This window comes from Pelosinus baikalensis (genome assembly GCF_020819555.1).
GTDB lineage: Bacteria > Bacillota > Negativicutes > DSM-13327 > DSM-13327 > Pelosinus > Pelosinus baikalensis.
The window spans coordinates 1-45285 of the sequence record NZ_JAJHJB010000037.1 but is presented as its reverse complement, the minus strand read 5'-3'; the positions used below and the strand labels follow the sequence as shown (position 1 = coordinate 45285).

At 39.6% G+C, this 45285-nt stretch carries 65 protein-coding genes; 58 read left to right on the top strand and 7 right to left on the bottom strand.

Translation table 11 applies throughout. The features are described from left to right. Nucleotides 1-100 precede the first annotated feature (100 nt). Nucleotides 101-991: a 16S rRNA (cytidine(1402)-2'-O)-methyltransferase gene (rsmI, locus tag LMF89_RS20095; RefSeq protein WP_229536639.1), complete on the top strand. Its 891-nt coding sequence runs from the start codon at nt 101-103 to the stop codon at nt 989-991. Between the two features lie 207 nt (nt 992-1198). Here the strand turns inward: rsmI and LMF89_RS20090 are convergent, their stop codons facing one another. Next, nucleotides 1199-1453: an AbrB/MazE/SpoVT family DNA-binding domain-containing protein gene (locus tag LMF89_RS20090; protein WP_229536638.1), complete on the bottom strand. Its 255-nt coding sequence runs from the start codon at nt 1451-1453 to the stop codon at nt 1199-1201. 346 nt (nt 1454-1799) lie between these two features. Here LMF89_RS20090 and metG point away from each other — a divergent pair, with 346 nt between their 5' ends. From metG to rsmA, 5 genes are all read left to right on the top strand, one after another. Further along, nucleotides 1800-3734, top strand: coding sequence for a methionine--tRNA ligase (gene metG / locus LMF89_RS20085; RefSeq protein ID WP_229536637.1), 1935 nt, complete (start codon nt 1800-1802; stop codon nt 3732-3734). 351 nt (nt 3735-4085) lie between these two features. Then, entirely contained in the window at nt 4086-4850 is a 765-nt protein-coding gene (locus LMF89_RS20080; protein WP_229536636.1) for a TatD family hydrolase, read from the top strand. A gap of 276 nt (nt 4851-5126) precedes the next feature. Beyond that, nucleotides 5127-6113, top strand: a complete 987-nt coding sequence (locus tag LMF89_RS20075) for a resuscitation-promoting factor (protein ID WP_229536635.1) — start codon at nt 5127-5129, stop codon at nt 6111-6113. A 99-nt stretch (nt 6114-6212) separates the two neighbouring features. Next, complete coding sequence (gene rnmV, locus LMF89_RS20070; RefSeq protein WP_229536634.1) at nt 6213-6737, top strand: ribonuclease M5; 525 nt, start codon at nt 6213-6215, stop codon at nt 6735-6737. A 16-nt stretch (nt 6738-6753) separates the two neighbouring features. Further along, the gene (rsmA, locus tag LMF89_RS20065; RefSeq protein ID WP_229536633.1) at nt 6754-7596 is read left to right on the top strand and encodes a 16S rRNA (adenine(1518)-N(6)/adenine(1519)-N(6))-dimethyltransferase RsmA; all 843 of its coding nucleotides are present in this window, start codon (nt 6754-6756) and stop codon (nt 7594-7596) included. Between the two features lie 56 nt (nt 7597-7652). On the opposite strand, the gene LMF89_RS20060 is transcribed toward rsmA, so the two are convergent. Continuing rightward, entirely contained in the window at nt 7653-8438 is a 786-nt protein-coding gene (locus LMF89_RS20060; RefSeq protein ID WP_007958765.1) for a glycosyltransferase family 2 protein, read from the bottom strand. Nucleotides 8439-8633: 195 nt separating this feature from the next. Here LMF89_RS20060 and yabG point away from each other — a divergent pair, with 195 nt between their 5' ends. Next, complete coding sequence (gene yabG, locus LMF89_RS20055; protein ID WP_229536632.1) at nt 8634-9410, top strand: sporulation peptidase YabG; 777 nt, start codon at nt 8634-8636, stop codon at nt 9408-9410. A gap of 25 nt (nt 9411-9435) precedes the next feature. Here the strand turns inward: yabG and LMF89_RS20050 are convergent, their stop codons facing one another. Then, nucleotides 9436-10905, bottom strand: coding sequence for a recombinase family protein (locus LMF89_RS20050; RefSeq protein WP_229536631.1), 1470 nt, complete (start codon nt 10903-10905; stop codon nt 9436-9438). A 104-nt stretch (nt 10906-11009) separates the two neighbouring features. Here LMF89_RS20050 and LMF89_RS26325 point away from each other — a divergent pair, with 104 nt between their 5' ends. Continuing rightward, the gene (locus LMF89_RS26325) at nt 11010-11099 is read left to right on the top strand and encodes a YfgJ family double zinc ribbon protein (RefSeq protein ID WP_369412658.1); all 90 of its coding nucleotides are present in this window, start codon (nt 11010-11012) and stop codon (nt 11097-11099) included. Between the two features lie 23 nt (nt 11100-11122). Further along, nucleotides 11123-11734 (top strand): DUF4352 domain-containing protein, encoded by a 612-nt coding sequence (locus LMF89_RS20045; RefSeq protein WP_229536630.1) that lies wholly within the window; start codon nt 11123-11125, stop codon nt 11732-11734. A gap of 75 nt (nt 11735-11809) precedes the next feature. On the opposite strand, the gene LMF89_RS20040 is transcribed toward LMF89_RS20045, so the two are convergent. Together LMF89_RS20040 and LMF89_RS20035 are read right to left on the bottom strand one after the other, a co-directional pair. Beyond that, the gene (locus LMF89_RS20040; RefSeq protein WP_229536629.1) at nt 11810-12238 is read right to left on the bottom strand and encodes an ImmA/IrrE family metallo-endopeptidase; all 429 of its coding nucleotides are present in this window, start codon (nt 12236-12238) and stop codon (nt 11810-11812) included. Between the two features lie 18 nt (nt 12239-12256). Then, a complete protein-coding gene (locus LMF89_RS20035) occupies nt 12257-12595 on the bottom strand; it encodes a helix-turn-helix domain-containing protein (RefSeq protein WP_229536628.1) in 339 nt (112 codons plus the stop codon). Nucleotides 12596-12744: 149 nt separating this feature from the next. Between LMF89_RS20035 and LMF89_RS20030 the strand changes: the two genes are divergently transcribed. Continuing rightward, entirely contained in the window at nt 12745-13002 is a 258-nt protein-coding gene (locus LMF89_RS20030; protein WP_229536627.1) for a helix-turn-helix domain-containing protein, read from the top strand. 113 nt (nt 13003-13115) lie between these two features. Beyond that, the gene (locus LMF89_RS20025; RefSeq protein WP_229536626.1) at nt 13116-13349 is read left to right on the top strand and encodes a hypothetical protein; all 234 of its coding nucleotides are present in this window, start codon (nt 13116-13118) and stop codon (nt 13347-13349) included. On the opposite strand, the gene LMF89_RS20020 is transcribed toward LMF89_RS20025, so the two are convergent. Continuing rightward, the gene (locus LMF89_RS20020; RefSeq protein WP_229536625.1) at nt 13328-13933 is read right to left on the bottom strand and encodes a DUF2441 domain-containing protein; all 606 of its coding nucleotides are present in this window, start codon (nt 13931-13933) and stop codon (nt 13328-13330) included. The genes LMF89_RS20025 and LMF89_RS20020 overlap by 22 nt on opposite strands. A gap of 185 nt (nt 13934-14118) precedes the next feature. Here LMF89_RS20020 and LMF89_RS20015 point away from each other — a divergent pair, with 185 nt between their 5' ends. The 9 genes from LMF89_RS20015 to LMF89_RS19980 all read left to right on the top strand — a co-directional run bounded on the left by LMF89_RS20015 (nt 14119) and on the right by LMF89_RS19980 (nt 18073). Further along, nucleotides 14119-14271 (top strand): hypothetical protein, encoded by a 153-nt coding sequence (locus tag LMF89_RS20015; RefSeq protein ID WP_229536624.1) that lies wholly within the window; start codon nt 14119-14121, stop codon nt 14269-14271. A gap of 50 nt (nt 14272-14321) precedes the next feature. Further along, nucleotides 14322-14456, top strand: coding sequence for a hypothetical protein (locus tag LMF89_RS25930; protein WP_255711554.1), 135 nt, complete (start codon nt 14322-14324; stop codon nt 14454-14456). Nucleotides 14457-14553: 97 nt separating this feature from the next. Continuing rightward, nucleotides 14554-15036: a helix-turn-helix domain-containing protein gene (locus tag LMF89_RS20010; RefSeq protein ID WP_229536623.1), complete on the top strand. Its 483-nt coding sequence runs from the start codon at nt 14554-14556 to the stop codon at nt 15034-15036. Between the two features lie 175 nt (nt 15037-15211). Continuing rightward, complete coding sequence (locus LMF89_RS20005; RefSeq protein WP_229536622.1) at nt 15212-15427, top strand: hypothetical protein; 216 nt, start codon at nt 15212-15214, stop codon at nt 15425-15427. 294 nt (nt 15428-15721) lie between these two features. Then, nucleotides 15722-16537, top strand: a complete 816-nt coding sequence (locus tag LMF89_RS20000) for a rolling circle replication-associated protein (RefSeq protein WP_229536621.1) — start codon at nt 15722-15724, stop codon at nt 16535-16537. 155 nt (nt 16538-16692) lie between these two features. After that, a complete protein-coding gene (locus tag LMF89_RS19995; RefSeq protein ID WP_229536620.1) occupies nt 16693-17094 on the top strand; it encodes a single-stranded DNA-binding protein in 402 nt (133 codons plus the stop codon). Between the two features lie 82 nt (nt 17095-17176). Continuing rightward, on the top strand, nt 17177-17392 hold the full coding sequence (locus tag LMF89_RS19990; protein ID WP_229536619.1) for a LysM peptidoglycan-binding domain-containing protein: 216 nt from the start codon (nt 17177-17179) through the stop codon (nt 17390-17392). A gap of 4 nt (nt 17393-17396) precedes the next feature. Further along, complete coding sequence (locus tag LMF89_RS19985) at nt 17397-17540, top strand: hypothetical protein (protein WP_229536618.1); 144 nt, start codon at nt 17397-17399, stop codon at nt 17538-17540. Between the two features lie 2 nt (nt 17541-17542). Beyond that, nucleotides 17543-18073, top strand: a complete 531-nt coding sequence (locus LMF89_RS19980) for a hypothetical protein (protein WP_229536617.1) — start codon at nt 17543-17545, stop codon at nt 18071-18073. 186 nt (nt 18074-18259) lie between these two features. Here LMF89_RS19980 and LMF89_RS25925 read toward each other — a convergent pair whose 3' ends face one another. Then, entirely contained in the window at nt 18260-18385 is a 126-nt protein-coding gene (locus tag LMF89_RS25925) for a hypothetical protein (RefSeq protein ID WP_255711553.1), read from the bottom strand. Nucleotides 18386-18534: 149 nt separating this feature from the next. Here LMF89_RS25925 and LMF89_RS19975 point away from each other — a divergent pair, with 149 nt between their 5' ends. The 38 genes from LMF89_RS19975 to LMF89_RS19790 form a co-directional block, all read left to right on the top strand. Next, nucleotides 18535-18855 carry a hypothetical protein gene (locus LMF89_RS19975; RefSeq protein ID WP_229536616.1) on the top strand — a complete coding sequence of 107 codons (321 nt, stop codon included), beginning with the start codon at nt 18535-18537 and terminating at the stop codon, nt 18853-18855. Between the two features lie 171 nt (nt 18856-19026). Then, nucleotides 19027-19365, top strand: coding sequence for a hypothetical protein (locus LMF89_RS19970; RefSeq protein WP_229536615.1), 339 nt, complete (start codon nt 19027-19029; stop codon nt 19363-19365). After that, nucleotides 19358-19522: a hypothetical protein gene (locus LMF89_RS19965; protein WP_229536614.1), complete on the top strand. Its 165-nt coding sequence runs from the start codon at nt 19358-19360 to the stop codon at nt 19520-19522. Before LMF89_RS19970 ends, LMF89_RS19965 begins: the two co-directional genes overlap by 8 nt. Beyond that, nucleotides 19519-19680, top strand: coding sequence for a hypothetical protein (locus LMF89_RS19960; protein WP_229536613.1), 162 nt, complete (start codon nt 19519-19521; stop codon nt 19678-19680). Before LMF89_RS19965 ends, LMF89_RS19960 begins: the two co-directional genes overlap by 4 nt. Before the next feature lie 227 nt (nt 19681-19907). Further along, entirely contained in the window at nt 19908-20663 is a 756-nt protein-coding gene (locus LMF89_RS19955; RefSeq protein WP_229536612.1) for a ParA family protein, read from the top strand. A 41-nt stretch (nt 20664-20704) separates the two neighbouring features. After that, nucleotides 20705-21700 (top strand): hypothetical protein, encoded by a 996-nt coding sequence (locus LMF89_RS19950; RefSeq protein ID WP_229536611.1) that lies wholly within the window; start codon nt 20705-20707, stop codon nt 21698-21700. A 92-nt stretch (nt 21701-21792) separates the two neighbouring features. Beyond that, entirely contained in the window at nt 21793-22248 is a 456-nt protein-coding gene (locus LMF89_RS19945) for an ArpU family phage packaging/lysis transcriptional regulator (RefSeq protein ID WP_229536610.1), read from the top strand. A gap of 338 nt (nt 22249-22586) precedes the next feature. Next, complete coding sequence (locus LMF89_RS19940) at nt 22587-22811, top strand: hypothetical protein (RefSeq protein WP_229536609.1); 225 nt, start codon at nt 22587-22589, stop codon at nt 22809-22811. 117 nt (nt 22812-22928) lie between these two features. Continuing rightward, the gene (locus LMF89_RS19935) at nt 22929-23345 is read left to right on the top strand and encodes a hypothetical protein (protein ID WP_229536608.1); all 417 of its coding nucleotides are present in this window, start codon (nt 22929-22931) and stop codon (nt 23343-23345) included. An 86-nt stretch (nt 23346-23431) separates the two neighbouring features. After that, nucleotides 23432-24214: a hypothetical protein gene (locus LMF89_RS19930; RefSeq protein ID WP_229536607.1), complete on the top strand. Its 783-nt coding sequence runs from the start codon at nt 23432-23434 to the stop codon at nt 24212-24214. Between the two features lie 30 nt (nt 24215-24244). Further along, nucleotides 24245-24670: a hypothetical protein gene (locus tag LMF89_RS19925; RefSeq protein WP_229536606.1), complete on the top strand. Its 426-nt coding sequence runs from the start codon at nt 24245-24247 to the stop codon at nt 24668-24670. 70 nt (nt 24671-24740) lie between these two features. Further along, on the top strand, nt 24741-25184 hold the full coding sequence (locus LMF89_RS19920) for a hypothetical protein (RefSeq protein WP_229536605.1): 444 nt from the start codon (nt 24741-24743) through the stop codon (nt 25182-25184). A gap of 35 nt (nt 25185-25219) precedes the next feature. Continuing rightward, nucleotides 25220-25522 (top strand): hypothetical protein, encoded by a 303-nt coding sequence (locus LMF89_RS19915; protein ID WP_229536604.1) that lies wholly within the window; start codon nt 25220-25222, stop codon nt 25520-25522. Between the two features lie 685 nt (nt 25523-26207). Next, a complete protein-coding gene (locus tag LMF89_RS19910) occupies nt 26208-26948 on the top strand; it encodes a DNA-methyltransferase (protein ID WP_229536603.1) in 741 nt (246 codons plus the stop codon). Between the two features lie 168 nt (nt 26949-27116). Then, the gene (locus LMF89_RS19905) at nt 27117-27638 is read left to right on the top strand and encodes a terminase small subunit (protein ID WP_229536602.1); all 522 of its coding nucleotides are present in this window, start codon (nt 27117-27119) and stop codon (nt 27636-27638) included. Continuing rightward, nucleotides 27586-29433 (top strand): phage terminase large subunit family protein, encoded by a 1848-nt coding sequence (locus LMF89_RS19900; RefSeq protein WP_229536601.1) that lies wholly within the window; start codon nt 27586-27588, stop codon nt 29431-29433. The genes LMF89_RS19905 and LMF89_RS19900 overlap by 53 nt, the downstream gene beginning before the upstream one ends. Beyond that, nucleotides 29433-29642, top strand: coding sequence for a hypothetical protein (locus tag LMF89_RS19895; RefSeq protein ID WP_229536600.1), 210 nt, complete (start codon nt 29433-29435; stop codon nt 29640-29642). The genes LMF89_RS19900 and LMF89_RS19895 overlap by 1 nt, the downstream gene beginning before the upstream one ends. Nucleotides 29643-29653: 11 nt before the next feature. Continuing rightward, nucleotides 29654-31192, top strand: a complete 1539-nt coding sequence (locus LMF89_RS19890; RefSeq protein WP_229536599.1) for a phage portal protein — start codon at nt 29654-29656, stop codon at nt 31190-31192. Continuing rightward, on the top strand, nt 31155-33038 hold the full coding sequence (locus tag LMF89_RS19885) for a prohead protease/major capsid protein fusion protein (protein ID WP_229536598.1): 1884 nt from the start codon (nt 31155-31157) through the stop codon (nt 33036-33038). The genes LMF89_RS19890 and LMF89_RS19885 overlap by 38 nt, the downstream gene beginning before the upstream one ends. 29 nt (nt 33039-33067) lie before the next feature. Then, nucleotides 33068-33403: a DUF2190 family protein gene (locus LMF89_RS19880; RefSeq protein ID WP_229536597.1), complete on the top strand. Its 336-nt coding sequence runs from the start codon at nt 33068-33070 to the stop codon at nt 33401-33403. A 4-nt stretch (nt 33404-33407) separates the two neighbouring features. Further along, the gene (locus LMF89_RS19875) at nt 33408-33731 is read left to right on the top strand and encodes a hypothetical protein (protein ID WP_229536596.1); all 324 of its coding nucleotides are present in this window, start codon (nt 33408-33410) and stop codon (nt 33729-33731) included. Beyond that, nucleotides 33728-34291 (top strand): phage tail protein, encoded by a 564-nt coding sequence (locus LMF89_RS19870; protein ID WP_229536595.1) that lies wholly within the window; start codon nt 33728-33730, stop codon nt 34289-34291. Before LMF89_RS19875 ends, LMF89_RS19870 begins: the two co-directional genes overlap by 4 nt. Beyond that, on the top strand, nt 34288-34779 hold the full coding sequence (locus LMF89_RS19865) for a hypothetical protein (protein WP_229536594.1): 492 nt from the start codon (nt 34288-34290) through the stop codon (nt 34777-34779). Before LMF89_RS19870 ends, LMF89_RS19865 begins: the two co-directional genes overlap by 4 nt. Then, a complete protein-coding gene (locus tag LMF89_RS19860; protein ID WP_229536593.1) occupies nt 34757-35071 on the top strand; it encodes a hypothetical protein in 315 nt (104 codons plus the stop codon). Before LMF89_RS19865 ends, LMF89_RS19860 begins: the two co-directional genes overlap by 23 nt. After that, nucleotides 35071-36531 (top strand): phage tail sheath family protein, encoded by a 1461-nt coding sequence (locus LMF89_RS19855; RefSeq protein ID WP_229536592.1) that lies wholly within the window; start codon nt 35071-35073, stop codon nt 36529-36531. Before LMF89_RS19860 ends, LMF89_RS19855 begins: the two co-directional genes overlap by 1 nt. A 13-nt stretch (nt 36532-36544) precedes the next feature. Further along, nucleotides 36545-37066 (top strand): phage major tail tube protein, encoded by a 522-nt coding sequence (locus LMF89_RS19850; RefSeq protein WP_229536591.1) that lies wholly within the window; start codon nt 36545-36547, stop codon nt 37064-37066. 50 nt (nt 37067-37116) lie between these two features. After that, entirely contained in the window at nt 37117-37392 is a 276-nt protein-coding gene (locus tag LMF89_RS19845) for a phage tail assembly protein (protein WP_229536590.1), read from the top strand. Nucleotides 37393-37552: 160 nt separating this feature from the next. Then, the gene (locus tag LMF89_RS19840; RefSeq protein ID WP_229536589.1) at nt 37553-39796 is read left to right on the top strand and encodes a phage tail tape measure protein; all 2244 of its coding nucleotides are present in this window, start codon (nt 37553-37555) and stop codon (nt 39794-39796) included. Next, entirely contained in the window at nt 39789-40016 is a 228-nt protein-coding gene (locus LMF89_RS19835; protein ID WP_229536588.1) for a tail protein X, read from the top strand. The genes LMF89_RS19840 and LMF89_RS19835 overlap by 8 nt, the downstream gene beginning before the upstream one ends. After that, nucleotides 40003-41022, top strand: coding sequence for a phage late control D family protein (locus tag LMF89_RS19830; protein ID WP_229536587.1), 1020 nt, complete (start codon nt 40003-40005; stop codon nt 41020-41022). The genes LMF89_RS19835 and LMF89_RS19830 overlap by 14 nt, the downstream gene beginning before the upstream one ends. After that, nucleotides 41012-41500 (top strand): phage baseplate assembly protein V, encoded by a 489-nt coding sequence (locus tag LMF89_RS19825; protein ID WP_229536586.1) that lies wholly within the window; start codon nt 41012-41014, stop codon nt 41498-41500. Before LMF89_RS19830 ends, LMF89_RS19825 begins: the two co-directional genes overlap by 11 nt. A gap of 2 nt (nt 41501-41502) precedes the next feature. Continuing rightward, on the top strand, nt 41503-41913 hold the full coding sequence (locus LMF89_RS19820; RefSeq protein WP_229536585.1) for a phage tail protein: 411 nt from the start codon (nt 41503-41505) through the stop codon (nt 41911-41913). Next, nucleotides 41910-42221, top strand: a complete 312-nt coding sequence (locus LMF89_RS19815; protein ID WP_229536584.1) for a GPW/gp25 family protein — start codon at nt 41910-41912, stop codon at nt 42219-42221. Before LMF89_RS19820 ends, LMF89_RS19815 begins: the two co-directional genes overlap by 4 nt. Beyond that, a complete protein-coding gene (locus tag LMF89_RS19810; RefSeq protein ID WP_229536583.1) occupies nt 42214-43338 on the top strand; it encodes a baseplate assembly protein in 1125 nt (374 codons plus the stop codon). The genes LMF89_RS19815 and LMF89_RS19810 overlap by 8 nt, the downstream gene beginning before the upstream one ends. Beyond that, on the top strand, nt 43335-44417 hold the full coding sequence (locus LMF89_RS19805; RefSeq protein WP_229536582.1) for a phage tail protein I: 1083 nt from the start codon (nt 43335-43337) through the stop codon (nt 44415-44417). The genes LMF89_RS19810 and LMF89_RS19805 overlap by 4 nt, the downstream gene beginning before the upstream one ends. After that, nucleotides 44414-44560: a hypothetical protein gene (locus tag LMF89_RS19800; protein WP_229536581.1), complete on the top strand. Its 147-nt coding sequence runs from the start codon at nt 44414-44416 to the stop codon at nt 44558-44560. Before LMF89_RS19805 ends, LMF89_RS19800 begins: the two co-directional genes overlap by 4 nt. A gap of 14 nt (nt 44561-44574) precedes the next feature. After that, nucleotides 44575-44868, top strand: a complete 294-nt coding sequence (locus LMF89_RS19795; protein ID WP_229536580.1) for a phage tail-collar fiber domain-containing protein — start codon at nt 44575-44577, stop codon at nt 44866-44868. 14 nt (nt 44869-44882) lie between these two features. After that, the coding region (locus LMF89_RS19790; RefSeq protein WP_229536579.1) for a hypothetical protein at nt 44883-45285 on the top strand (403 nt) is incomplete at its 3' end.

Genomic DNA, 45285 nt, shown 5'->3' with positions numbered 1-45285 from the left:
CGATTGAATGAGGTTCGTTAAGGCTCATGTCTAAAAATAGGGGGTTAGACCGGTTTCTTTTACTTTATATGTTTCAAAGAACGCATCAGCGTTTTTAAAAATGTGGTTAATGCCTTATAAAAAGGAAGTGGATGTATTGCTGGAGAATGCTGGTGTCTTATATTTGTGTGCAACACCCATTGGAAATTTGGAAGATATGACGTATCGAGCGGTGCGCGTATTAAGTGAAGTGGAAGTGATTGCTGCAGAAGATACGCGTCATACGAGGAAACTGCTCAGTCATTTTGATATTCATACTCGGCTGATTAGTTATCATGAACATAATAAAGTGACGAGAGGACCGGAAATCATTGAGCGATTAATTACAGGAGAGAATGTAGCGGTAGTGAGTGATGCTGGTTTACCGGGAATTTCTGATCCAGGATCTGACTTGGTGGAATTGGCGGTACAAGCAGGTATTCGGGTAGTGCCTTTGCCTGGTGCAAATGCAGCATTGTCCGCACTTGTATCTTCTGGTTTAGATACAACCTTATTTTCTTTTCTTGGCTTTTTGCCCAAAAATAAAAAAAAACGGCGTGAATTATTGGCTAGTTTTGCAAACTCGCCTTATACAATGGTTTATTACGAGTCACCGCATCGCATAAAACAGACATTGGCGGAGCTAAAGAGTGCTTTTGGGGATCGCCCAGCGGTGGCAGCTAGGGAATTGACTAAAAAATTCGAAGAGTTTATTCGTGGTACGATAGAAAGTTTAGTAACTCATTTCGCTGAAAATGATCCCAGAGGGGAGTTTACCCTTATTGTGGGAGGTCACAAGACCGATCAAAGTCTTGAAGCAGATACGGATGAACAGGAACAGCCTTCGATTGAAGATGCTGTTATCCAATTAATGGAATCTGGTGTGAATAAAAAAGAAGCCATTAAGACCATTGCCCAACAAAGAGGCTTACCCAAAAGAGAAGTTTATCAGGCAACATTAGAAATAGAGTAAAAGTATTAAAAATCATACGAACCACAAAGACGCAATGCCGCTGATACGGCACACAAAGGGGGGGCAAAAAAATAAATATTAAAATCCCTTTGTGTCCTTTGCGTCTTTGTGGTTCAATTCGTTTATATTTTAAAAGATGTGCAGTACCACATTTTTCTGTTTTTGGGCAAAAAAAAGAAGAGGTTATTTATAACCTCTTCAAAATTCTTAAACAGCTTTTGTTACCATTGCATCCAGGCATTCTTTGCAGATATTTTTATTTTTAAAGACAGTCACTTCATCCGCATTGCCACAGAAAACACATGAACAAGCTGGTTCATATTTGCGTAAGATGATACGGTCGCTGTTTACATAAATTTCTAGAGCGTCTTTTTCTTCAATGGAGAGTGTGCGGCGCAATTCAATTGGAATAACGACCCTACCAAGCTCGTCCACTTTTCTTACAATACCAGTTGATTTCATTATAATTAATTCTCCTCTCATTTCAACAACATTCGACAAAATATGTCCAACTAAATAATACCAAATTCTGATGGGGTTGTCAACCTATTTTTACCATATCAGTAAATATGTTGTACGGTATTACAAAGTTTCTTGTCAGAAAAAGACGAATGGTGCAAAGTCTCTAGAATAGTTCGACATAAGTGTATATTCTTGGTAAAATAGGGACAATAATAAAAAAGTATGATATTTTTATTTTTGTCGAATTATGACATGGAATTTTTGTCATTTAAGTTATGGAAGGTACAATTATAAAAAGAACATCTTTTGTTACCAATTTAACATTATGGGGAGGCTTATTACAACTGTGGAAAAGAAACCATTTTATATTACAACGCCTATTTATTATCCGAGTGATCGCTTACATATTGGTCATGCTTACACAACGACCATTGCGGATGCGGCTGCCAGGTATAAAAGGCTAGCGGGATCAGAAGTACTCTTTCTCACTGGATCAGATGAACATGGTCAAAAAATTCAGCGCAAAGCGGCAGAACAGAATGTGACACCGATTGCTTATGTTGATAAAATTGTTGATTCTTTTCAGCAATTATGGGAGAAATTGAATATTTCTCATGATGATTTTATTCGTACAACGCAGCAGCGTCACCATGATGTTGTGCAAGCTATTTTCCAGAAAATTTATGATAAAGGTGATATTTACAAAGCTGCTTATGAAGGCTGGTATTGTACGCCTTGCGAAACCTTCTGGATGGAGCGGCAGGTAGTAGAGGGAAAGTGTCCTGACTGCGGACGACCAGTAGAAATCGTGCAGGAGGAAAGTTATTTCTTCCGCATGTCTAAATATCAAGACCGATTGCTTGCCTATATTGAAAGCAATCCTGATTTCATTCAGCCTGTATCTCGCCGTAATGAGATGCTGAATTTTATTAAGGGGGGCTTAGAGGATCTCTGTGTTTCTCGCACAACCTTTGACTGGGGGATTCCTGTACCCTTTGATACCAAGCATGTCGTATATGTATGGTTTGATGCCTTAACCAATTATATTACTGCTGCAGGTTATCTAGATGATCGGGAGAAATTTGCTAAGTTCTGGCCGGCTGACATTCATTTAGTCGGAAAGGAAATTGTACGTTTTCATAGTATTATCTGGCCGATTATCTTAATGGCTTTGGATCTCGAAATACCCGCAAAGGTATATGGACATGGCTGGTTAATCATGGAAGGCGACAAAATGTCCAAATCCAAAGGCAATGTAATTGATCCGGTTACCTTAATTGAAGAGTTTGGTCCAGATGCAATTCGTTATTTCCTGCTGAGAGAGATCAATTTGGGAATGGATGGCAATTTCTCCAGAGAAGCTCTTATTAATCGAATTAATGCTGATTTGGCAAATGACTTAGGAAACTTATTACATAGAACGTTAAACATGATTGGACGTTTTAATAGTGGTGTGATTAAAGCAGCTGGTGATGTAGAAGAACTAGATCACCAGTTGGCACAATTGGTACAGAGTACCGTTATCCAATATGAAAAATTTATGGATGTTATGGATATTAATGCAGCAATCAAAGTCGTTTGGGCATTGATCAGCCGTACCAATAAATATATTGATGAAACGGCTCCCTGGGCATTGGCTAAGGATGAGGCGAAGCACTCCCGCCTAAATACGGTGCTGTACAATCTGGCAGAGACGCTGCGAATTATAGCAATTTTGATTACTCCTTTTATGCCGGTTACAGGACCAAAGATTTGGGGGCAGTTGGGGTTAACCACTGATTTTAAAGCTGTAACCTTGGAGGATGTTAGGGGCTGGGGAAAACTACCCGCAGGCATTGTTGTATCGAAACCTGAACCTATCTTCCCACGGATTGAAGATAAGGTTGTTGAAGCTGCAGCAGAAGTGAAGGCAGCAGATCAGGGTAAACAACAGTCAGCAGCGGTAGCTGATGAAAATACCCCTGAGGTTAGCATTGATGAATTTGCAAAGATGGATCTTAGAGTCGTCACCGTACTAGCAGCTGAAAAAGTGGAAAAGGCTGATAAGCTCTTGAAATTGACGGTGGACTTGGGCACTGAACAGCGCACTATTGTTTCAGGCATTGCTAAGCATTACACACCAGAAGAATTAGTAGGTCAGAATGTAGTTATGATTATTAACTTAAAGCCAGCGAAAATTCGCGGTATCGAATCTCGTGGCATGGTTTTAGCGGCTTCTTGTGATGATCAATTAAAAGTAGTCACCGTTCCCGGAATGCCTGCCGGCAGCAAGGTGAAATAAGATTACATAAGAAAGCGCCTGCTATAGGCGCTTTCTTATGTAATAGGATAAAAGTTTATGTTTGTCAGGTGGCAAGAGGGAAAACGTTATGAACCACAAAGGCACAATGCCGCTGACGCGGCACACAAAGGAAGCGCCACGTGTTTTTTGTCATTGTGATAAGAAGCAGCCTCTTAGCATGCGGGGAGATTGCATCGCTATGCTCGCAATGACAGATTAATATTGCGTTTATCCTCCGAAAATCATAAGTAAACCCTTTGTGTCCTTTGCGCCTTTGTGGTTCGATTGTTTTATATATTTAAATGTTTACGTCCCATTTTCTTAACATAACAAGTACGAGGAGTGTTAACCATGTTATTTGATTCTCATGCACATATTGATGATGAAAAGTTTGATATCGATCGTGAAGAAGTAATCCAAAGAGCGATCGACAATGGTGTGACAGGGATTATTAATGTTGGGGCCTCTATGGAATCTTCTGCTCGTTCCATTGCCCTTGCAGAAAAATATGAAGGTATCTATGCTGCTGTCGGTATTCATCCTCATGATGCTAAAGATGCTTTAGATACAGATTATGAACAATTAGTCCGTTGGACTGCTCTTGATAAGGTGGTTGCCATTGGAGAGATTGGTCTGGATTATTATTATGATTTTTCACCGAGAGAGGTACAGCGTTCGGTATTTATTCATCAACTTGATGTAGCTCGTCAAACAAATATGCCTTTTATTATTCACGATCGAGATGCTCATGGTGATCTATTGGAGATTTTAAAGAAAGAAGCCAAAGGCTTAAAAGGTGTGTTGCACTGTTTTTCAGGGAGTTTGGAGATGGCAAATGAAGTCATAAAGATGGGTTTATATATTTCCATAGCCGGTCCTGTTACCTTTAAAAATGCGGCCAAACTTCCAGAAATTGTGACAAAAGTACCATTGGAATATTTGTTGGTAGAAACGGATTCCCCTTATCTAACACCTCAGCCATATCGAGGCAAACGTAACGAACCTGCTTATGTAAAATTGGTAGCTGAGCAGGTTGCCAATTTACGTGGTATTGAGATGGACGTTTTGGCAAAAGCTACGAGTGAAAATGTAAAAAAATTATTTGGAATATCCTAAGAATAACAGAATATATTAACCTATGGGAGAGTATTTTAATAAAAGATATTCTCTTTATTTTTTTGTAAATTTTAAGGAAAGGAAATTGTAGTTTTATTTTTCTCTTCAGGGGACTGAAGTCAGGAAATACGTTGGGTTCAAAATATTGACAAGTATTTAACGTAGGAGGTATAAAGAAGGATATTTTGGTAAATAATTTAGGGAAAGTAAGAAAAAAACTAGACAATACGAATAAGTCATGGTATAATACTCAAACGTTTGAAAAGGAGGTATTTTATGACTTATATTGAGTTGAAAAAAGTGTTTTTTCGACAAAAAATGCTACCCCTATTTCTCGCGCTATTCACTGTTTTATTGGTGGCGACAGGGTTCATGTTTGCCAACAAAAAAGTACACATTGCCGTTGACGGCACTACCATAATGATTAGCACACTACATAGCAAACCTCAAGATGTTTTAGTACAGGCTGGAATTCATTTAGATTCAAAAGATGAATATCGTCTGTCGACCAAGAACTTAACGGATGGTAGTACCATTTGGGTATATCGTGCTGTACCTGTTACGGTAACCTATCAGGGAAAAACTGAGGTGATAGTGACGGGGAAGCCTACAGTGGGGGAATTGGCAGAAAGTTTAGGAATGAACATGGAAAATACTAAACTGGTGCCAGAGGGGCAAAATAAAATAGAAGCCGATATGTTTATTCAAGCCATTACGCTAACCCAGAAAGAGGTTGAGCGTGATGTGGTAGAGAGATTTACCGTAATTCGACAGCCGGATTCAACCTTGGAAAAGGGGGTTGAGAGGGTAATTGAAGAAGGGCAGGATGGTGTAAAAACAGTTGTTGCTCGTATTCATTATGCTGATGGTGTGGAAGTAAGTGCGGAGCAACTGAGTGAAAAAATAAAAGAGCCGCCAAAACCACAGGTTGTTCATGTAGGTACTCGTGATGTGGTTGATACATCACGTGGATCAATGCGATTTAGCCGAGTAATGGCAATGGAAGCCAGTGCGTATCTGCCAACAGATGGCTCTGTTGAGGGAATAACCGCTACTGGTGTGCCAGCTCGTCGCGGTATTGTAGCCGTTGATCCCGATGTTATACCGCTGGGAACCAGAGTATATGTGCAGGGATATGGTTTAGCTACGGCTGCCGATGTTGGTGGTGCAATTGTTGGTAATCGTATCGATTTGTGTATGGAAAATGACAGTGAAGCCTGGAGATTTGGTAGAAGATCAGTAAAAGTTTATATACTTGACTAACAGGGGGTATACTCCCTGTTCTTTTTTTGATACTATAATATGGATACTTTTGATTGCGAAGTAAGTATCTAGTAGAATGATAGAAAGTGGTAGGGAAAGATGATTAAAGAAGTAATTATTGTTGAAGGTAAAAATGACATACATGCGGTGAAAAGGGCAGTAGAGGCTGATTGTATTGCAACAGGCGGTTTTGCATTGGCACCTCATAGCTTAGAGAAGATTGCCCAAGCTTATACGAAGCGTGGCATTATTATTTTGACAGATCCGGATAGTGCTGGTGAGCGGATACGCAATTTTTTAAGCCAGCGTTTTCCAGAAGCCAAGCACGCCTTTGTTCCCAAAGAAGACGCCATTGCTAAAAATGATATTGGAATTGAACAGGCATCGAGTGAAGCTATACGTGGTGCTCTTGCCAAAGTGCGGTATTTAGAGTGGCAGCCAAGTGAGGAATTTATCTGGTCTGATATTATGCAGTATGGGCTTAGCGGTACCCAAGATGCCTCGGCCAAACGGGCGATTGTTGGTGCAAAACTTGGCATTGGCTATGCAAATGCTAAAACCTTTTTACAGCGCCTTAACCATTATGGGGTAACCCGCGCCGAATTTGAACAGGCGGTACAATAACATTGGAGGCAGTAATATGAAACAGCCGACTATAGCAAATAAAGATGTAACCTTACATATTTTAAAGCGATTTGGAATCCGAATGAGCAAAAAGCTCGGACAGAATTTTTTAATTGATGAACATGTGGTTCAAAGTATCGTGAAGGCCGCCAATATTACCCAGGGTGATGCTGTGCTGGAGATTGGTCCGGGGATCGGCACTTTAACCCAAGGATTAGCAGAAGCTGGTGCTGCTGTCACGGCTGTGGAAATCGATCGAAGATTGATCGAGGTATTGGCAAAGACACTGGAAGGTTATGAAAACATTCGAGTTGTTCATGGTGATATCTTGCGTATTGATATTGGAAAAGAAGTAGCAGCGCCCAGGTATAAGGTGGTAGCAAACTTACCCTATTACATTACAACCCCAATTATTATGGGGTTGCTGGAAGCGCATATGCCTGTAGATATTCTAGTAACCATGGTGCAGAAAGAAGTTGCTCAGCGTATGGTTGCTGTCCCTGGTACGAAAGATTATGGCTCCTTATCCGTGGCAGTTCAATACTACACCAAGCCTGAGATTATGTTTGTTGTACCACCGGCTTCCTTTATTCCGCCTCCTGCTGTTGATTCAGCAGTGATTCGCTGTACTGTGAGAGAAAAACCGCCAGTAGAGGTAAATGAAAGAATTTTTTTCCGCGTGGTAAAAGCCGCTTTTGCTCAGCGTCGTAAAACCTTGTCGAATACCCTTAAAACGACAGGTGTACCTGCTGATACCTTAAAAGTAATATTAGAGAAAGCTGGTATTGATGGTGGGCGTCGTGGTGAGACGTTATCCTTAGAAGAATTTGCTGCTATCGCTAATGTATGGATACAGTAAAAATTATAGTTGAAGAGCCCCTGCTTGGTTTCTAGCAGGGGCTCTTCTCATTTCTTTTATGGAGTTAAAAAATGATCTAATACATCGAAACGACGTTCATTATGGTAGCCGGTATAGGTCTTGTTTTGCCACTGGCGAGTTCGAGGAGCATTTTGGAAGACACTGATAGCCTCTAAACAATCGCCTACAATTGTTTCAATGATTTTTGCACAATGGATATGAGTTTTTAGAGATGAACCTAATTGATAATGCGGAATGGTAGTAGCCACGTCGATTTTTAGTTTATTCATTCTGGATAAAGCCATAGTTACAGGTGGAATGGCCAATTCGCGAATTGGGATTGTGGATAAGAAACGTCGTGAGACAGCATGGGGACCGTGAGAGGGCGTGGCCAAATTAATTTTTTTGTCTAAGCCAAGTTCTTTATTTAGATTGAGCCTCCATTGGAAGGTGGGGTTATAACGTTCAATATGTCGTGGTGGTGCAGGATAGCAATTTGTTAGCGCCAAATCTAAATGTTTGATTAAGATCCCGTCAATGAGTTCAGTTAGGTTTTCTGCAAATGTCCCTACCATGTCGCCATCCACAAAGGCCACTACATCGCTGCCTAATGCTAATGCTACCTTTGCGCCGATAGCCCGAGGGATGTCAATACCTAGACGTTCGTGGAAGTAAAGAATTTGTAATTTTGGGATGCCAATTTGCAACACTTCATGCATGGTAGAATCATTGGAACCGTTTGCGACTAGAATAATGTGATCAATTTGGAGTGTACTTAAGTTTTGTAGAACTGTTGCGATACGTCCAGCTTCGTTCTTGGCTGGAACAACCACAGTGATCATGCGCCATCACCTCGAAGATTTTGAGTGCGGTGCATGTGGCTCCTAAAGGCCACAGGTGTAATACAGTATATTGAGAAAAGGTCTTTTTGGTTACCCGCCAAATGCAGAACTTTTTGAAATATATTGGAAGGTTTTTTGGGTGTGGCACTTTTTTTTTATGCTACATAGTATGTAATAAGTAAGGGGGGGATAGGGGTGGCTAATGTAGCAGTAGGGGATTTAGTAATTCGGAAATCTCATGGCGGTGATGTTGTTTTTAAGGTAACCAATATTTATGAGGACAATATAGGGCAATCACATTGTACATTAAAAGGAATGCATTTGCGGTTAGTAGCAGATGCGCCGTTAAGTGATTTAGAACGAGTAGGAGCAGAACACCTGCGTAATGAAATTTTGCATATGGAAAGTGTGCATAATGATACAGTGAAAAGAGTTTTGATGCGTCGCAGTATGGAAAGGGAAAAAGTGAATAACGTGCGAGCAGAGCACTCAAAAAAGTATGAATACTTTGAAATGCCGGGTCGTGTACTGCATCTGGACGGAGACGAAGAGTATCTTGCTATGTGTTTAAAAACCTATCATCAAATGAACATCGATGCAGTCGGTCGATGTATTGAGGAATCAAAGCAGCCAGAGCATGTGATTGCTTTAGTGGATGAGTATCGTCCTGATATTTTAATTTTAACTGGTCATGATGCGTTATTAGGGGGTGGCAAGAAAGACTTCAGAGATATTAATAATTATCGCAATTCTAAATATTTTATAGAATCCGTCAAGAAGGCTAGAATTTTTGAACCATCAAAGGATGATCTGGTGATTTTTGCTGGTGCCTGCCAATCTTACTTTGAAGCCATTTTAATAGCAGGGGCTAATTTTGCCAGTGCCCCAACTCGGATTTTTATTCATGCTTATGATCCTGTGTTTATTGCAGAAAAAGTTGCATTTACTCCCATTAAGATAGATGTTATCTAAATGCTAAATAAGTCCCATTGTGGGACTAAATTTGAAACCAAAATTCAGGTATCTTACCAATGCGCTGGACGTGCACTTCCAAGTTAGATTGTAGCAGTAGCAAACGCTTTTCCTCGATCGTATTAGCATTAAGAATTTCTTCGGCAGTAGGAACCACGATTTCTTTGAACTTTTCCTGCGACTTTTGCAAAGATGTTAACTGCATAGTAATAGTAGATAGATCCTTAGTGATGCTTTGCAGTTCTTTTTCAGCCGTATTACTGTCAATTAAATTAGTCCTACGCCATTTCATTACGTCGGCTTTCAATTGCATCGCCTCATCTTGCTTCTTTAATAATTTTGCAATTTCTTCTGCATGATTATTGGCAGGCAGTTCTTCAGTTCGCAAGAAATCACTTAATGCAGCATCGCCTGATGCAATCATAACAAAGGCTTCCCAAACCGATTCTTCGAGTGGATCAACAGGAATATAACGATTGGGGCATTTAGCAGCATCAAGGCGGTAATGCGGACTGCTTTTAGTCACGCAACGATAATAACAAGTATGACCATTAATATTTGACTTCAAGCGACTTGCAACCATTCCCATGCCGCAGATCCCGCATTTTAAAATTCCCCTTAATAAATAATCTCGTTTAGAGTTACGCTTAGATAATTTCTTATTTTGCTCTATAATTTGTTGTACTTGCTGCCATCTTTCTGAGGTTTCAATTGCTGGTATTGGGATATGTATCCAGTTATCTTTTGGCACGTGCGTTCTTTCAATTTTATATTGACCTACTTTCTTTGTAGCAATTTTAAACGCATAAGCAGTGCCAGTATAGAGGTCCTTTGTTAATATGCGGTATACATGCATAGCATTAAAACGTTTTCCATCTCGATTCAATATACCTTGATCACCAAGTTCGGTTGCAATTTTTGGAGAGCCCCAATGTTTTTTTAAACATAAGTCGTAGATAAGATGGACGATCTTTGCCTCTTCTTCATTGATCGTATAAGTAGAATTTAATTCATCCCAATCGAAGCCATACGGTTTATTATTCATAATGATTTTACCTGAATTGGCCTTTGCTCTCCTGCCTCTTAGCGTGCGCTCGCGGATCTTAGCTTTTTCATAAGCGGATATGGCACCCTTCATGCTGAAGAACAAACGTCCTTCCGGGGATGCATCATAATCGCCCGTAACAAACATTAATTGTGCGTTAGCCTTTTCTATGTTGTCCGATAAGAGCAGCTGGTTGGTTAAATTACGGCTTAAACGGTCTGGGTCATAGACAATTACCCTTTTAATCAGTTTGGCTCTTAAATCGTCTCTCAGACGGTCTAGGGCGGGTCTGTCTAAAAACTCACCAGAATATCCATCGTCGATATACTCTTGTATGTTGGTCAAACCTAAAGAGAGTAGCCTATTACGACAAGAGGCAATTTGATCTTGTAGCGAATAGCCTGAATGTGCTTGTTCATCTGTTGATACTCTTGCATAAATTGCATTCATGGAATTTCTCCTTATTTTAGTATAAAAATGATAGGACAAATAAAGGGATATTGTAGCAAAATGTCCAATTATATACAATAAATGAAGTAAAAGGAGTGGATTTTATGGCTTTTTGCTCTGAATGTGGCAAAGAAGTTGGAAATGCTAAATTTTGTCCGGATTGTGGGAAAACTCTTAATGTGCATCAGCAGTAAATGAAAATACTGCATCGGAAAAAATGAATAGTAGTGATGCAAATCCAAAAAGTAAAATGAGTAAAAGTAAGCAAGGTTGTTTTGGGTGTTTAGGACTTATTGTAATTCTTATTGTTATAGGAGCAATTTTTGGTAATTCAGGCTCAGATTCTTCAAAACAGGCATCTAAACAACAGCAAGTCAAGGAACCAGAGTATAATTATACTTGTGATGTTCAAGGAGTAGGTAAAGTAAAAGGCTTGTTTGTAAGTGACGTAGGAGTTGCGATTTTCGAAACAAAAGATGTTGATTCAATTGATTCTTCTTTCTCTACTACAAAAGCGCAAGGCATTTTTAAAATCGTTAGTGTTGTAGTAAGCAATAATCAAAAGGATGCCATAACAATGGATGGCAATTCGTTTAAATTAATAGATGATAAAGGCCGTGAGTTCTCGTACTCTGTACACGGTAGTACAGCACTACAAATGAAAGGGCGAAATACTTTATTTTTAGAACAAATTAATCCAGGGAATACTGTATCTGGAGTAATTCCTTTTGATGTACCAAAGGATGCAAACATTGTAAAAATGGTGTTTACTGGCGGATTTTCTGGTAAGAAGGGAGAACTTCCATATAAGATAATGAAAGCTGAGTAATTAAATAATCTGGGTGATTTTAAAGACACAGTCTGTCCACGTTCGTGGAATGGTACTGTGTCTTTTTCTGCGTAATCATATTTTATTAGCTCCGAAAAGTCGCATTCTAAAAGTTGCAAACTCTTCAGTAATAGTAAAGTGTTCAGCTATTTCCCAAGGTTCGTATAATCCGCTGCCAATTACATCTAGGAGATCATTTTCAGGCACTAGATATTCTGCTGCCCAGCGCATGGCTTTGTATTCAATTTTACTAATATGTAAGCGGTCACTATAATTAAAAAATTCACGAGGAATATAACAACCAACAGTTGTAAAGTGGTGTCCTAACTCTTCTGCTAAGATACAGCGAAGCAGAGCCGTGTCATGAGGTAAAGAACTGTCCAATCCAATGATAGGGGGTAAGCATGTTTCTGTAAAATAAATGCCTCGTATTGGTGGACTAAAATGAAAAAATTCAACTGCTATTGCTTCGTCTTTTGTAAGTTGTAGCATGGCATCTGGCACAGTGTCACCTTCCATATATTAAGTAGGTTTTTTACCGTATTTAATTCTCATTAATTCTTTGAATTCTTCAATACTTCTTATTGCTTCAGGCGGTAAGTCTGACATTGGATCATCAGTGCGGTGAGCTGCAATTGTTTGAATCTTTTTTACCGTATTAGGCTCGTCAGTACGACCTAAAAGATAATCAGTTGTAACATCGAAGAAATCAGCTATTTTTAATTTGGTAGAATCATCTGGTTCACGTCTATTGATCTCATAATGTGCGTAGGTTCCTCTAGAGATGTTCAGAGCATCTGCTAGCTCTTGTTGTGTTAATTTTTTTTGTTCTCTCAGCTGCTTAAGTCTTTCACCCAACATGTTTTCACCTCATTTATTACATTATATATGTAACTAAACGCCACTTAAATAAATGTGGCGAAAAGATACCAAAAGTATTGACAGTGATACTTAGTGCCACTATAATAAGTATAAAGATACGAAACGCCACTAAATGGGAGGTGATGAATTTGAAAAGGGAATGGTTAATAAGGATCTTGAAAAATAGGAAATTAACTCACCAAGATGCTGCTAATCTGTCGAAAATAGAACGCTCATATTTTACTCAAATAGTAAATGGTACTCGTAGGCCGAGCCCTGAAATTGCACAACAAATGGGGAAAGCATTAAAATTCGATTGGACCATTTTTTTTAACCAGCAATGTGGCGTAAAGCCTCTAGAAGATCGGACAGACGGTCGAGTAGCTTGTTTTACAAATATCGGGTAATCAGCAAGTTAGATCACTTTTTGCCCCAAATACCATAATTAAAAGTAGAGCCTTTTGCAAATTCGGAAAAAACTGACGTGTAATTTATTAAGGCGAGTTAAGGAGGTGAGTAAATGGTAGCTGATGATAAGACCGCCACTATTGGTAAAAGTGAAGAGCAGGTATTCAAACTACGTAAAGAAATTCTTGATCATCTCCGTAAGAAGGGAGTTCCGGGCCTTCATTTGGTACGCATAGAGCTTGAACTAATGATGAATGAAGAAATGGGAAACGAAAGAAACAAAGAGACTTTAATGATGTTAAAAAGTAAGAACAAGAATCAAGGTCAATACAATTCAAATGAATAAGGACGCAAAACCACTACAGGGCAAGGACATAAAATTTCTTGTATTTTTATTGGTTCTTTTGCTTCCCAGTAAGTAAACATATTTTCTTTAAAACTCAATGGATTAACTTTATCTACATATGAATGATTAATAAGATCCATATCTGCTTTGAAAAGAACACTTGGCTTAGTAGGCATACATTCATATATGATTGCTGATCCTTCATGACATTTCTCATTAAAGTCAATAGCTGATTGGATGTTATCTACAACGAAAATTGATTCTTGCCTATTGGGTCTATGAGGGAAATAATCTGAACGAACTTTTTCAGCGATTACTTCCCGCATATAAAAAGTGAACACTTCTGGTAATGGCTGATTAAAATTTATTTTTTCATACTTTAAGAAGAAATCGAGAGCATTCATAGATTTAGTTATTAAAGAATCAACTTGTGATTTATCTTTGCAATTATCCAAGTCAAGAAGTAAATATTGCATATGTTTGAAGACCTTAAACCAGATCGTCAAATTAGAATATTTGCTAATAAAGTCATTAGTTGATAATGGAATAACAGAAACATGAAAGAACTTTTGTAAATTGCTCATAGATAACACCTCCAGATACAAGATTCGGTAAGAAGTGGATAATTCCTATATTAAAAAATCGAGGTGGTTAATTGGAACCTGTTTTAATTGTGCAAGCGATTGGACTTGCAGTAGTAGCTGTATTTTTATTATCAATAGTAATTTGGGATAAGCAGTAATTCATACCTTATATGGGAGGGGTGAGTGTGAAAGAAAAAAACAAACCTATCTTTTTAGGAGTCAAATCTAAAGAATCGGGAATTATGCATGCGCCCAATGAAATACCAGAAGAATTTAAAGAAAGAATACGAAATGCCATAAAAAACGTGCTAATCAACCGAAACCTTAGAGCCGGATAAACTCCGGCGTGGTAGAATCGGACAAGTTTTTTATCTAGGAGGGAAGCGTTATGAATAAATACATATTTAATACAGCGATTCAGCGTAGAGCGCAGCAAACAGCAATGCTAAAAGCTCTCGTAAGCGTTATATTGCTAGGAATTGGATTTATCTATATTTTATTCAGAATCCCAGGACAGTGGTAAAAAGAATGCCTATCCAAAGGACAGGCTAGAAGTGGGGTGAGGACGTAAGTAATGTTGTCCTCTGATTACATTATCCCATGGAAGGAGGTGATAAACCATGCAGAAGAAAGGAAGAACCATCTATCAAACTGCTAGACTTTATACCGATTTTACCCAAGAAAGTGCATCTGAGCGTCTGAATATAAGTTGTAAGTCAATTGGAGCATACGAAAGAGGCGAGACAATTCCACCAGATGAAATTGTAATCGCCATGGTAGAACTGTACCACACTCCGTGGCTACCTTACATGCATTTAAAACTCAATAATGCAGTAGCAAAAAAATACTTACCAGATATTCAACTAAGAGACTTATCATCCAGCATACTTGATCTTCAAGTGGAAATGGATAACACCAATAAGGTGCAGTTAGGTATGGCTACAATCGGTCGTGACAATATCGTGGACAAGCACGAGGAAACCGAATGGGAAAAATACATGGCAAATTTAAAATCATTAGGAGGAGCATTATTTTCAGTCGTCTTTTCTCCCATACAAAAAGAAAAATCGCCTGTGTTGGTCCACAGACGATTCGAGTACTAAGACAAAATTCAATTACCAATATTATATCATGCCGATATAGTAGCGGTCAAATACGGAGGCAAAAAAATGAATAATCGTAAATACTTCAATCGTTATCCATTAAAGAGTAAATATTGGATGATACTTTGGTTCGAAATCGGTAAAGAAATAGAGCGGAATAATATGGTGGCTAAAAATGGATGAATTACAGCCGCGAGCTAAAAGAATATGGCCATCTGGCAAACACTATAAAAAGGCATTACCCCAAGAGTCTTGGTCAAGAGCCGAGCGATTTATAAAGATCATGGCAAATGCGCGTTCATATGCTGCCACTTTAGATATGCAGCCTGAAATTGATCTTAAAAAGTTGCGTGAATCATTTTCATTTATAGAAAAAGAAATGGCTCAATAGTAAAAATATGGAAAACTAAAAACGCTTACAACTACCGCAAATAGTTGTAAGCGTTTCCTAAAAGGAGCCATACATAGATAAAAATCAACTTGCTTTTATTATACTCTATGTGTGGCAAGAACTCAATAAAAATAAGGCTTAGAAGCCTTGTAAAACCTTGATAAATAATATTATCTTGCCGACATAGACAGATATTTCCATCATATAGCTATCTATATACATAGGATATGCATTTTAAAAATAATTATGCATAGAAATATTAATTGTTTATGTAGGTAGTGAGGTGGGTACGAATTGCCATACATAAAAGAAACGTACATTACAGGAGCAGTAACTGAGGTAACCAAAAAATTTACCTTTACATATAAGGGCAAAGCAACCAAGAGAAGCCCAAAAACAAAAGAAACACCAGAAAGTCAAAAAAAACAAAATGAGGGGATTGCAATAAAAAAATTACGCCGCTTAATAAATGCTAATTTTGGTTATGGAGATTATCACCTGGTTTTGGATTATAAACCAGAGTGCAGACCTAAGACCCCACAAGAAGCCAAAGAAAATTTAGAAAAATTCTTAAGGAAAATGCGCGCTGCTTACAAAAAGCTAGGAAAGGTTTTTAAATACGTTGCCACAACAGAATTTGGGGAAAGAGCGTGGCATCATCATCTAGTTATTAATTGCGTTGATATAAAAATAATTAGTGATATTTGGGAGAACGGCAGACCAAAATTATTCCCGCTGGACAAGACAGGTCAATATAAACAACTTGCCAGCTACATAATCAAGCAAACCAGAAAGACGTTTAATGACCCAAAGAGACAAGTACATAAAAAACGATGGTGCCCTTCCTCTAATTTAATCAAGCCAGAACCAATTATAGAAATTGTGAAAGCCAGTTCATGGCGCGAAGACCCAAAACCTCAAAAAGGATACATGATAAGCGAACAATATAGCGGCACAAATGACATTACAGGCTATCAATATCAGTTTTATAGCATGGTAAAAATTGATGCATATAAAGGGAGACAGGCGAAAAATGAACGCAAAATGCATACCAAGCACGACAACAAGAGCAAATTGCCTAGAGTGCCTTATCCCAGGGATCATAATTGACTATAAAGATCCTATGATAAAAATGGCATGTCCTGAGTGTGGCGTAATATGGCGTACAATCACATCATTTTGCACCGAGTGTAAAAAACCGAGTAAAACCCCTTATTATATCGATTGCGAATATTGCAAAGGCAAGAAAAAAGGAGGCGAAAAGCATGAACAAAGTAATCATAGTCGGGCGACTAACCCGAGACCCCGAAGTCCGCTACACCCAAACGGGCAAAGCAGTAGCTTCTTTTAGCGTGGCGGTAGATTCAGGTTATGGAGATAAAAAACGTGCTGACTTTATCCCTGTAATAGTCTGGGACAAGTTAGCGGAAGTTTGCGGCAACAACCTCACCAAAGGTCGCCGTGTTTTAGTGGAAGGGCGTTTACAAATTCGTGATTATGAAAAAGACGGTCAAAAACGCCGAGCTGCTGATGTGGTAGCCCAAAACATTGAATTTTTAGATACCAAACAAGCAGCCAATAATCCTTCTGCTCCACCAAAAACACCAGGATATGATACCAGCTCATTTGGCACCGAAGTATTCCCGGAGGAAGAGATCCCTTTCTAGGAGAGCCTCCAAAACGCCAGCGGAACCTAAAAAGGGCTAAAAAGCTACTCAATCGGAGGCGTAAAAAGAAATGAGAGTCAAAATGAAAAGAATGATCCTTTTATTAGCTATTATCACGCTGCAGCATACTTGCTCTAATATCGACACTCTGCAGTCAGTGGCAGAACAGTACTGCAAAGGAACCGATCCACGCCAGGTTGCAGAATTTCGAGAGGGTATTAGGGAATTAAATTATGATCTGATAGGCGAAAGTGAAGTATGGGCGGGTCTGGTTATAAAAATAAATCAATGGGAGTGAGGACGTGCGTAAAATCTATAGCGGTTATTGCCCTAATAATCATGGACGTGCTTTCACCGAAAAACCTAAAAAAGCCAAACAGCCCAAAAATAAAATCAAGATAAATCTGGTGCTGGAGGCAGCAAGTAATATCATAAGGGGCAGGTAAACATGGCAAAGAGGTCGATTGAAGATAATTTACAGGAAAGTTTAAACCACTGGCAATATCTTTATCATTTTGGAGGTCATGATCCTTTTTGGAGTGACGGATGCAATTTAAATCTGGTCAGAAATCACATTTCACGCTACAAAGAACAAATTAAAGAATTATATCCAAATGGTGATTATCCAGAAGTTTATTACCAAGATACTCCACCAGAAGTTAGTAATGATTACATGGCACGAACTGAGGAAATTAAAGAAAATGCTGAAAATGTCTTAGCGGCATGTAAAAAAGACCCTAACTATAATGAGCTGCTATTTACTGTTTTGAAGTTGAATGCAAAAATCCAAGAGCAGACAAGCATTAACAATGTGATCTGGTATGTAAAAGGTTTAGAAAAAGCGATTTTACAAAATGACCTAATTCACATGAGAAGAGCCAACGCAGAAAGCTATATTTCAGCATTTGAAAATTGCATTAAAAGGGTTAAAAATTTATATCAACATGAGGAACAACAAGGACAGCTTAGTTTGTTTTAAAGGTGGTGCGGTACATGCGACAGATTAGTGTAAAAACATCATGGAAATGGATACGTCGTAACTACCGTATCCTAGCCTATATAGTCTATGAGGATGGTAGTAGAGAGGTAATATTGGGGCGGGATAGCACATAGATGGTTGCGCCTCTGGCGAAATAAGGCAACAAAAAAAGGCGACTGATGTCACCTACTGAGTAGCTTTTTTATCGTCTTTTGTCTTCTTATGTATTAGTACAGGGATTGTCTTTGGATTTTTTAATGCTTGTTGTTGTTTAGCCCACTCAATAGTGCGATCAGGATGTTTTTGGCTCAAAATATCACCTCATGGTTTAGTTACTTTTAAAGGATATTTTTAGTATAGCATTTTTGAAGTAATTACGTCTACTGGAATATCATGGGAGGGTGAGATAAAGCGGAATGAAACCAATGGTATATGGATTATTAAAATAAGGGCGGGGTAACATGACAAACCTTGATAAATGTTTCTTTTGTGCAAGAGAAATGAAATCAGAATGTGAAAGATTTTTTTTCGATCCTACTTTTATAAAAGGGAAACCATTTGATTATTCAACAAAGGTTAGAAGTTGCTGCATGGGGTGCGAAGGTAAAATAAAAGACTTCATGATCGAAAGAGAGACTAAGCAAGCAGTTAATAAAGACGGTAAATTACTATTCTTTCTTGATGATGGTGAGTTTTGGTGGTACTTGGGAGATTCAGCAGAGCAAATTATTGAGTACCATAAAAAAACTTACGAAGGCGAAGATACCATTGTGAACCTGTAAGTATATTACAGGCATTGCAAAGAAATGTTCGTCTTGAAGAATCAGACGAAGACGGTCACCCGAGAAAAGTTATTATGTTTGATTTTATTAATGAAAAATGGACCTACGATAACGGTGTAGCTCCTGTAGCTAGTTCGGTGTACTAAAACTATATGAGAGGGGCGGGATAAAATGAGAGCTTTAGTTGAAATTATTGATTCTGCGAAAGATGGCGATATGCCAACCCACGAAGAATGTTATTGGGCAATGCTTGTATATAACTCCATGTTTATTATGGAGCATAGAGAATACAACAACGTATTACTGGCCGAGAAACCTGCACCAGATTTTATTCGCAAAATGAAAGCCGAAAATTCATTTAATACCTATCAAAATATGCTTAGAAAGTCACCTAAAGAATTTATGGGACCTCTCAATGACCCAAGAAATCCAGAGTATCAGAAATTTAGAAAAATGGGCATGAAGATTGTTAGTAAATTTATTAACAAGGAGGGCAAGGGCAATGATTAATCCTAACAGCGAAGCCGTTTGCCATGTATGCGGTCAAATTCATTCGGATCTTAGCCTGTGCGAAGGTTGCAATAAATTAGCGTGTGAAGACCATTACACGAAAGCCTTATGCGATACCTGCATGGCTAAAGTAGAGTCATTGGAGGGACAAGCATGAAGCTAAGTGATTGCGGAGATTGTCCCAAAAAATCAACATGCTTAATCCCCGATGAAAATAAAACATGGCTCCAGAGTGATCCAGTAAAAGAAACTGAGCTAGTAACTACAAGGAGGAGGCTAAAACCCTCCCTAAACCCCAAGGAGGCAACAATATGATCAGTACCCCATACGAAACCAGAACAGCAGCAGAAGAAGCCGCTAAGATATACTGCTCAAGCAAACAATATAACTAAATTCATCTTAACACTAGATCCCAAAGCGGGAACATTCCATTTCTCAGACCAAGACCAACCGAATAATAAAACAATAGCATTCAAGAAATTAAGACTCATTAAAGGGAAATGGCGAGATCGAACCGCCAATTTCATATAAGGGGAGAGAACATGATAATTATAGTTATTTTAAATCTTAAAGGCGGCGTAGCTAAAACTATGACCTCTATTAACATGGCTCACATTCTAGTTAGTATTTATGGCAAAAAGGTATTACTCGTAGATAATGACAAACAAGGTAATTCATCGAAGTTCTTCCATCTACATAGCTATGAAACCCCAAGCATAGCCGAATTACTCACCGAAAGGAAGTTTGATACCCATAGAGCTATCCAGCATACCAAATATCCTAAATTAGACTTAATCAGTGCCAACATGAACCTACTCAATGCAAATCTAAAAATCATTATGGACGTATCCAGGCAGCAGCAAACAATCCTCAAAAAAGCCTTGCAACAAGTAGAAAACGAATATGACTACTGCATCATAGATAACGCCCCAGATATCAATATCAGCGTCATTAATAGCTTAGTAGCTGCAGATGATGTTATTGTACCAATCAAAATTGATCAATTCAGTTTTGACGGACTTGATCAATTAATAGAACAATTCGAGGAAATAAAGGAATTTAATCCATCACTATGTTTCAAGGGATGCTTAGTAACTCAATTCGCTAAAAACGAGGTAAATATCCAAGGGGAAGCCCATTTAAACAATCAAAAATACCCTATGTTCTCCACGCATATTCGAAGAACTGAAAAAGTAGATGAAAGCACCTTTTCAAGCGAACCGATCATTACCTATTCCCCGAGATGTGGAGCAGCTAAAGATTACCGAAACTTTGTAAAAGAATATTTAGGAGAATAAAAAATGTGTCCAATTAGGACACATTTGGAGAGGGTGGAATAATGGCAAAAGGATTTAGTTTAATGGACATGCTCAATAACAAATCAAAAGCAGATTTAAGTAATGATACAACCATAGAAACAAGGGCGGGTAATGATTTTAAAGATGTGGCCAATATTGAAAATGTTAAAATTTTAGATTTATCCTTATTTGACAGTGACACTAAACAATTCCTGAAAGAAAAAGAAAGAAACATCGAAAGCGTATTTCATAAGGCTAGATTCGATGTTGGCAGAGAGCTGAAAGAAGCGCAAGAACAGTTAGCAAAGCGTGGATATGGTTGTTTTGGTCAGTGGTGTGAATCGATAGGTTTTAACCGAGAAATGTCGTCGAGACTAATGAACTATCATGAATTGATTGTCAGAAATTCTGACAAGCGGGATTTTATTGAATCTCTTCCTAAAACACTGGCTTATGAAACTGCTAGACCGTCTACACCTTTAGAAATTAAGCAAGCAGTTTTAAATGGTGACATAACCACCAATAAACAATTACAGGAGGCAATTAAAGAGAAAAAAGAAGTTGAACGCCGAGCCGAAGAAGCCGAACAAAAATTAGCAAAAGAGTTAGAAGAAGTAAAAGAGCTAGAAAAAGCTCTTGATATTATCGAGGAAGATAATACAGTACTTCGTAGGGAAAATAAAAAACTAATTGATAGACCAATTGAAATAGCGGTTCAGGAAATTATTAAAGAAGTAATTCCAGATGATTATAATTTTCTTAAAGAACAAAATCAGTTATTGGCTAATCAAATAGAAGAATTAACTCATTGTAAGGATACGAAACATAATATTTTATCGCAAACGACTATAGCTGCAGCAAAGAAAATTAAAGATATACTAGAAAAAAGAGTAAGTATAGCCGCGCATGATCGCAAAGCTGAGCTATCAGAAAAAACCGAAACAACGGAATTTATTAGGATTTTAAACCTGCTTATAAAGACAGTAGATAAAGAAGTATTTGAAATCATGGGCGGGAACATCTTTACAGATAAATAAAATTAGAAAGGGAGGCGTGACCTCCCTATAGGTGTTTAATAAACACAATCTCTGGAATGTATAAATTGAATAATGATATGGGGGTATACGATATGGATTGTATTAAGGAGGCAGAGAACTATTTACGATATTATAGAGAATTGCATCAAAGCATAGAACATGCGGATTATATGATCAGTAAGCTAATGTATAAGACTGCACCAAACGACATGTCTGCTGTGTCTATGGATATTACAGGAATACGGGCGGGTAATCCCTGCAATACATTAAATCAAATGTATCAATTACAGATGTGGCAGGAAATGAAAGAGCGGACACTGGAAGAAATTGCGAAGGTAGATAATGTACTTGATGCTATTAGCCAGGACACAGGTTGTGAGATATATAGGAATTTATTGTATATGTGGTATGTAGAAAAGAAGGTGAAGGATGAGATTGCAGAAGAGTTGGGATATAGCCATAAGCAATCAGTATACGAGTTAAGAAATAAAGCAATTACCAAATTTGCTGTAGCTTTATTTGGTATTGTAGCGTTGGAAGCAATATAGGGGGCTTGAAAAATATATAAGTAATACATATTTTCTGTACATAAAAGGGGCGGCTAATCCGGCTCTTTTTTCTATAAAGTAATGATATTATATTCTATTATGCAGTTGCATTAGCGAGTATTAAAATAGAAGAAAGGTGTTAGTCCTTTTATGGTGAATTATTTGTTATAGGTGAATTCGCCAGATTTATTCATTATAGAGGAATATCTTATATCGTCAACTATAAGTAAATTACTATAGCAGAAGTAGGATTAGATGCATAGGGGAAAAATGTTTGTAGTTAAAATGGCTTTGCCACCGCAGATCCAATAAGGGATCGGGTGTAAGGAGATAAAAAGATGTTTATAGAAATAAAATCCCTTGATGGAACAACATTCACGGTAGGAGGCAAATTTGAAATAGGTACTATCAATAAAGTCTTAAGTGTAGATTCCATTAGTTTTAACTCCAATAACGATAACGGACAAATTACTTATAATGTTCAATGTTCAGCAGAGGGAAATGAAGATGAAAAATATCAGTACACCATAATTAATCCGACGTATATTGCGAGAAAACTATAATAAATCCACAAGACCCATTATTATATACGGATGGGTGGTGAAAGCAGCGGGGCGAATTCTCGCCCTGATACATAAGGAAGTCAAAATGGGATAATAAAATATAAGGAGCATTGCAATATGAAAAAGGTAGTTGTTTTTACATGTATGTTGTTAATTGTGTTAAGTGGTGTTTGCGGAGCGGCAAGCTGGAAGGAAGTTGAGAGGCACCAAGGAAAGCACAATGAAACAGATTGTGAATGGTCGGTTAGTATAGATAGTGATTCTATAAGGAGAGTAATACTTAATAATGTAGAGTACATAAAAGTAAGCGTGAAAACGACAAACGAAACAGAAGACTATTATTACATAGAACTATACAAATTTAATGCAGACAGTAAGTCATACAGAATTACTAATACGGAACTGCATAAAGATGGCAAAGTATCAATGAGTGATCAGGATTATATCGACAATAATTTCCATGGTGGTTTAAGATGGAAAACTCCGAAGGAAGACGACGTAATAATACAATTAATATTACAACAAATAGAGTAAAATTAAATGTGTATTATAGTCAGGCAGGATTGCTGGCTACACAAGATATATTGTTAATGGCATTTTAGAAAGGGTAGGTTTGAAGAATGAAAGAAGAACAATCGAACGAAGTGTTTTTCAAAAAAGCAACGGACGCTTTAGAAGAACTTTTCGAACGCGCCCAAAAGGTCAATGAAATTCATTTTGCACTTGCTCTAATGTCTGAATTCAGAGGGATGCAAGATGTAGGATGGAGTACAGCCGATGATGCTTTGCATGCTTATAAAGAATACATAGAACTAATAAAAAAGATTCCAGATGGAACGCCAATAAAAATTAGAGTAATGCTTGCCTTTTATAATCATGTTTCAGAGGGAAGTGGTTTCTACGAAATTCCTAAAAAGCTTCTATTAACAATAGGAGGAGAGGGAAATAATCTAGTACCTTTTCAAAAATTAGTTAAAAAACATAAAACTACAGGTTTAATGATTGCTCCTAATGCTAACAAAGTTATGGCTGATATGATTGGACATGCAGCCGAACTAGGGCTTAATAATTTAGCTGAAATAATTCGTGATGCTTTTAATCCAGACGTAAGAAATGCAGTAGCTCATGCAGATTATATAATTGCGCCTGATGGATTAAGATTAAGGCGTCGAAATGGTGGACAGCCACAAATTATCCCATGGACAGAACTTATATTAATTTTAGAGAGAGGGATAAATTTTTTCAATATCATAAGAAACATGACAGAAAGTTATATGCAATCTTACGATCCTCCCAAAGAAGTGAAAGGACGTTTGTATAAAAATGAGCCAGAGTTTAAATATGTGATTAAGTACAATCCCCAAAATGGTAGCTTTGGTATAAGTACAAAGCATTCGATATAGTAAAATGATCACGATAATCGGAGGTTCATTATGAACACAAAAAGAGAAAAAATTAAAAATCTCTCATGTGAATTCAGACAAGCCATTCTTAAATGCGAAGCAACTAAACTTCCTATAGGTCTTCAGGCATTCCCAATCGGTTCCTGCGGCGACGCATCTCTTCTTTTAGGGAAATACTTTCAGCAAAACGGCATTGCAGAAGCATTTTACATTTGTGGTTGGAGAGATACACAATCCCACGCGTGGCTCTTAGTAGACAAACTTATTATTGACGTCACAGCAGACCAATTTCCCGAGATTACAGAGAGTGTAATTATCACAGAGGACCAATCTTGGCACCAACAATTCATAATAGAAATAAATGAGATTGCTGATTTTGAAAGATATGATGACTGCACCAAAAACCAAATGCGATCAACCTACAGCTATATATTGAGTCAAATACCTAAGTTGTAAGTAGCTATGGGGCAGATGCTAAATGGAAGATTGGTCAAGTAGTAGATTTTAAAAATTGGGGGATAAATTTATGTCATCACGTAATACCTTATTAACCACTGCTAAAGAAGTTCATATAATTTTGAATGATTTTCTGTCTTTGCAAGAAGTTATTAGTAAGCCTGGTTTTTTAGGAATGATCAAAAGTATATTTAAAAAAACAAATTTCACAGATATTTATAGTCAGGTTAAGAGCATCGACGTCGATTTAGAAAACAAATTGGAATTAGTAAATGTTTCTATTGCCAATACTCAAGAAGAAATAGTCTTCGTGGAGATATTAAAGAAGTATATATGTGCTTTGAGAATAGCAGTCCAAAAGTTTAGTGTTGTAGTGGAAAAGTTACGAGATAAAGCACAAGGTCATGAGTTACCATGGTCTGCTTATTCTCGATTAATGGATGAATTTAGTCAGGCAGAAAGAATTTATATCGCTTTGGGACAAGAAATGAATCATCATTATAGGCGTTTATAATAGTCAAACTGTTTGACTATAAAGGAGGCATCTTTATGAGCGATCCATGCAAATTATGCAACTTTCCAGTAATGGTAGAAAGATATAAAAGGCAAATAAAAAAAGAACGCAATTCAGTAATCTTGATGTTAATTATCATTTTTATATTTTTGTTATTTGTAAAATTTGAATCAGCAATACAGTTTGATTTGAGCGAAAAGAATATAACTGCCTACAAAACAACTTGGTGGGGTTTTAAGAAGGAAAGTTATCAAGTTAAATTAATAAAAGACCAATGGCATATTAAGAATTCTAAAGGAAACTGGATACTACTCGAATACGATAGTAATTCAAACTAATGTGACCAGCATATTAGAGATATCGATACCAGAGTGTAGCTTTATAGTCACATAATAGGCGAAAAATTGGCGACGGTTTTTTGACTTTACCTGTGATAAAATGATAATAAGTTAAAAAAGATCGAAATAAAGCATCCCTCGGGATGCTTTTATTATGCCTAAAATGAGGTGATATATTGAAATGCTATACAAATTGTGCTTGCAATACAGGTAAAGATTGTATGAGAGATACAGCACATACAAATAATGCAAGGTGCAAAGATAGGACGGTGTCAAAGAATACAAAAGATAAAAAATATAAGACTGAAGGGCAAGCCACTAGCTCAACTAAATACAGACATACACGAACGTGACGGTCATATCTGCATTATACGCGGGTGTGGCCGTTATGTTTTACCCGATGTAAAGTTTCACCATGAACCATGCGGAAACAGTAAAGAAGATCGAATAGAAAGAGGTTGCGTAGTCTGTGACTTTCACCATGACATACGCCACCATGGTAAGGAAGGACTAGAAGAGATTCGACAGCAGTGTGTGGAGTATCTAAGTAATCTATACCCAGAGGATTGGGCTGAGATAAAAGATAGATATTTGGCGGGTAAAGAAACATGACACAGTTTAATATTCGTATATTTTAGAATGTGTAATGATGAAGCAATAAATATAAAGAAGGTTTAGAAATGAGGTGATTAAAATATTAGATTTAAATGTAGTACATCAAGGCGATTGTTTAGAACTTATGAAAGAAATCAATGATAAGTCAATAGACATGATACTCTGTGACTTACCCTATGGAACAACTGCCTGTAAGTGGGACCATGTAATTCCATTCATACCGCTATGGGAGCAATACAATAGGATCATAAAAGATCATGGAGCAATCCTTTTATTCTCACAGCAGCCATTTACAACGGACCTAATTAATAGTAATCGTAAATTCTTTAGGTACGAGCTCATATGGGAGAAGAGCAAAGCAGTAGGATTCTTAAATGCTAACAAGATGCCATTACGATGTCATGAGGTTGTATTAGTGTTTTATCGGAAGTTACCAACATACAATCCACAATTTATACAGGGCAAGCCATACACGAGCCAAAGAGCAGATAAACCTACTACCAGTATTTACGGACAATACAAACCAATAAGGACTACTAACAATGGTGTGAGATATCCGAGAGACGTAATACGAATCAATGGTGGAGATGGCGGTCGTTATCATCCTACACAGAAATCAGTGTTACTGCTGGAGTACCTGGTTAAAACCTATACTAATAAGTATGATACCGTACTAGATAACTGTAGTGGCAGCGGCAGTACAGGAGTTGCTTGTATAAATACGGGGCGTAACTTTATTTGTATTGAACAGGATGAAAAGTTTATTAAGATAGCGAGACAGCGCATCAGTGCAGCAACTGCTAAGAAATAAGTGTGAAAGGCTTAGACGGTTAATAGAATCTTGAACTGTATACTGATATAACACTGGGTCCTTCCCAGGGGGGACCTCCCATACGGGTCTAGCGAACCCCAAGAAACGTCTCTAAAAAATTAAAAATTTTTGGTTGACAAACTGACAACGGAGGTGGTGCATAAATGCATGCATAAAAATACAAAAGATAGTGCAAAGCAAGAAAATCCGTTTGTTTTCAGCAGTGCTGATATATGTATGTTTTTTGATATTTCAAGGGAGACTTTGTCAGGTTGGGCGAAAAAAGGCGCACCGAAAGAAAGTAGGGGTTATTGGGATTTAAAAAAGCTCATCCAGTGGAAATATGGCGAAGGTGATACAAAAGAATTAAGCCAAGAATCACGAAAGCTGAGAGCCGATGTTAGATTCCGTGAAGCAAAAGCCGATATGATAGAAATTGATAAATTAGAGAAAGTAGGTCAGTACGTAGCTGTTGAGGATATTGAAAAGACTTTAACCGAAACATTCAACCGTGTTAAACAAGGGTTACTATTTATGGGGCATCGAATTGCAACGGAATTAAATGCTCAGTATCCAGAAATGGCTCTTGATGCAAAGCGGCTAGTGAATGAAGAAGTTGAGAAAGGGCTGATGCAATTTGCGGAAACGGGAAGCTATTCTAAAAAGCTCAAACGTAAAACAAACACTTGATGAAGCAATCAAAAGAGCATTGCAAATATTTAAGCCTCCAGAAAAGATATCTGTTTCCGAATGGGCAGATAAATACAGGCTTTTATCTTCAGAGGAAACAAGCAAGCCAGGGGCATGGAAAACAGCAAGCGTTCCTTACATGAAGTTTATTATGGATTGCTTTGCAGATGAAAGAATTAAAGAAATATGTTGGTTAAAATGTACTCAGATTGGCGGCACAGAAGGACTGCTAAACATGGTCGGATATGTAATTGACCAAGACCCGGGACGGATTATGTACGTGTTGCCAGATGAGGAACTATGTAAAGATTTCTCAGAACTTCGCTTACAAAAAATGCTGAAAAGTTGCCCGACATTAGCTGAAAAGTTTTATATGAATGACAGTAAAGACACGCTTTTAAAGTTTAAAAGCGGTTTTATTGTTTTTGGTTCTGCGCGTGTTCCTGGGAAGCTGGCAACCTGGTCCACCAGATATGTCATGTTAGATGAAATTGACAAATTTCCCTTATGGTCTGGGAGAGAAGCAAATCCATTAAAACTGGTTGAAGAACGGACCAAGAATTGGTGGAATAGCAAAATTGTAAAAGTATCAACGCCAACGCTGAAAACAGGAGCAATTTATCAAGCATATGAAAAAAGTGATATTAAATATGATTATTATGTACCCTGTCCCTACTGCGGACATGAGCAGACTTTTACATTCAAGAATATAACTTGGCCAAAGAATGAAGATGGAACGTCAGACATAACCATTGTACGCAATGCCGCATATTATGAATGTGAAAAATGCAAGGGGCGCATTGATGACCGACATAAAGCGGCAATGCTGCGCGCTGGAAAGTGGAAACCTAAAAATAAGGTTGCGGGAAAAGCCCGCTCCATTGGATTTCATATCAATTCAATTTACTCTCCTTGGTTAACCTTTGGAAGTGTAGCGGCTGAATTTCTAAGCAGTAAAGATGATCCGGCGGCACTTATGAATTTCGTGAACTCATGGCTGGGGGAACCTTGGGAAGATAAAGCGGCCACGCTTGATAGTAGCAAGGTGCTTGAAAAACAATCGGATCTACAAGAATCTGTTATACCTGATTATACGCAAATCATAACCGCTGGTGTTGACGTACAAAAAAATAGAATGTACTGGTCCATTAGAGCCTGGGGAGCACACTATACCAGTCAGAATATTGCCCATGGCATGGTAGAAACGTGGGAAGAATTAGAGTTCATCATGAATAAACGCTGGCCTGATACCAATGGTGAATTGAAATGGCAAGTCCATTTATGTGCAGTGGATTCTGGTTATGATACGGAGAATGTTTATGATTTTTGTCTAATGAATCAAGACTGGGCTGTACCTGTAAAAGGATCATCAACTCAGATGGTTGCTCGATTTAAGAAAAGTATAATTGACAATGTTTCATCTAAATCCTATGGGCAAACCTTATATATTGTGGATGGGGATCAATATAAAAATGTGATTGCAGCTAGGCTGAATCGCCCTGTTGGTATTGGATGCTTTATGGTTTTTAAAGATTGTGATTTAGATTATGCAGAACAATTGACCAGCGAACATAAAATCAGGACTAAGAAGAATAATCGCGAAGTCGAAACGTGGGTACCAAAGACTTCCCATGCTCAAAATCACTATCTAGATACCGAGGTATATGCAGCCTTGGCTGCTGACTTATTACAAGTAAGATACCTGGATGAAATACAGCCTGAGGTTGAGTCAAATAGTGTAGTAAGGGATAAGGAAGAGGATGACTGGATCAATATAAAGGAGGAAGATTGGTAGTGATAGAACAGCTACGTTCACAATTAGAGCAGATTAACCTGGCAATTAGCAAAATTGAAAGCGGTGCCCAGGAATATAAGATAGGTGGCAGCCGTTCTGTCAGGCGGGGAGAACTTGCAACTTTATATAAAGAGCGTAGGCAATTACAAACAGAACTTGCCAACTATGAAAATAGTGGTGGTATGTATGCAGTTGCCTTTTATCGTTAGGAGGTTTTTAGATGGAAGAAAAACAGCGTTCTCCAAGTGCTAACATGAATATACTTGACCGAGCTATAAACTGGGTGAGTCCTAAATTGGGATATGCACGGATGGCTTGGCGTGGTGCTACTCGCGGAGCCTATAATGCCGGAGATATAAGCCGCAATTCAGAAGGATGGGTTCCGGTAAATGCCAAAGCCGAGCAAGTCAACCAGCTTCAACGTGATTTTGTACGTGCCAGAACAAGACATGCTGAGCGCAATAGCGATATGATAGGCGGAATTGTGGGAATCCTCGAAAGAAATGTCGTTGGTACTGGCTTTAGGGTGCAGGCAATGACTGGTGATGAGGAATTAAACACTAGGTTAGAAGAGTTTTTCACAGATTGGCAAAAACCACAAAACTGTGATGTTACCGAAACGCAGGCATTTTGGGAAATTTGTAAAATGAACATCCGCCGTACAGAAGTTGACGGCGGTATTTTATTAGTCAAAACCTATTCAGGCAATACACGCTTTCCCTTTCAATTACAATTGCGTGAAGTAGATGATTTAGACAGTAATGGTGTCATGAAATATGGTGAAAACGCTATTATCAATGGAGTAGAAGTGGACAGGAAGCAAAAGCCGATTGCTTACCATTTTAAAATCTTTTCGGCTGATGGCTGGTTCACAGGAAAAACAGAGCGTATTCTTGCCAAGAATGTATATGCTTTATGGAAAAAAACACTTCCGTCACAGGTTCGCGAATTTTCGCAGCTGGCACCTGCTATTTCTAGAATTAATGATACAGAAGAATATTTGGATACGATATCAATCAAGGAAAAGATATTGGCGAGTTTTGCGGCTTTTATAAAAAGGAACTTACCTACCAGTGGCATGCCTGGGCGGGAGACACCGCAATCGGTAGCCAGTAAAGAATATGACCCGCAAACAGGTTACAAGCGTAAAAGGATAACGCCTGGCATGCTGATGGATTTACAGCCTGGTGACGATGTAACCTCGGTTGTGCCGAATGGACAGGCAACCAACGCTAAAGAACTGACTACGTTATTCCAGCGGCTTGTTGGTGCAGGGCAAGGGCTTAGTTATGAATCCACTAGCCGTGATATGAGTGAAGTAAATTATTCGTCAGCTCGGCAAGGCTTATTGGAAGATCAAAGAACCTATGCCGATTGGCAGCAATGGTTAATTGATCATTTCTTAGGCAATGTTTACGAAGAAGTCATTACAAGTGCAGTTCTGTCAGGAGAGCTTAACATTCCTGATTTTTGGCAGAACAAACCGAAGTATTTAAAGCACCGTTGGATAGAGCCAGGATGGAGCTGGATTGATCCGGTGAAAGAAGCCAATGCCAACAAGATCGCAATGGGTACCGGGCAAGATAACCTTGCCAATATATGTGCCCGTGTTGGTTATGACTGGCGTGAAATATTGGAGCAACGTGCTAAAGAGTTTGCGTATAAAAAAGAACTTGAAGCAAAATATGGTATTACTATGGATATTGAAGGGGGGAAGAAAGTTGTCACTACTAAACCAGGCTCCAAAGTGGGCGAATGACCTTGAACGAAGTTTTAATTTTGAGCGAGCGGCAATTGACGTTGAGAAACGGACAGTGCCGCTTTCCTTTTCCTCGGAAACAACCGAAGTCATTCGGTGGGGCGATGTGGAAATATTGGACCATTCACCAGGGGCAGTAGACTTAACGCAGCTTAATGACATTGGTGTCTTACTATTTAATCACAATGTTGATTTACCCATTGGTGGTATTGAGTCTGCTATTATCTCCGATCAGCGACGCGGGGAAGCCGTTGTAAGATTTGATGAAGATACCGACAGCGATAAATACTTTCAGAAAGTACGAAGTGGCAGCCTAAAAGCTGTTTCTTGTCGCTATTCAGTAAGTGTATGGGAATATGTCGGGGATAAAGCAATATCATCTGATGGGCGATTTACTGGACCTTGTTACATTGCCCGCAAATGGAAACCGACTGAAATATCAATTGTTTCCATTCCAGCTGATTCTTCAGTCGGAGTTGGTCGTTCTGCTGAAACTGACGAAAGTCGTTCAGATATAGAAGAAAATTTAAGGAGTGAAATAAACATGGAATTAGAAACCGAAAAAAACACCGATACGCCAGATAATGAAACAATTCGTGCCCAAGCGATTGCTGATGAAAGAACACGTTCAGCAGATATTATGGCTTTATGCCGGGATTTTAACATTGATCCTGATGAACATATTCGAAGTGGTCAAAGCATACAAGCAGTACAAACTGCCGTATTAGCTCAATTACGTGCTAATAATAAGCCATCTGATACTACCAGAACAGAAGTTAGAGCAGAAGACAGGGAGAAATTTACCCGTGCTGCTGCAGATGCAATTTTATTGCGGGGTGGGGTAACCATTGATAAACCTGCCGATGGTGCCAATGAGCTGAGATCCATGCGTTTACGTGATTTAATGATTGATTGTGTGGAGCGCGACGGTAACTCCAAAGCACGTTATTTAGATGATGCTGGGCTCATTCGTGAGGCTTTAACAGGGGCGGGTGCTTTTGCTAGTATCTTATCCAATGCTGCAAATAAATCTTTATCGAATGGTTATACCGCGGCAGAAACAACATTCGAATTATGGACAGGTACAGGCAGCAATCCAGATTTTAAAGAAGCAACGGAATATAAGCTTTCTGAAGCTGGTGAACTTGTCAAAATGACTGTCAATGGTGAATTTAAATATGATGAAATGAAAGATGTTGGTACGAAAAAATCAGTGCTTACATTTGGTCGTTCCTGGGGTATTAGTCGTCAAGCTTTGATCAATGATGATCTAGGAGCATTGACTAAAATTCCTGCAGCTTATGCAGCAGCTGCCAAACGTGGTATTAATACACTTGTTTACTCTACATTAGGCAAAGCAAGTACTGAAGTTTTCGCAGGCCCTAAAGGAAATCTGGCTGGTACTGGTTCTGCTCCAAGTGTTATTAGTATAGGGGATGGTCGAGCGGCCATGAGAAAACAAACAAACCTAAGAGGAAAAGAAACGCTAAATATTGCGCCTAAATACATTCTGATTCCTACAGGTTTAGAAACAGAAGTGGATCAATTATTGACAAGTATTACTGACCCTGCTTCTTCCAATTCTGGTGTTCGCAACCCGTTCACTGGAAAACTTATTCCCGTTTGTGATGCCGAACTTGATAGATATTCTATAAAATCCTGGTATCTAGCGGCACAAGCTGGATTGGTTGACACAATAGAGGTCACCTATCTAAACGGTCAGCAAACGCCAATTATTGAATCTCAAGTTGCCTTTGATGTGCTGGGTATGAAGTGGAGAATTTACATTGATTATGGCGTAACCCTGCTTGATTACCGAGGGTTGTTTAAGAATCCTGGGGAATAAAATTATTTTTAAAATAAGGAGTGAAAAACATGGCAAAAGCAATTGCAATTTATGTGCAGAAAGGTGAAATTCTAGATTTTAACAACACAGGGGATACTGACATTGACTATAATGAAGTGGTTTCATTAACAAATCGCATTGGTATTGCTAAAGAGTCGATAACTATCGGCTCTACTGGATCAGTTGCTGTTGTAGGAGTGTATGAATTGCCAGCAGATACAACTGCGGCCTTTGTTACTGGAGAGCCTTTATATTGGGATGAAACAAATGCAAAGGTTGTAAAAACGCCTGGTGATATTGTTGCAGGATGGGCCTTTTCCAATAAGGCTACGGCTGGTACCAATGCACTAGTAAAGATCGGGTGATATTATGAATTTTAAAGATCAAATTCAAGATGATATTGATACGATTTTTTTGGATCAAGATGAATTTGCGAAAACCTTTCTTGTGGACGATAAAGAGATTGTTGCTGTTATGATTGATGATATTCTTCAAGAACGCAGTCAACGGGATTCGGGAAATTACGAAGGCGTTTATACGGATAAGAAAGTTTTGTCTGTAAAGGCAGCGGATTTCCCGATTCGTCCTGTTCGTGGGCAAATCATGCGTGTGAATGAAGGGATATATATAGTAGACAGCTGCGGGGAAGCAATGGGTATGTATGAGATCACTCTAATAGAGAATGAATCATGATTAATGTCACAAATTCGCAGCTTAATAGAGCAATAGAAGCCCTTCAACATATTCCTAATGCCGTACCCAAAGCACTCTCAGCCGCTATTAATCGGGCGGCAGAAGGTGCTAGGACGGAAGCTGTAAAAAAGGTTAAAGAGGAATATGTAATAACAGCCTCAAGAGTACGAGAAACAATTCATATATTTAAGGCCAATCCAGCCAATTTAACTGCAGCAATAACATCCAGGGGAAGGCTAAGAGCCTTATCCTACTTCAAAACCAACCCGTCAAAACCATTAACACGTCGAATTACTAGGCAATTAATTGCCCATGTGAAGCGAACTGGTGGTGAAAAGATTTCAGGTGCGTTTATAGCAAAAACAAGGTCCGGGCATGTTGGTGTTTTTAACAGGGTTGGTAAGGCTCGTTTACCTCTGGTTCAACGGTACGGACCTTCAGTTCCGCAAATGATGGGAGAACCAAGAGTTTCATCTCATATAGAACAAGAATCCAAGCGGCGTTTAGATGATCGTATAGAACATGAGATTAGCCGTATACTGCGAGGTGCTGGGTTATGATACCCTTGAATTTAGTAGATGAATTAGTCGCATTCCTCACAGAGGGATTTAAAAACTATCAACTGCCTACCAATAAAAAAACAGTGAAGCCACCGCAAATTGTCGGTGGCTTTTTACCGCCTAAAAATTCACCTGCATCCGTTGAACCTGACTTTCCTTATATCATCGTCAGGCTGATGAAGGGGGAAGATGAGCTGCAGGTAAGTAATAAAGGCGGGCAATCCCAGGCATACATCCGATTCATATTCGGAACCTATTCGGAAGACCATCAGGGATGGCGGGAACTTGCTAATATTATGGAACACACTCGGCAGTTACTATTGAAAAACCGTACGATAGGACGAAAGTTTTGTTTAAAAGAAAAAATAAAATGGGACATTCCCGAAGATCAGCCATACCCTGAATGGGTGGGAACTATGGAAACAATTTGGCTCATTGCGCAGCCACAAGAGGAGGTTTTACATTTTGGAGAAGTCTTTATCGACTAAAGAAGAAAAGCAGGTTACAACTCAAACACCAGAAGCGAATGAACGCCCAGCACGATTGATCTATATTGGTCCTAATTTACCGGGTGGAAAGCTATCGAAATATGCCATCTATAAAGGTGGTTTACCAACTCATCTGAATGATGTATATGAAGCGTGTCCGGCAATCAAAAAATTATTTGTGGAGCCATCGAGCATGGCGAAAAAAGAACAAGCAATTCAGCAGAAAGGCACTCCGGAGAGTGTCTTTTTTAGTCAGGTGCTTGACTATAGCAAGAAAGGCGGTGGGCAATAATGGCATACAGACATGGGATATATGTCTCGGAGATTCCGACAGCAATCGTCCCGCCTGTTTCAGCTTCGGCTGGACTTCCTGTAGTTTTTGGAACGGCTCCTGTTAACCTAGCGGCTGACCCGACAGGAATCACCAATGTTCCTACACTATGCTATACCTATCAAGAAGCAGTAGCGGTGTTTGGCTATTCGAAAGATTGGGAGAAATATACCTTGTGCGAATTTATGAAAAGTCAGTTCGCCTTATATGCGGTAGGCCCTGTTGTATTCATTAATGTATTAGATCCAGCCGTTCATAAAAAAGTAGTGGAGAATGCAAATACAACAATGACTAATGGCGTGGCTAAAATTAAAAGTACAGAGGTATTACTTGCTAGTTTGGTTGTAAAACTTACAGCGGTGGGGCAGTCCTTAGTCAAAGACACGGATTATACGGCAGCCTTTAATGATGAGGCAGAAGTGATTGTTACTCGAATTGAAGGTGGTGATATACCAGAGGCCCAAGCATCCATTCTTTGCTCCTATAACGAAATAGACCCGAGTGCAGTTAATACCGATGATATTGTTGGCGGTATTGATATTATCACGGGCGACCCGGAAGGCTTGGAGCTAGTGAATCGGGTGTTTCCTTTGTTTCGTTTAATTCCTGGTCAAATCGTTGCCCCGGGATGGTCCCATCATCCAGCAGTGGCTGCAGTCATGAACGCGAAAGCTGGTAATATTAATGGACATTTTAAAGCCATTGCGGTGACGGATGCAGACAGTTCCAGTGGGGGAGCTGACCAATATACAAAAGTTGCCGCCTGGAAAAATGATAATAACTACATGAGCCCACGTCAAATTGTTTGCTGGCCGAAGGTTAAACTTGGTGACGATCACTATCACCTTTCCACCCAGGCAGCGGGTAGAATGTGTTTAACGGACTCTGATAATAGTGATGTGCCTTATAAATCTCCATCCAATAAAAGCATTCAAGCCAATGGTGCCATGGTTGCCAGCGGGAAGGCAGTTGCCCTTGATCCGGAGCAAGCAGCCTATCTGAATGGTCAAGGAATTGTTACTGCACTCAACTTTATTGGCGGTTGGAAGCTATGGGGAAACCGTACTGGTGTATACCCTGCAAGTAGCGATCCCAAAGATGCCTTTATCCCTGTTCGCCGTATGTTTGACTGGATTGGCAATACCTTAGTCCAGACCTTTTGGTCTAAGATTGATGAACCGACGAATCGGCTATTAATCGATACGGTCATGGATAGCGCGAACATTTGGTTCAATGGACTAGCTGCACGGCAGATGATTCTTGGCGGCAGAGTGGAATTTTTGTCCTCGGAAAATCCAACTACGGATTTGATTGATGGGATTATTAAATTCCATGTCTATGTAACGCCTCCAGGCCCTGGTCGTGAAATGGATTTTATCATGGAGTACGACGTAAATTACATGTCAACTTTATTTGAATAAGGAGGTGTAAGCCATGAGCTTAGTACCAGAAAAAGTAATCACCTATCGTGTGTATAATGATGGGAATGACTTAGTTGGGACTGCGGATGTGCAGCTGCCCAAATTAGCGCCCATGTCAGATACCGTAAAGGGAGCAGGAATTGCGGGAGAGGTGGATAGCCCCACCCTTGGACATTACCAGTCCATGTCACTGACTATTAATTGGCGGACATTAACCTCTAACTGCCTGTCCTTGGCAGGGCAGCGTGCCTATGATCTAGATCTTCGCGCAGCCATTCAGATCTTTGATTCTGGCAGCGGATCGTATGTACCGACACCGTTAAAAGTATCCGTTCGCGGCATTCCGAAAAGCTGTGATCTTGGTAAATTGGATATAGGATCGGCTGGGGACGCATCCACGGAATTAGAAGTGATTTATATCAAGATTTTGATTGATGGCAAGAAAAAGGTCGAGATTGACAAGTATAACTATATTGCCATTATTAATGGCGAAGATTATTTGCTTGCAGTGCGTACGGCGTTAGGATTAGCGTAGGAAAAGGCTGGGATTATACCCAGCCCATTATTTTTATGGAGGAAGAGAGTATGATTATAAAATTAACAAAACCATGCACCTTTGAAGGTGGGGAATATAAAGAATTAAATTGTGACTTTGATCGCCTCATAGGAGATGATTTTATAAAAGCAGAATCAGAGGCCAGGTTAATGGGGGATCGAAACATGATGCTAGAGAGCAGTAAATTATATCAGGCATGCGTCGTGGCAAAAGCAGCAAAGGTGCCAGTCGATTTGATTAAGTCACTGCCAGGTAAAGATTTTAACCGGGTAACGGTAGAGGCTCAGAATTTTTTGCTCGGGTAGGTTTGAATAAAGACGCTGGTGATATTCTGCGTGAAATCAGTATTAGGCTATCCACTAATACCTATACACCAGTTAGTTTTTGGCTATCACAAACCATTTTGGAACTGAATCTTTGGGTTGATAGCACCGTGAAAGCTATGAAAAAGAAGGAGGGTTCATAATGGCCCGTGTGTTTGAAATCGCTTTTAATATAGCAGCCAGGCTCGGGTCAGGATTTAGTAATGCCTTTGGCTCGGCAGGAGATGCAATTCGTGATGTGAATACTCGCATCACTTCCCTCAGAGGGGAACTAAGAGCCTTAGATGCATCGTACCGAGCAGGAGGTATGAGCGCGGAAGAGTTTCGCAGACGCCAGGCAGCTTTAAACGATGAATTAGACAGGACAAGGCAATCCCAGGAACGATTAACACGAATCCAGCAGACAAGAAACCGAGTATCATCAGTAAATAGTGCAGCGGGAGGAACCTTTGCCAAAGCAACTGCAGTTGGGGCTGGTGTTGTTGGCTTACCCGTTAGCTCTGCCATTGGTTTTGACTCTGAAATGGCAGGAGTGGCCAAACAAGTTCAGGGGGCTCGTGCAGATTCCGGCGAACTGACCGGAATATATTACGAAGCTCGCGATAACATCATGAAGGCAAGCAATGATATGATGATCATGCCTGATTCCATGGCAAAAGCTTATAAGATGGCGTCAAAATCCGGCGTACAAGGCATGGAGAACATTGACCGATTTGCCCGGATGGGAATCATGATGGGAAACGCCTTTGAAACTCCAGCGGAAGAAGTCACAGAGCAGTTTGCTAAAATAGGTAATGCGATTGGGATTAATTTAGAAACCAAAGAGGGAATTGACCGATTAGAAAGATTGGCTGATACTGTAAATTATTTGGACGATAGATCTAATGCAAGCGGTTCAGATATTATTAATGTATTAAAACGAATATCTGGTACTGCAGCATCATTGCTTCCTACCATGTCTGATACAACTCTTGCGGGCATATCTACTGCTATGCTAGAAATGGGAGAAACATCAGAAACGGCAGGGACTGCGATCAACGCGTTGTTTACTAAAATAGCCGCAGCCCCAACGCAATCAAAGAGTTTTCAAGGAGCGCTGGCGAAAGTGGGGCTAAGTGCGGAAGAATTACAAGCGGGAGCCTTGCAAGATGCAGAAGGGACCATGTTAAATTTATTTGAGCGAATAGGACAATTGGATGAAGCCACTAAAAATAACTTCCTAGCAGAACTTATTGGTAATGAACACATTGATTCAATATCAAAAATATCTGGAAACTACGGTAAATTTGTTGAAATCATAAAAGCAGGGAATTCAGAAGCTGCTAAAGGCAGTATGGCAAAAGAATTTGCGATACAAGCAGAGACCTCTCAAAGGAAAATCGAAGGAATGCAAGCCGCTGCCGCAAGGACTGCCATCGCATTTGGTACTCTCTTATTGCCGGAGGTAAACAATCTAACAAAATCCTTATCAACAGCAGGTAATTGGTTGTTCAATATGGCTAAGGAAAGTGACGGGGTTGCGGCTACTGCGTTCAAGATGACTGCTGGATTAATAGCCGGAACCGTAGCCTTATCAGGGTTAGTCTATATTACAACAGCAGTAATCGGTCCTTTAGTTGGCTTCTACGGGTGGGCAGTTCGCATTAATCTAGTCACCAAGCTTTGGACAGCTGCCCAATGGGCATGGAATACAGCCATGGGTGTGGGCAGGATACTCTTATCGGTTGGTATGATGGTTGCTTATGGTGCATGGATGGTAGTCGCAACAACAGCAACCTATGCTTGGACAGCGGCCCAATGGCTTTGGAATGCGGCAATGACCGCTAATCCCATTGGTCTAATCATTGTCGGTATAGGGGGACTGGTAGCAGCAGGGTATTGGTTAGTACAAAATTGGCAAACCGTACAAGATTATTGGACAACCTTTTGGGATAATCCGAGTGCCGCACTGCAGTCTTTCATTTACGGGATTTATTCCCGATTCGGCGGAGCCATCAATTGGATGTCCGAGAAATGGGCATCGGTTAAAAACATGTTTTCCGCTGGCGGTGCAGGTGGTAATGGCGCAGATATGGCTGGCATTCCCGCCTATGCCAATGGAACCATTGCCACGAGTCCGCACATAGGATTATTTGCCGAAAAAGGACCAGAGGCTGTCATACCCATTAATGACAGCGCACGGGCGCACTCTCTTTTAGAGCAGACCAATCGTATGATGGGTGTCAGTTCTTCTGGTGGGGGTACCGTCATTAACGCAAACTTTGCCCCTGTGATTAATGGCGGTAATTCATCCGAAATTCAACCCATATTAAAAGAAGCACAAGAGGATTTCTTTGCTAATTTGAATGGGGTTATACAGCAAGAAAGAAGGTTAAGTTATGGTTAAAACGTATACAACGGTACAAGGAGACGCTTGGGATTATATAGCACTCAAAACCATGGGAAGCGAAAAATATATGGATACGTTACTAGCAGCAAATCCGGAACACCAGCATCTTATTATTTTTCCGGCTAATATTTTACTGACCATACCTGATGTGCCAGTAAAAAGCAGCAGCAGTACATTACCGCCTTGGAAGCGAGGAATCACCCATGCAACTAGCTAGGCAGGCAAAGCTAATCCTAACCTATGACAACATTGATATTAGTGAGGATCTTGCGCCTTACCAGCTGAGTGTCGAATATACAGACCAATCCAGTGCAAAGGCTGATGATCTGCAAATCACCCTGGAAGACCGCGCTGGACTTTGGCGAGGAGATTGGCTGCCGCAGAAGGGTGCGACATTGCAAGCTACAATTCAAACAAAGAACTGGGAGCTAGACGGGCAAGAAGAAACCCTTCCATGCGGTACCTTTGAAATTGATGAAATCGAATGCAGCGGCTCACCTGATGTGGTAACGATTAAGGCGGCTAGTGTTCCAGATTCCATTGGCTTACGAGGTGTTGACCGAACCAAGGCATGGGAGAAAACGCAGTTGACGGTTATTGCAAGGGAAATTGCCCAAAATGCAGGACTCGAATTGCTTTTTGAATCTGACGATATCCCTGAATATGATCGGACAGAGCAGACAGAACAGTCTGACCTGTCCTTTTTAATGAAATTGTGTGAGGATGCAGGACTGGCTCTTAAAATAACAGGTACCCAGATTGTTATTTTCGATGAAGAAAAATATGAGCAAGCAGAACCAGTAATGACGATTCTAAAAGGGGAAAGTTGGGTTAAAAGTTACAGAATCACTTCATCCACTCGGGATGTGTACACTGCTTGCGCTATAAAATATCATGATGCTGCTACCAATGAGACTCTAGAATATGTATTTATGCCTCCTGAAAAAGCAAATACGGCTAAAACCCTGCGAATTAATGAACGAATTGATAGTATTGCAAAGGCTGAAAAACTGGCAAAAAGTAAATTGCGTCAGAAAAATAAAGAAGAAACAAAAATGTCACTATCCTTAATCGGATGTACTAAGTTAGTAGGTGGGGTTACGGTTATGGTGGAAGGCTGGGGGAACTTTGATGGTAAGTATTTTGTAACCGATGCAAAGCATTCTATTAGTGGCGGCTATAGTACCAGTATTAATATTAGGAGGTGTTTGAGTGGATATTGAGAGTATTTTAAAAAACCTATTTAGAGTCGGCACAGTTTCATCAACCAACCCTGCTGCCGCCACCGTTAGGGTCACCTTTGTGGATAAAGATAATATGGTCAGTTATGACTTGCCTGTGCTACAAGATAGCACTAAAGATAATCAAGACTACTATATGCCGGATATTAATGAGCTGGTTTTATGTTTATTCCTACCCAATGGACTAGCACAAGGGTTTTGTTTAGGATCTTTTTATTCTGCTCAAAACCCTCCCCCTATAGCCGGACAACATAAATGGTATAAGAAATTTAAAGATGATACCACAATTGAGTATGACAGTGAAAGCCATGTGTTACGCATTGACGCAATTGGACCCATCAATATCGTAGCGGCTGGTAATATCAATGTAACGGGTGACGTAATAGCCGATGGAGTGAGTTTGAAAAACCACACACATCCTGAAAGCGTTGGCAGTGTTACTGGTCCACCAGGAGGTTAACCATGATTGGAACATTAGGCAAAGTTGTCTTTGAGGTATCTGCGAGTAAAGTGAGAACATTTGACGGTATGAAACGATCAGGCACTGGTCGTTGGGCAACACATGACATTATTGGTCAAAAGCCTGTCATGGAATATCTCGGCCCCGGTATTGAGCAGATATCCTTTACTATGAGACTGGATTTATTCTTGGGTATAAACCCGTCGGAAGAACTGGCGGTTTTGCGACAGATGCGAGACACTGGCGAAGCGGTTGCCTTGATATTAGAGGGGCAGCCTGTTACCGATAATCTTTGGGTAATTGAATCCCTAAGTGAAGATTATCCGGCTATTGATAATGCAGGACGTATTTTGATTGCAAACGTGGATATTAATTTGAAAGAGTATGTGAAATCGGTGGTGGTAGCAACATGATTGTGGATATAACCGCAAAGCTTGGTCAGATTGATTTTGGTGCGACGGGTCCAACGGAGATACTACAAAACATTCGAACCATACTAACTACCACGAAATATTCCGTACCTATCGACAGAGAATTTGGTTTGTCGGCCACTATGTTAGATGAGCCTACGCCAATAACGCAAGCAAAGCTGACAGCAGAAATCATTGCTGCTGTTAACCGCTGGGAACCGAGGGCGCAGGTGACAAAAGTAACCTTTGAAGTAGATGATACACAAGGAATATTGCGCCCGAAAGTGCAGGTGAAAATTAAAAATGGCTAAATTTAATCTTCCAGACATTACATTTGCCGAAAAAGACACGCAAATAATTGAAAATGAAATGATCCACGGGTACGAAGAAGCCACTGGACAATCTTTAGCAGATGGAGATCCACGTAAGAAATTATTACAATCCGAAGTACCGATCATTGTCGGCCATCGGTCTTTGATCGACTACTCCGCAAAACAAAACCTGCTTGCCTATGCTGCTGGTGATATTCTGGATCATATCGGTATCCTGGTTGGCTGCACACGACTGCCGACTACGGCAGCAACCGCAACCATACGGTTTACTCTCAGTGCGGTAAGAAGTCAATCAACTATAATTGAAGCAGGAAAACGGGTTACGTCTGGTTCTGGTGATAATATATTCTTTGCCACAGTATCTGAAGTTGTAATTCAGCCTGGAACGTTAACGATAGATAGTAAAGTAGAGTGTTTGACCGTGGGTGCTGTAGGAAATGGCTATGGGATAGGAGATTTAAAGACACTGGTTGATCCTATACCCTATGTAGCCAGCGTATCCAACACAACGATAAGCGAGGGCGGTATTGATATTGAGGCTGATGATCCTTTTCGCGACCGGATTCAGCAAGCCCCGGAATCCTTTTCTACGGCGGGGTCTGATGGTGCCTATATGTATTGGGCAAAAACGGCATCTAGCACCATTATTGATGTAGAGGTGTATTCCCCAAGTCCTGGCGTTGTCCATATTTGTCCCCTTGTTACTGGTGGTCAGATCCCGGGTCAGGAAATCTTAGATGCGGTATTGGCAATCTGCAGCGATAAGAAAGTACGGCCATTGACCGATCATACACATGCAGTAGCTCCAGAGCAGGTGGAATATGCAATTGATGTTTCTTATTGGATTGATAAAGAAGACGAAAACCTGGCGGTCAGTATCCGGGCAAAAGTAGATCAGTCTGTGAATGATTATATAGCCTGGCAAAAATCAAAGCTTGGTAGAGGCATTGATCCGTCGCAATTAATCCAACTTATGAAGAATGCAGGAGCAAAAAGAGTCGTGGTGACTACGCCAATTTACCAGGCATTAAACAAGAATCAAGTGGCAAAAGAACAGGAAAACATCACGGTCAATTATGGAGGTATTGAGGAATGAGCAAAGACATATATAGTGTCAATTGGCTTGACTTAATACCTCCGTCCATTGTGAATGATCCCCAGGTGCAGGCAATCTCAGCAGCCGTTACACCGCAGCTGCAAGAGGTCAGCCAGTCAATTCGAGAGTGCATCATTTTAGCGAGACTGGATGAATTGCAAGAAGAGGTAGTTGATCTGTTAGCCTGGCAGTATCATGTTGATTTTTATGATGCAGAGTTATCTATTACGCAAAAAAGAAACCTTGTGAGAACTTCCATTGATGCCCACCGACATAAAGGAACGCCTTACGCTGTGGAGTTAGTAGTCAAAGCGATATTTGAAGAGGCAATCGTGCAAGAATGGTTTGAATATGGTGGTGAGCCATACCACTTTAAAATTGATGTACGAGATGATACTTTGCAGTCTGATACCGTTAAGCGGTTAATAAGGGCAATTAATACCGTTAAGAATACTCGTTCATGGCTGGAAACAATTATAGTTCGTTTACCGATTGTAGAATCTGTAGTTACGATTCACAATCGCTTGCAATTTTTACTACATAACAATACGAAACAATCCTATTGGGGCAACCGCAGGCGGTATTATCCCCTTGACGGTTGTGTTTTGTTAGACGGGTCAATTACCTTAGGGGATTGGATGGAATTGCAAGATTTAAACGGGAATTTTTTGCTAGATGGTACGAGTTTGCTAGATGGCTATACTCAATATGGAACGAATGAACATCATAACGTACGCTTTAAAATGGATCATGCAGTTGGAAGTAAAATAACTCCTACTATAACATCAGCAGCTACTATTGCACTCAATACTAGTAGCGATATCAGGATGAAATCTAGCGCAATCTTTCATGCTATCCGTAATTATAGGTACTCAATGCCCATCGAGATTCGGCAAGATATAGGAGCCTTAACAAACTATAAAGCGAAAACAGTATTGCGGAGAAAGGTTTCTAATCAATATCTTAATGGTGAAGGTCGTCTTGATGGACATTTACGCTTAGATGGGCAGGAGCTGCATGAGAGCATTTTATTTAAAAGTATAACTAATCATGAAACAGAAAGGATTGAGGTTTTATGACATCTGAAATTAATACAGAGGGGAATGTTACGATGACAACTATGAATAGTGAGGGAACTCAAGCAAGCGAAATCTTAAATGTTGTTACTACACGGAAAGTGCGAGAGAAATTTGCAAAAGCTCAGGCCAAACAGGTCAATTAGCAAAGGTCATTAAAATGGTATTTGGTACTGGCGGTGTAAATCAGGAAAATCAGCCGACACCACCAGATGCAAGTGATACAGCATTAAAGAATCAAACATATGAAAAGAACTTAGATTCTACAGAGTTTCCAACAACCACAACTTGCCGTTTTAAATGCACGTTGACTGGTGAAGAGTGCAATGGTCAAGAAATTAGCGAAATAGCCCTAAAGGATGAAGAGGGGGATCTTGTGGCAATCAAAACTTTTGGCAAAAAGACTAAAGATGCAGAGTCGACATTTGTATTTGAATGGGATGAAGAATTTTAAAGGAGTTGGTATAGATGGCTAATTATGAATTGGATATTCCTTTTAGCACTACAATGAGGAAACTTGACCCTAAGGAACCAAACCATGCTGATACGGCATTTAATCCGCACTTTAAGCAATTAGTTAATAATGATAATTCCATGAATGCGAGATTGACTGATGCAGAAAATGGATTGGTCAGTCATAAACATACCAAAGCACAAATTACCGACTTTCCCAGTAGTCTACCCGCCGATGGCGGTACCGCAGCAACTTGTTCTGGGAATGCTGCTACGGCGACTAAACTAGCTACAGCTAGAAGTATTGCTTTGACAGGTGATGTTACAGGCAGTGCCACCTTTGATGGGTCTAGTAATGTCTCCATAACTGCGACTGTAGATTCAACTAAACATGTTCATACCAAAGCGCAAATTACTG

What these genes read in the sequence shown, in the direction of transcription:
- LMF89_RS20010 (WP_229536623.1), top strand. Translation starts at nt 14,554, where the DNA reads ATGCAGAAGAAAGGAAGAACCATCTATCAAACTGCTAGACTTTATACC.
- LMF89_RS19990 (WP_229536619.1), top strand. Translation starts at nt 17,177, where the DNA reads ATGAAAAGAATGATCCTTTTATTAGCTATTATCACGCTGCAGCATACT.
- LMF89_RS19815 (WP_229536584.1), top strand. Translation starts at nt 41,910, where the DNA reads ATGATTGTGGATATAACCGCAAAGCTTGGTCAGATTGATTTTGGTGCG.
- LMF89_RS19805 (WP_229536582.1), top strand. Translation starts at nt 43,335, where the DNA reads ATGAGCAAAGACATATATAGTGTCAATTGGCTTGACTTAATACCTCCG.
- LMF89_RS19820 (WP_229536585.1), top strand. Translation starts at nt 41,503, where the DNA reads ATGATTGGAACATTAGGCAAAGTTGTCTTTGAGGTATCTGCGAGTAAA.
- LMF89_RS19935 (WP_229536608.1), top strand. Translation starts at nt 22,929, where the DNA reads ATGAAAAAGGTAGTTGTTTTTACATGTATGTTGTTAATTGTGTTAAGT.
- LMF89_RS19840 (WP_229536589.1), top strand. Translation starts at nt 37,553, where the DNA reads ATGGCCCGTGTGTTTGAAATCGCTTTTAATATAGCAGCCAGGCTCGGG.
- LMF89_RS19845 (WP_229536590.1), top strand. Translation starts at nt 37,117, where the DNA reads ATGATTATAAAATTAACAAAACCATGCACCTTTGAAGGTGGGGAATAT.
- LMF89_RS19850 (WP_229536591.1), top strand. Translation starts at nt 36,545, where the DNA reads ATGAGCTTAGTACCAGAAAAAGTAATCACCTATCGTGTGTATAATGAT.
- LMF89_RS25930 (WP_255711554.1), top strand. Translation starts at nt 14,322, where the DNA reads ATGAATAAATACATATTTAATACAGCGATTCAGCGTAGAGCGCAGCAA.
- LMF89_RS20080 (WP_229536636.1), top strand. Translation starts at nt 4,086, where the DNA reads ATGTTATTTGATTCTCATGCACATATTGATGATGAAAAGTTTGATATC.
- LMF89_RS20060 (WP_007958765.1), bottom strand. Translation starts at nt 8,438, where the DNA reads ATGATCACTGTGGTTGTTCCAGCCAAGAACGAAGCTGGACGTATCGCA.
- LMF89_RS19915 (WP_229536604.1), top strand. Translation starts at nt 25,220, where the DNA reads ATGAGCGATCCATGCAAATTATGCAACTTTCCAGTAATGGTAGAAAGA.
- LMF89_RS19970 (WP_229536615.1), top strand. Translation starts at nt 19,027, where the DNA reads ATGAGAGCTTTAGTTGAAATTATTGATTCTGCGAAAGATGGCGATATG.
- LMF89_RS19940 (WP_229536609.1), top strand. Translation starts at nt 22,587, where the DNA reads ATGTTTATAGAAATAAAATCCCTTGATGGAACAACATTCACGGTAGGA.
- LMF89_RS19875 (WP_229536596.1), top strand. Translation starts at nt 33,408, where the DNA reads ATGAATTTTAAAGATCAAATTCAAGATGATATTGATACGATTTTTTTG.
- LMF89_RS20090 (WP_229536638.1), bottom strand. Translation starts at nt 1,453, where the DNA reads ATGAAATCAACTGGTATTGTAAGAAAAGTGGACGAGCTTGGTAGGGTC.
- LMF89_RS20020 (WP_229536625.1), bottom strand. Translation starts at nt 13,933, where the DNA reads ATGAGCAATTTACAAAAGTTCTTTCATGTTTCTGTTATTCCATTATCA.
- LMF89_RS19855 (WP_229536592.1), top strand. Translation starts at nt 35,071, where the DNA reads ATGGCATACAGACATGGGATATATGTCTCGGAGATTCCGACAGCAATC.
- LMF89_RS19920 (WP_229536605.1), top strand. Translation starts at nt 24,741, where the DNA reads ATGTCATCACGTAATACCTTATTAACCACTGCTAAAGAAGTTCATATA.
- LMF89_RS19835 (WP_229536588.1), top strand. Translation starts at nt 39,789, where the DNA reads ATGGTTAAAACGTATACAACGGTACAAGGAGACGCTTGGGATTATATA.
- LMF89_RS19880 (WP_229536597.1), top strand. Translation starts at nt 33,068, where the DNA reads ATGGCAAAAGCAATTGCAATTTATGTGCAGAAAGGTGAAATTCTAGAT.
- LMF89_RS20005 (WP_229536622.1), top strand. Translation starts at nt 15,212, where the DNA reads ATGGATGAATTACAGCCGCGAGCTAAAAGAATATGGCCATCTGGCAAA.
- LMF89_RS19870 (WP_229536595.1), top strand. Translation starts at nt 33,728, where the DNA reads ATGATTAATGTCACAAATTCGCAGCTTAATAGAGCAATAGAAGCCCTT.
- LMF89_RS19965 (WP_229536614.1), top strand. Translation starts at nt 19,358, where the DNA reads ATGATTAATCCTAACAGCGAAGCCGTTTGCCATGTATGCGGTCAAATT.
- LMF89_RS19930 (WP_229536607.1), top strand. Translation starts at nt 23,432, where the DNA reads ATGAAAGAAGAACAATCGAACGAAGTGTTTTTCAAAAAAGCAACGGAC.
- LMF89_RS19950 (WP_229536611.1), top strand. Translation starts at nt 20,705, where the DNA reads ATGGCAAAAGGATTTAGTTTAATGGACATGCTCAATAACAAATCAAAA.
- LMF89_RS19955 (WP_229536612.1), top strand. Translation starts at nt 19,908, where the DNA reads ATGATAATTATAGTTATTTTAAATCTTAAAGGCGGCGTAGCTAAAACT.
- LMF89_RS19810 (WP_229536583.1), top strand. Translation starts at nt 42,214, where the DNA reads ATGGCTAAATTTAATCTTCCAGACATTACATTTGCCGAAAAAGACACG.
- LMF89_RS20050 (WP_229536631.1), bottom strand. Translation starts at nt 10,905, where the DNA reads ATGAATGCAATTTATGCAAGAGTATCAACAGATGAACAAGCACATTCA.
- LMF89_RS19945 (WP_229536610.1), top strand. Translation starts at nt 21,793, where the DNA reads ATGGATTGTATTAAGGAGGCAGAGAACTATTTACGATATTATAGAGAA.
- LMF89_RS20035 (WP_229536628.1), bottom strand. Translation starts at nt 12,595, where the DNA reads ATGTTGGGTGAAAGACTTAAGCAGCTGAGAGAACAAAAAAAATTAACA.
- LMF89_RS20025 (WP_229536626.1), top strand. Translation starts at nt 13,116, where the DNA reads ATGGTAGCTGATGATAAGACCGCCACTATTGGTAAAAGTGAAGAGCAG.
- LMF89_RS19890 (WP_229536599.1), top strand. Translation starts at nt 29,654, where the DNA reads ATGGAAGAAAAACAGCGTTCTCCAAGTGCTAACATGAATATACTTGAC.
- rnmV (WP_229536634.1), top strand. Translation starts at nt 6,213, where the DNA reads ATGATTAAAGAAGTAATTATTGTTGAAGGTAAAAATGACATACATGCG.
- LMF89_RS19905 (WP_229536602.1), top strand. Translation starts at nt 27,117, where the DNA reads ATGCATAAAAATACAAAAGATAGTGCAAAGCAAGAAAATCCGTTTGTT.
- LMF89_RS26325 (WP_369412658.1), top strand. Translation starts at nt 11,010, where the DNA reads ATGGCTTTTTGCTCTGAATGTGGCAAAGAAGTTGGAAATGCTAAATTT.
- LMF89_RS19865 (WP_229536594.1), top strand. Translation starts at nt 34,288, where the DNA reads ATGATACCCTTGAATTTAGTAGATGAATTAGTCGCATTCCTCACAGAG.
- LMF89_RS19830 (WP_229536587.1), top strand. Translation starts at nt 40,003, where the DNA reads ATGCAACTAGCTAGGCAGGCAAAGCTAATCCTAACCTATGACAACATT.
- LMF89_RS20045 (WP_229536630.1), top strand. Translation starts at nt 11,123, where the DNA reads ATGAATAGTAGTGATGCAAATCCAAAAAGTAAAATGAGTAAAAGTAAG.
- LMF89_RS20075 (WP_229536635.1), top strand. Translation starts at nt 5,127, where the DNA reads ATGACTTATATTGAGTTGAAAAAAGTGTTTTTTCGACAAAAAATGCTA.
- LMF89_RS19980 (WP_229536617.1), top strand. Translation starts at nt 17,543, where the DNA reads ATGGCAAAGAGGTCGATTGAAGATAATTTACAGGAAAGTTTAAACCAC.
- LMF89_RS19975 (WP_229536616.1), top strand. Translation starts at nt 18,535, where the DNA reads ATGACAAACCTTGATAAATGTTTCTTTTGTGCAAGAGAAATGAAATCA.
- LMF89_RS19925 (WP_229536606.1), top strand. Translation starts at nt 24,245, where the DNA reads ATGAACACAAAAAGAGAAAAAATTAAAAATCTCTCATGTGAATTCAGA.
- LMF89_RS19800 (WP_229536581.1), top strand. Translation starts at nt 44,414, where the DNA reads ATGACATCTGAAATTAATACAGAGGGGAATGTTACGATGACAACTATG.
- LMF89_RS19995 (WP_229536620.1), top strand. Translation starts at nt 16,693, where the DNA reads ATGAACAAAGTAATCATAGTCGGGCGACTAACCCGAGACCCCGAAGTC.
- rsmA (WP_229536633.1), top strand. Translation starts at nt 6,754, where the DNA reads ATGAAACAGCCGACTATAGCAAATAAAGATGTAACCTTACATATTTTA.
- LMF89_RS19795 (WP_229536580.1), top strand. Translation starts at nt 44,575, where the DNA reads ATGGTATTTGGTACTGGCGGTGTAAATCAGGAAAATCAGCCGACACCA.
- rsmI (WP_229536639.1), top strand. Translation starts at nt 101, where the DNA reads ATGTGGTTAATGCCTTATAAAAAGGAAGTGGATGTATTGCTGGAGAAT.
- LMF89_RS19960 (WP_229536613.1), top strand. Translation starts at nt 19,519, where the DNA reads ATGAAGCTAAGTGATTGCGGAGATTGTCCCAAAAAATCAACATGCTTA.